The organism is Polaribacter pectinis (assembly GCF_014352875.1).
GTDB classification, from domain to species: Bacteria; Bacteroidota; Bacteroidia; order Flavobacteriales; family Flavobacteriaceae; genus Polaribacter; species Polaribacter pectinis.
The window spans coordinates 1,457,501-1,515,171 of the sequence record NZ_CP060695.1 but is presented as its reverse complement, the minus strand read 5'-3'; the positions used below and the strand labels follow the sequence as shown (position 1 = coordinate 1,515,171).

Below are 57,671 nucleotides of genomic sequence, written 5' to 3'. Positions count from 1 at the left end.
TTAAAAAAGAGAAAGAACTCGTAAATTCAGCAAAAATTTTACGACGAATTAGACTGATAAAAGTATTTATGATAAAAGCAATTGAAGAAAATTTATTAAGAGGAAAAAAATTATTAGAAAATATAAGCAATGAAGAATACGCAAATACATCTGTAGCTCCATATCATTCAAGTATAGGTTGTCATATTCGTCATATTTTAGATGTGTTTTCTTGTATTTTTAAAGAATTAGAAAATAATGTTATAGATTTTTCTGTAAGAGAAAGAAATGAGCTGGCTGAAATAAAAACAGTAGTGGGAATTGAATATTTTAATTCAATTATTCTTAAACTAAAAGCTCTTAAAGAAGAAGATTTTAATAAAATAATTAAAGTTTCCGACGATTTAGGTTCTGGAAAAGTAACTGCTAATTATACCCTTTCTGCTGTACTAATGCAAACGCAAAGTCATACAATTCATCATTATGCAAGTATTGGTTATCTTATTTATCAATTAGGAATTGACTTGCCTGATGCAGATTTTGGCTTTAATCCAACAACTCCAAAAAAGGTGTTTAATTAACTGTAGTTTTGGATAATATTAACATCTATTATTTGTTATATGGCATATATTTTGTATATTAAATATAACACAAATGATAAATTATAATATGTATTTAGATATGATAAAAAAACATTTATTAATAATAGTATTGATCTTTTCATCTTTTATTTATGGGCAAGAAACATTGCCTATAAGTCATGTAGATGATATAGACCCAATTGAAGTTATTGAAAACCAAAAATTAAAAGCAATTTTAACAAAAGAAATAAATTCTAATAAAAAGTGGAAACGATTAATTGCAGGTAAACAAATGTCTATTGGTATTGTAGATTTAAGCGACAGTACAAATTATAGATATGCAGGTATGAATGATAATTTTATGATGTACGCTGCAAGTTTGCCAAAAATAGCCATCCTTTTATCGGCAATGGATGCCATAGAGAAAGGTGAAATGGAATATAATGATGAAATAAAAAAAGATTTACGCTTAATGATTAGTAAATCTAATAACCAGGCATCTACTAGAATGATAGATAGGTTAGGTTATGATAAAATTGAGGCTGTTTTAAGAGCTCCAAAAAATAAATTATATGATGAGGAAGTTGGTGGAGGTCTTTGGGTTGGAAAAAGATATGCAGCAGCAGGAAAAAGAAATCCAGATCCTATAAAAGGATTAAGTCATGCAGCAACAACAAGGCAAGTATGTAGTTTTTATTATCAGTTGGCTTTAGGTAACTTAATTAGCACAGAACGTTCTAAAGAAATGTTAGAGATTATGAAAGATCCTGCATTACACCATAAATTTGTGAACACTTTAGACGAGATTGCACCTCAAGCAACTATTTACAGAAAATCTGGATCATGGAGAAACTTCCATTCAGATTCTGCCTTGGTTTGGGGACCTAAAAGAAAATACATTATTGTAGCTTTAATTGATGACGATTATGGTGAGCAAATTATTAGAAATTTGGTAAAACCTTTAGAAAAGGTATTAAAAAAATCACGTTCTTTATAGTCATATTTATGAAATAAGATTTGAGGAAATTTATAACAAAAACTTTTGGATTAAGAGATGATGAAATACGCATCTCTTTTTTAATGCTTTTATATATTTTTATTGTAATTACAGTTTTACTAATTGTAAAACCTACAGTAAATGCATTATTCGTTTCTAAATTAGGTGCAGATAATTTGCCTTTTGGTTATCTTTTGGTTGCTGGTGTTGCCGTAATTACATCTTATTTTTACAATAAAGCTATTAGAAAATTTTCTCTTGTCAAGGTTACTTTAATTTCACTAGCTACTTTTAGTTTGGCTTTTATAGCGTTAAGTTTGGTCTTAAGGTTTAATATTATAAGTAACTGGATATTATATTTTTACTATGTTTTTATTTCTTTATTTGCAGTAGTTGCAACCTCTCAATTTTGGTTGTTTGCAAATATGGTTTTTAATGCACGAGAAGCAAAAAGAAATTTTGGCTTTATAGGAGCAGGAGCAATTGCTGGAGGAATTTTTGGAGGTTATTTAACAAGTATTATTGCTTCTAGTTTTGGTACAGATATTGCTATTTTTGTAGCTGCATTACTAATACTGGTTTGCATTCCTATTTTAAAAAGTGTTTATAATTTAAAAATTAAAAACTTAAATGTCTTTAAAAGAAAGCAAGTAATTGCAAATCAAGAAAATTTAGAAAGTTCTTCTTTACGTTTAATATCTAAATCTAAACACTTAACATATATTGCATTAATTACAGGTATTGGTGTAATTGTTGCAAAATTAGTAGATTTCCAGTTTAGCGATTTTGCTCATAAAGCAATTCCAAATTCAGATGATTTAGCAGCTTTTTTTGGATTTTGGTTTTCAACTTTTAATGTAGTTGCTTTAACTATTCAATTATTCTTAACCAATAAAATTTTAGCAAGATTAGGAGTTTCATCAACATTATTAATACTTCCTTTAACAATTGCTTTTGGAAGTTTACTGTTTCTAACGTTTCCAGAACTATGGGTTTTAATTTTAATAAAAGGTATTGATGGAAGTGCAAAACAATCTATAAATAAGGCAGCTGTAGAATTGTCTATTATGCCAATTCCATTATTAATTAAAAATCAGGCAAAGTCATATATAGATGTTGCTGTAGATAGTATTGCAACTGGTATTGCAGGGTTTTTGTTAATTTTTCTTATTAAAAGGCTAGATTTAGATACCTCTTATATTACAGTTATAATTCTGCTTTTTACATTTATTTGGATTTTATTTATCTATCGTTTAAGAGAAGCTTATTTTAATTCCTTTAAAGCAAATATTCAAAAAACATTAACTTTTGAAGCAAAAAGTGAAAAGAATAATAAAGCAGAAAACACTATTGCTGATGTAAAAAATATTTTAGAGAATGGAGATGAAGATTCAATTTTAAACATGTTAGATAGATTAAAAGATTATAATCAAAATTCTTTTAATACAAAGGTTGTAAAGTTATTAGACCATCCTTCAAATCAAATAAAAACAAAAGCCATTGACTATTTAGACTCTTTTGAAGATGTAGATATTCTAGCCAAAGTAGAAAAGTTAGTTTATGAAAAAGATGATGTTTTAGTTTATGTTGCATTAGATTATATTTTGGCACATTCGCATCTTTCTGATGAATCTTTTTTTAATAAATATTTAGACCATAAAATTGAATATATTTCTAATGGTGCATTATTAACGCTGGCAAAACAAAGTTCTAATAATTCTAAACTAGGTAAAAAATATCGTTTAACAGAAAGGTTAGAAGAAAGAACAGATATTTTTACTTTAGATGAATTACATACCAAAAAAGAAATTTTAGCTGGTTTGTTAATGAGTATTGCTTATACCAGACTTACAAAATATTACAAGTTTATTAGTATTCACTTAAAAAGTGATATTGATTACATTGTAAAATTCTCCACAATAGCTGCAGGTATTTCTTCGGATGAGGTTTTTATTAATGATTTGTTAGAGTTATTAGAAAGTAAAAAGCATAGAAAAAGAGCCGTACAAGCTTTAAAAAACTACGGGCCAAAAATTATTGATATTATTTTACAAATAGATGAAAATAATGAGTTGAAACATGCTGTTAGAAAGCATATACCAAAAATTATAGAATCTTTTAACAATGAACAAGCAGTTAGAGTTTTAAGTAGATTGTTAAGAAGTAAGAATGCTGTAACCAGATTAGAAGCATCTAAATCTTTAAAGAAAATAAGAAAAAATAATCAACAATTATATATTAGCTCTAGAGTTGTAAAAAATCAGATTTTAAGAGAGAGTAGTTATTATAAAAATACGTTAGAAATTATAACTTCAATACAACATATAATAAATGACGATTTGGCAAACGAAGCCGTAAAATCGAATCAGCAAATTTACGAAGCTAGAAAAGTAATGATGAATGCTTTAGAAAAAGTTTTAGATTATAACTTAAGATGTATTTTTAACTTGTTAAGTTTAATTTATAATGAGGAAGATATAAATATGACCTATGTTGGTATACAAAGTGAAATAAAGGAAGCTAGAATAAATTCATTAGAATTTTTAGATAATATTTTACAAAGTAAAATAAAAATGATGGTGCTTCCTGTAGTAGAAAATTATGTAATTGATGACAATAGGTTAGATCCTTCAGTAATTAAGATAAACATATTATCAGAGAAGAAATATTTGCAGAGAATAATGAGAATGGGAGGTACACATTTAAAAATTCTTGTTCTTCGATATTTACAAATATCAAAAAACAAGAATTATATATCTTTAATAATACCGCTAAAAAAGTTTAAGAGTGAGGCTGTTAGAGAAGTAGCAACAAAAACGTATCACTTATTTATTTCTAATAATAATTAATTATCGTCTTCGTCTTTATCTGCTTTATATTCTTCTTCCTTAATTTCTGCTTTTTTTATTGGGTTTGCATCGTCAATAATATCATCAATTTTACTAGCCATATACATATGTGCACCAGCAGAATTTTTGTTTAAAACATTAGACATTAAACATACAATATATTTTAAACCATTAGGGTGCTCTACAATAATAACAGAGTTCATGTAGTTAAAAACGTTACCTGCATAACTGCTACAATTAGGGTTTTTCTCTCTGTCGCATTTATAATAACTACCAGATTTAAAGTAAACTGCAGCGCTATCTAATCTTGGTGATTTTGCATATCTAATTCTTCTGTCTGTTAAATAAAGCAATCTTTTCATTTCTAAACTAGATTCTTTATCAACAACATTTCCTTGTTCTAGTTGAACTAAAAATTTCATTAATCCTTTGGGAGTTCCAATACTACCACCTTTTCTACTTAAATGTTTTTCAGAACCTCTAGTAAAAAAACCACCTAATTTCCATTCATCTTCTTGTATACCTAAATCTCTTAAAGGCTGGTTAACAACTCTATGAGATAGGTTTGTTAATGAATCTCTTGGAGTTTCTTCAAAGTATTTTTCAGCTTTTTCTGCATCTAAAAAGAAATATTCTTGTCCGAATGCAGCCATTAACATTGCTTCTCTGTACATAACACTTGCAGCACCATTATTACTAACAGAAACCATGTGATCTAACCATTCGTATAAAGAAAATTCATCACTAGCAACTACACGCCTTTTTGTTAATCTATCTTTTTCTATGTCATAAACAGGAATTGTATGATGATCTCCAGTTCCCCAATATCTAGATGTAACTTTTATATTTTTTAAATACCCAGCTCTATCTTCCCAAGAATCTGGACAAAGCTTTTGTAATTGATCCATTACTGCCAAAAGAACAGCAATTTTACCAACACTTCCTGGTTGGTAACCTACGTTTTCTCTGTGTTCAGCATATTTTAAATTATTAGGATTACTCATATCCATTACAGACATAGAATATGCTCCTCCAGGAATAATTCTTTTCAATTTTCTTTCAAACTCTTTATCTACAGTAAATAAATCTTTAAGACTATCTTTAGATCTATCTAATAAGTTTAGCTTAATATCTTCTAATTTTTTATAAGCCCCTGCAGGAATTCTAGTGTATCTAACACTGTCTAGCTGAAATTTTCTCAATTGATACAATCTTGCAATTCCAGTATTTTCATACCCATCTATAGGGTAATTCATAAACCCAAGTGATGCAATTATAAAAGCAGTTAATAATATGTATTTCGTTTTCATAATTATATTTTTTCTTTTAAATCTATTTTAGTACTGATTTTTACTTTTGGAGCAATGGAATTCAAGTAATCAGAACTTTTTGCTTGTTTATTTTCAACAAATGGTCTTATTTGAAACAACCATAATTTATCATCTTTAAAACCAAATTCAACGTCATACGCATGAGATTGTTCAGAGAAATCACTACCAATTTTAGTTCTAATTTCTGTAGCTAACTCTCTAATATCATTTACATTACCGTTGTTTAAAATAGGTTTGTTAAAATTTGTATAATGCTTTTTTGTGCTTCCTGTTTTTGGTAAACGAATGTAATCTGGTTGTCTTGCAGGACTTAATAAATAACTAGTGTCTGCAGTTATTAATCTTGTTTCTGCAGATTGTCCATCTACAGCGCCTCCAGCTCCTCTACTAAATGCAACTGTTAAGTCGCTTTCAGAACCTTCATTAATTCCTTTTGTAATCATAACACCAGAATAATCTACATCTACACTTGGTATTATTAAAATTGAAGGATATACATTTTCTGGATTCAATAAATATTTCTGTCTCCATTTAAAACTTCTTTCTGTGTAGGCAGAAGCCCAAACTTCTTTAATTCCGTTAATAATTTTTTGTTCTTCTAAAATATTAAAAAGCGTTAAATTTAATCCAGCTCCTGTAAATTCTTTTAAGTCTTCCATATTTGTATCACTTCTTAAGAACACTGGAACATTCCCCATTTTATCTCCAAAAACTGATGAAAAATTACTCTTTAAGTCTTCAGTAAAACTAGCATCTAAATTGATGTTCATAATAGCTGTGTGTAGTTCTTTTAAAGAACGGATTAAGAATTTTTCTATATCTTCATTCGAAGTATTGTTGTTTTTTAATTCTTTGGCTTTAGCAAAAGTTGAATTTAAAAACTCCCAATAAGTCATATTTTTAGAAGGCATTTCTTTATTCATATGTGTTTTAAAAATTCCGAAAGGAATAATAATTCCTTCTACCACTTTATTAGGAAAAAGATTTTTTAACTCACCTAAATTGGCAGCTTTTGGTCCACATAAAATTCCAGAGTCTGTTGCTTTTACATCTCTTAAATTAATGATTTTAGAAACATCTAACTTTAATTTGTTAGTTGGTACCTCAATCATATTTTTAGATTTCTCTACTTTATTAAACAACAGTTTTTCTTCATCTGTCATATCATTTTCTAATTTTAAAATGACATTACCTTTGCTAGAAACAGCATAAAAAACGTTTCTATTGTTGTATTTTTCTAAAGATTTTAAATTGTCATTAGATAAAGCAGCATTAGGTATTCCTAAATTTCTAGCTAATAATTGAACGTGAGAAACTAAATTTCCTTCAGATACTGTCATAATTCCTGCAACAGGTTTTAAATCTGATGGTGGTTTTTGAAAAATATAAATATTGTTTGAATTTACTTCAACTAAATCTGGATTTCCATCTACAACAATTAATTTACCATGAGCATAACCTGGGTTAAGACCTCTAATAGCATCTTGGTTACTAATGTTCATTACATTATTATTTACTTCAGAAACTTTACTTGCATAAGCATTTAATTTACTGACTGTTTCTCCTAAATTAAGTGTAATTGAATTTCTAATTCTATCATCAACAAAACCATAAGCTAAAGACTCAAAAGCTGCATAATCATTTACATCTTCCTGATAATTTGCTTTAACTAATGAAGTACTCCACTCTACAATTCTTCTTGCATGAGAAACCAGACTTGTTAATTCTCCTAAAGTAGTTTCATCTTTTTCTAAAGTAGAAGAGAAAATAGGTTTAACTAAGTCAAATTCCCAAGCTTCAACTAAACCAGTTGCAAATGAAGCACAGGTTAAAGTTTGTGTTTTTAAAATTGTTTCTTCTAAAGTTTTTGGGTTCCAGTTCTGTGTTTCTATTAAAAGAATTTTTTCTAATTGATTACTTAAATCTAATAATTGTAATCGGTCTTTACTTCTTTTAAAAAGTGTAATAGTTTGTCTTAAGAATTCTAAATTATTAGTTAGCTTAATAACAATATCTTTAGATGAAAAACTTGTTTTATCTTCATTTAAAAACGATTTTAAACCTGTTAAAAGTTTGTTGTTATCTTCTATTTTAGAAATTTCTTGTAATATAACTTTATAATCTAATGGTGCATAAAATTCATCCATTGTGTTTAAAAGCTTTTCAAATAGTTTTCTATTCGATGAAGAAATTTTAGAAGCATTTTCTTTCATGTAACCCTGTACTAAATAGATGTCAGACTTCTGTGGATTTCCATGAATTTTTATACGAATATCCATAAAATCGGCAATTTCTTCCGCTAGAACTTTAGACTCGCTTCTCATGTTTTGAGCAACATTATTATCGCCATTATGAGGAATATCTTTTAGAGATTGTCTAATTAGATAGTAGTTAGAATTTAAAAACGAATCATTCTTTAAAATGTTCTCATAGAAATTTTTACCCCAAGTTTCTTCATCTTCAGATTGGATAGAACCTCTGTAAAATTGTCCTTTTTTTAGAACCCAACCATCATCTATACTTGCTAAATATTTTCCTATTTGATATTGTTTTAATCTACTAAAATTGTTTTTTTCGTCTAAAAAATCTTCATTTTTAACACTTGCTAAAATTTCACCAAAGAAAAGGTGATTAGATTCTCTTAAATCTAATGCAGATTTTTTAAATGATGCATGCTGAATTCCACCTCCAATACTATCTGGACACGGATCTTTTGAGTCTCTAATACTACCATCTTTACAAAACCATTTTATCCTATAATAAGGACCTCTTATGTCTTTTTTATATTCTTCAACAAGTTGCTTAATTTTTTCATTATCCTTTTCTTGCGCATGAGAGTTTACGTTGTAGACAAGTAATAATATAAGAGTGATGAGTATTGATTTTTTCATAATTAGTTTTTTTGGTTGTTACAAATTTATCTTAATATAACTGAATACTAAAACTTTTACTTTGTTTGTAGTAACAAAAATAGGATATGAGTTAAATTTTCTTTCTATTACAGAATAATTAGTAGAAATGTAGGTTATAATATTTTTTTTAAGGAGTAAATTTGCCCATTTTGGTAGATAAAAACCTCTAAACAATTGGTTGGATGCATAAATTGATATTCCTCTAAATGATTAAAATTAGATACTGATACCTCAAACAAGCCCTCGAAATCCTTTTTTCCATCAGGAGAATATCTAACTACCTTGTACGTTTTAGAAGCTGTTTTTTCTTCAATTTTAAACCAAGCACCACTTCCTATTCCACCTAACCATGTTCCGTTTACAAGATTAAAGACTTCTAAATTTGGGTTTTCAGTCCCATTTAAATTTGGTACATTATCAAATTTATTTAAAAACGAAGATTTGTATTCTTTTACAATAGATCTGTTTTTGTAGTTCTTAAAGATCTGATTGTAAATTGAATATATTTTATTGTTCGAGTTTCCTTTAATTACATTTCCTATCGGACTTGGTGTAAGTAAGTTGGATGTTTTTAATTGATTAGTAATTTTTCTATTAGTTGAAGATGCAATAATAGTATCTGTAACAAATCTAGCACAATTACTTCCGTTTTTTAAAAACGCACCATAAGGTATTTCCTTTTTTGAAATCAAGTCAAAAATAAAATGATAAGCGTTTTCAAAATTAATTTCTTCATGAACACTTGCAACTAATCTACCATCTCCATGTGTTTTTTCTGGATGATTTTCTATCCAAAGTAAAATTTCTTTCAGATTTAATAATTCACCATCTTTAAAATTTGCATTGATAGAAACTACAAGTTCTGGATCTGTTTCTTTAGAGCGAACACGTCCATTACCATAAGAAGTAATGTATCTTCCAAAATCGTAGTAATTTATCTCTTGTTTATTTTTCTGAAGTAATAATAAAGCAGCATGACCTGCTTGTACAGCATGTTTGCCACCAATTCCTATTTTGGGCCAGAAACCACTTAAACGCTCCCAATAAGCTGGTCTTACAACAGTATCTGGGTAAGAAAGAATGATAATAATTCCGTCTGAATTTGACATTTCTATTTTTCAGAAGAATTGTTAAACAAAGCATTTAAAAGAATTTTAAAAGTTCTAAATGCAAAGAAAATGCTGAAAATGATAAGAATAACAGCAACAGTTAATAGTATGTAAGAAATGTATTCTTTAGGCGTGTTTTCAAACTTTTTTAAAGCTTTAAAACCCATTGTAAGTGTAATTGGAGATGCAATAAATAAGAAAACTAAAAGGCCTAAATATTTCAATCCTTTTCCTAATAAGTTTAAATCTGTACTCATTTCTTATAGTTTTTAATGGCGTTTCTAACATTACCAAAAGTTTTTAATAAACTAGCTGCTGTATCTTGGTCTATGTTTAATTCTTTAACTAACATTTTTTCGCCTCTTTCTACTAGTTTATTATTAGAAAGCTGCATGTCTACCATTTTGTTGCCTTTTACTTTTCCTAACTGAATCATGGTAGCAGTTGAAAGCATATTAAGAACTAATTTTTGAGCAGTTCCTGCTTTCATTCTAGAACTTCCTGTAACAAATTCTGGACCAACAATTACTTCAATAGGGAATTTAGAAACTTCGGATAAAGGACTATTTTTATTACATGTAATACAACCTGTAATAATGTTATTTTCGTTACATTTTTCCAATGCTGCAATTACATATGGAGTTGTACCAGAAGCTGCAATACCAACCACAACATCTTTTTCTGATATTTTATGATCTTGTAAATCTAACCAACCTTGCGTTTTAGAATCTTCAGCATTTTCAACAGCTTTTCTTATGGCAATATCACCACCAGCAATTAAACCCAAAACTAATTCATGAGGAACACCAAAAGTTGGTGGACATTCAGAAGCATCTAAAATACCTAATCTACCAGAAGTTCCTGCGCCAATGTAAAAAAGTCTTCCGCCATTTTTTAGCTTTCTAACAATGTTTTCTGTTAAAATTTCTATTTGTGGTAGAGCTTTTTCTACGGCTAAAGGAACCGATTTGTCTTCTGTATTAATATTATCTAATAATTCTTTTACAGACATCTTTTCTAGATGATTGTAATTAGAATCTTGCTCTGTGGTTTTTGTAAATGTCATCATTCAAAAATACTGATTTTTTGTATTCTTGAATGATGAATTAAAGTGAAGTTTTAGTTTTTTTCAACTAAATCTAAATTAAATGAATCTGTTTCTCCAATATTAAAATAACCTAAAGGAAAATTAGCTTCATTTGTTGTGTTAATCATGTTACCTAATAATGATGAAGGAACAGATTGAAATGGTCCACCAGCATTTACGCCACTTTGTTCTAGTAAAATTCTAAAATAGGTGTAATATTCTTTAGAAATTCCAGACATTTTTACGGTAATGTTTGTTGGTAATTCTATTTCATCTTCTTGAAGAAAGTAAGAAAAATTATAATCTGCACCGTTAAAAAAACGATCTTCTATTGTTAAAAAAATTTGATCAGTAAACTGAAATAAATAATAGTTTTCTAAAGTTCCATCATCAGTAAAATCTACTTTTAATTCTACTTCTTTACCAGATAATAAAGACCTGTCTCCTTGAACTACACTTGTAAGTGGTGTAGATTTTATTTTAGTTGCTTTTCCTTTATAAGTTTCGTTATTATAAATAACAGTTAATTCATAAACTATATTATCTGCAGGAATAAAGTTTGAATCTGGTTCATAATCTCCATCTAAATTTGCATCAGAAAAATTAATAATAGTATTGTTAGTAAGGTCTGTTAAAAACACATCTGCATTTGCAACCGTTGGAATAGATTCATCAAAATAATCTGCAGATAATCTTAATTTTACAACAGAATTAGCGGTAACAGGACTTTCATCAAAATAAACTTCAAAAGAAGCGTCTATAATTAATTTTGGATCTATTGATGGAACATCAACATCTATTACTTTTTCGCAATTAGCAAAAAATAATAGTATAAAAACTGGAAGTATATATATCTTTTTCATCAAATTAAAATTTAAAATTATAGGTAACTGAAGGCACTAAACCAAATATAGATGTTTGTATAGCTTCGTTTCTTAAAGTTTCTCTGTTTTGTGTAAAGTTGATAGACGCCGCATTTTGTCTTCCGTATAAATTGTAAATTCCAAAAACCCATTCTCCTTGCCATTTTCTATTCTTATTCTTTTCAGGAGTTAAAGTTGCGGAAATATCTAATCTATGATATGCTGGAAGTCTATCTGCATTTCTTCTATTATCATCATAAATTGGTACGTTTAAACCTTGTACTTCATATTGCCCAACAGGATAATTTGTTGGTTGCCCAGTTTGAAAAACAAAATTGGTATTAAAGGTCCATTTTTTATTGAGTTCATAACTTGCATTTATAGAAAAATCATGCGTTTTATCATAAGGTGTGCTGTACCAATTGCCTTTGTTAATACCAGGCTCATTTGCATTTCTACCAGCAGTAAGTTGTTCTGATCTAGACAAGGTATATGCAAGCCAACCTTTTAATTTTCCTTCATTTTTTTTGAATAAAACCTCTAAGCCATAAGCTCTAGCTTTACCATTTAAAATAACGGTTTCAATTTCATTATTGGCAATTAAATTGGCGCCATTTATATAATCGATTCTATTCTGAATGTCTTTGTAAAAAGCCTCTGTTTCTATGGAATACTCTCCGTCTTTTAGAGACTTAAAATATCCAACAGCAAATTGATCTAACAACTGTGGCTTTATGTATTTTCCACTTGGCGTCCAAACATCTAATGGAGTAGGAGAAGCTGTGTTAGATAAAAGATGAAGATATTGTGCCATTCTGTTATAACTGGCTTTTATAGAAGAATTTTCATCTAAAACATAAGACAGAGAAACACGTGGCTCAAAATTATTAAAACTTGCTAAAACATCACTTCTTTTGTAAGATTCAGTGCCAATTGCTTCAGCAGATTCGTATTTTTTGAATTCACTATTATAGATTACAGCTTGGTCGTTAGTATAAACGTTTAATTCATCTTGTCCTAAACGTGTAAAATTACTAAAACGAACTCCATATTGTAATTGCAATTTATCGCTAATTTTATGTTCTGCATCAATATAAGCCGCAAATTCATTGGCATATTTGTCAATTAATTTTTCTGCAACAATTCCAGAATCTTCTCTATTGGGTATAATTTCACCCGGATTAAATTTTATATAAATATTATTAATTCCATAACTCAACTTCAATTTGTCATTTAAATAATGCTTAAAATCATATTTAAGGTTGAAGTTGGTAATACCAGAATCCCATTCGAAACCAACAAAATCTAATGTTAATCCGTAGAAATAATCAGAATAAATTAAAGATAAATTAGAAAACAGTTTATCAGAAAAAAGATGATTCCAACGTAAATTTCCTACTTTATTTCCATAATCATTTACAAAACTATCACTGATACCGAAAACATCTTTACCAAAATAGCCTGAAAAGAAAACGCTGTTTCTATCATTAATTCTGTAGTTTATTTTTGCATTTAAGTCATAAAAATAAGCAGTATTATCATTATCAAATAATGGTAAAAATAAATGAGCATAAGAAGATCTACCACCAACTAAAAAAGAAATTTTCTCCTTTTTAATTGGGCCTTCAACTAATAACCTAGAGGAAACTAAACCAATTCCACCAGTTACATTTAGTTCTTTGCTATTTCCTTCTTTTTGATAAATATCTAAAACAGAAGATAATCTTCCTCCGTATTTTGTAGGAATTCCTCCTTTATATAAACTAACATCTTTAATTACATCAGGATTAAAAACAGAGAAAAAACCGAATAAGTGAGAAGAGTTAAAAACAATTGCTTCGTCTAATAAAATTAAATTTTGGTCTGCTGCACCACCTCTAACATTAAAACCAGAAGCACCTTCACCAGCACTTGTAACTCCAGGTAAAAGAATTAGTGATTTTATAATATCTGCTTCACCTAAAACAACAGGAATATTTTTAATAGTTGCAGCTGTTAGTTTATTCACACTCATTTGAGGTGTTTTAATATTCAGCTTTTCTATATTACTTTCTATGATAATTTCATCTAAACTTTCTGCTTCTTCTGTAAGTTTGAAGTTTTTTGTAATTTTTTCTGAAACTTTTAAAGCTTCTATAATTGGAGCGTACCCTAAATAACTAACTTGAATTTTATAATCTCCTTCAGGAATTGTAATAGAGTAGAAGCCATATTCATTAGTAGTAGTACCTGCATTTAATTCAGGTAAATAAATAGAAACTCCAATTAAGGTTTCGTTGTTGCTTTGGTCATAAACGGTTCCGCTTATGGTAAATTTTTCTTGGCTGAATACAGATAAAGAAAAAAGAAAAGAAACAAAAAGAATTATTTTTATACGGAACATTTTGTTTAAGTATTTGTTTTTTTATTTCAACAAAAATACAGCTTTAGATGGTAATAAAAGTTAAAAAAAATTAAAATGAGTTCAAAAAAAAAGCTGATGTTATATAACAGCAGCTTTTTAAATTTATTATAAATTTTAAATTCTTTTTAAAAAGAATTTAAAATTTTATTTAAAGTAGTATTTGGTCTCATTGCCATATCTGCCAAATCATCACTAGGTTTGTAGTAACCACCAATGTTAACTTCATTTCCTTGGATTTTATTTAATTCAGCAATTATAGTATGTTCATTTGCATTAAAATCATTTGCAACTCTTGTAAAAGTTGCTTTTAAATCTGCATCTTTATCTTGATTTGCTAATTCTTCTGCCCAGTACATTGCTAAATAAAAGTGACTACCTCTGTTGTCTAATTCACCAACTTTTCTTGAAGGAGATTTATCATTATCTAAAAACTTATCTGTAGCCTCATCTAAAGTTTCTGCTAAAACTAAGGCTTTAGCGTTATTATTTGAAGTTCCTAAATGTTCTAATGAAACTGCTAACGCTAAAAACTCACCTAAAGAGTCCCAACGTAAATGATTTTCTTCTAAAAATTGTTGCACATGTTTTGGAGCAGAACCACCTGCACCAGTTTCAAACAAACCACCACCATTCATTAAAGGTACAATAGATAACATTTTAGCAGAAGTACCAACTTCTAAAATTGGAAATAAATCTGTTAAATAATCACGTAAAACATTTCCAGAAACAGAAATAGTATCTTCTCCTTTTACTAATCTTTCTAATGTAAACTCTGTTGCTTTAATTGGCGACAAAATTCTGATATCTAAACCATTAATATCATGGTTTTTTAAATAAAGGTTTACTTTCTTAATGATTTCTGCATCATGAGCTCTATTTTCATCTAACCAAAAAACAGCAGGAGTTTCTGAAGCTCTAGCTCTTGTTACAGCTAATTTTACCCAATCTTGAATTGGTAAATCTTTTGTTTGACACATTCTCCAAATATCTCCTTCTTCAACATTGTGTTCTATTAAAATGTTTCCAGAAGCATCTTCTACAACAACTTTTCCACTTGAAGCAATTTCAAATGTTTTGTCATGAGAACCATATTCTTCAGCTTTTTGTGCCATTAAACCAACATTAGGTACAGTTCCCATTGTTGTAGGATCGAAAGCACCATTTTTCTTGCAAAAATCTATAGTTGCAGAATAAATTCCTGCATAAGAACTATCAGGAATAATAGCTTTTGTATCTTGTAATTCACCTTTTGAGTTCCACATTTTACCAGAAGTTCTAATCATAGCTGGCATAGAAGCATCTATAATAACGTCTGAAGGAACATGTAAATTTGTAATTCCTTTATCAGAATTTACCATAGCAACAGCAGGTTTGTTTTTGTAAACTTCTGCTATGTCTAATAAAATTTCAGCTTTTTTCTCTTCAGATAATTCTTCTAAATTTCTTAAAAGGTTTCCAAAACCATTATTTACATCAACACCAATTTCTTCTAAAGTTTTACCATGTTTATCAAAAATATCTTTGAAGAAAATTTTAACAGCATGTCCAAAAATAATTGGGTCAGAAACTTTCATCATAGTTGCTTTCATGTGTAATGAAAGTAAAACTCCTTGAGCTTTTGCATCAGAAATTTCTGTTTCTAAAAAGCTAACTAAAGCTTTTTTACTCATTACAGTTGCATCTATAATTTCTCCGTCTAAAAGGTTTAAAGACTCTTTTAAAACAGTTTTAGAACCATTATCAGCAATATGCTTTATTGATATTGAAGTTGCTTTAGAAAGTGTTACAGATTTCTCATTATGAGCAAAATCTCCTGCTGCCATAGTTGCAACATGTGTTTTAGAATCTGCACTCCAAACACCCATAGAATGAGGGTTTTTACGAGCGTAGTTTTTAATAGCTTTTGGAGCTCTTCTGTCTGAATTTCCTTCACGTAAAACTGGGTTTACTGCAGAACCTTTAACCTTGTTATATAGTGCTAAAACCGCTTTTTCTTCTGCGGTATTTGCTTCTTCAGGATAATTAGGTAAAGCATATCCTAAAGCTTGTAATTCTTTTATAGCCTCATTTAATTGAGGAACAGATGCGCTAATATTAGGTAATTTTATAATATTTGCTTCTGGTTGTTTTGCTAAATTACCTAATTGTTCTAAAGCATCTTCTACTTTTTGTTCTTCTGATAAATAATCAGAAAAATTTGCTAAAATTCTAGCAGCTAATGAGATATCTTTTACCTCTATTTCTATGTTAGAAGATTTTGTAAAAGCTTTAACAATTGGTAAAAAAGAACGGGTTGCTAATGCTGGAGCTTCATCTGTTTTAGTATATACGATTTTAGCTATTTTGCTCATGTAAATTGTATTTTTAAAGTTGAAATATTCTTAAAACTTTCTAAATGAATACTCATTTTTGAAAGCTAGCAAATTTAAGAATTTTAGTTGAGAATTTTATTGGTAAAATGCTATTAATTAGTAGGTTTTATTGCGTTTTTAATAAATTTTGAAATCGATTTCGTTGATATAAAAAATAAAAGCCATATCAAGCAAATTAATGCATTGATATGGCTTCTTTGAAATAGATTTTGAAACTATTTTGTATTGCTACAAAATAAATAAGAATAAACTTATACTTCTCTTTTTTAAAAGTGAAATTATACTCGCTATTTCAATGTTTGAAACATCCTTAATTTTAAATAAGCATTCTACTTTTTTAAAATTTTTATTAATGTTTCGGTTGTGATCATTAAAAATTAAAAAATTTCTGAAAGACTTTTTACTTACGTAAGTAATCTATTCTTACTTTGAGTTTTTATTCTGTTTTTTCAAACACAATACTTTCTCGTTTTTAACTCTCTTTGAAAACAATAAATAAAGAACGTTACTCTATCGATTTACTTTTAATTTTTTATTTGTTTTTGAAGACCTATAAGTTAATTGGTTGTAAATTCTTCTGTAAATATAACTGTGATTTCAATTATTACAAAATTTTTAAGGAATTAGAAATCAACACATTATTAACTTCGGTTGTTAACATTTGTTCATAAAAAAAGCGTTGTGAAAATTCACAACGCTTTTTAATACTTTTATTTGAAAAAGATTATCTTCTTTTTTCAGTAATTCTAGCTTTCTTACCAGTAAGACCTCTAAAGTAGAAAATACGAGCTCTACGTACTTTACCTCTTTTATTAACTTCAATTTTTTGAATAGAAGGTAAGTTTACAGGAAAGATTCTTTCTACACCTACAGTACCAGACATTTTTCTGATTGTAAAAGTTTCAGAAAGACCAGTTCCTCTTCTTTGTATAACAACACCTCTAAAAAACTGTGTTCTTACTTTTTCTCCCTCTTTAATTTCGTAATACACTGTAATTGTATCACCAGCAGCAAATTCTGCAAATTCTTTTTTTGTTACAAATTCGTCTTGTACAAATTTTATTAAAGCTTCCATATTAAATATTTATTATTTTGTAAAGCAACGTTCACGATTTCTTCGTCAGAGGTTAATTTAGCGGTTGCAAAAGTAGTAATTATTTTTAGTTGATAAAAACTAATTTTAATTATTTTTTTGGTTGATAGTCAGTACAATAGAAAATCCAGAATTTTCTACTCTCTTTACCGTTAATTTTTACGATTATTGGCTCTAATTCAGTTACATTATTAAAATATTGAGCTAATAACGGATTTATTTTACCCAACTTGTTTTTATCTTTAAAACGTTTGTCTGAATCTATAAAAATGGCATTTTGTCCTTTTAATGTTGATAAATCATCTCCTAAATAATCGAAATGTAAAGCTGGTAAACCTATAATATTCTGTGCATATACTTTTTCATCCATAAAGAAGTTTAAACAGGCAGATGTCTTGTAATTGTCTTCAGAAAAGATAAAAGTATCTGTATATTTATCTTGTAATTTTTCTGTCTCAATAGCTAATTCTTTCCAACCAACCCAAGTATCATCACTTTTAATGGGCACTAAATAAAATATTATTTGTAAGCTTACAAGTAAATGAAAAACGATAGAAAATATGACTTGAATTTTCAGTAATCTCTTGCTAATAAACATTCCAGCAATTATTATTCCTGTAATGTAAGATGGCATCATCCAATTTAATTTTACCCAGTAAATAGGAGTAAGGGCAAAAAAACCAACGAAAGTAGGAACAAAAAAGGCTAATAAAAATAAAGTTTTTGCTTTTGGAAACTTAAATTTTGTTACTATTCGTTTTAAATATTTAAAAGTAAAAGTGATGAATATTAAAAATAAAACGGGCAATAATAAAAACATTTGATGCCCAATTGCCCCAAAGAAATAATTTGGAGAAATTTTAAATTCAGAAATAGAACTTGTTCTTTCTGAAGATTGAAATGCAAATGATGCAAACTCATTTTGATAGTTCCAATACCAAACAGGAAATGTTGCTGCTACAGAAATTAATAAGCAAAGCCAAAACCAAGGAGATAATAATAATTTTCTGTATTTGTTAGAGAATAATAAAAAAGCTATTAAACCTATTTGCAATAATAGGGCAGTATATTTACTATCAAAAGCCAATCCCATTGCTAATCCACCTAAAATCCAAAATATTTTTTTGTTTTCAAAAATAGCTTTGTACAAACAAATTAAACTTAATGTCCAAAATAATAGCAATGGAACATCTGGAGTAGAATTGAATGATAGTATAGAAATAAAAATGGTGGAAGCTAATAAAATGAATGCTCTCTGTAATTTTTGTTTAGATAAAAAGTAGGAAGCTAATTTGTAAAAACTTAAAATTGTTAAAGATGTAATTATAAAATCTGCAAACTTTATAGTAAAAATTGATTTTCCAAAAATTTCTGTAAAAATTCTTAATATATAACCAATCATCCCTGGATGATCGAAATAAGAAAGTGATAAATTTTGGCCGTATAAATAATAGTAAGCATCTTGTGGCATTAAACCCATGAACGGGAGTAAAATCAATCTAAATAATTGAAAACCTAAAACCCAAGAAATGGCTTTGTTATTTTTTATAAGCGTTTTTATTGTATTCAAATTCTCACATTAAGAAATTCATATTTTTAAACCTTTACGAGGTTTCATCTAAAAGATCTGGTCTTATTTGTTCTGTTCTTTCATATGCTTTTTCACTTCTCCAGTCATCAATTTTAGGAAAATTACCAGACAATAAAATATCAGGTACTTTATTTCCTTCGAAATCTGAAGGTCTTGTATATACTGGTGGAGATAATAAATTATCTTGAAAAGAATCTGTTAATGCAGATTGTTCATCCCCAATTACACCAGGAATTAAGCGAACAACAGCATCTACTAAAACTGCAGCAGCCAATTCACCACCTGTTAAAACGTAATCTCCAATGGAAATTTCTTTGGTAATAAATAGTTCTCTAATTCTTTGGTCTACACCTTTATAATGCCCTGTTAAAATAAGGATGTTTTCTTTTAGAGAAAGTGTATTTGCTGTAGATTGATTTAGGGTTTTTGCATCTGGAGTCATATAAATAACTTCGTCATAGACTCTTTCTGACTGTAATTTTCTAATGCAATTGGCAATCGGCTCAATCATCATAACCATTCCTGCGCCACCGCCAAATTGTGTGTCGTCTATTTGTTTGTAGTTACCTAAACCGTATTCACGTAAATCATGAATAATAATTTCTGCCAAACCTTTTTCTTTAGCTCGTTTAATAATAGAATGATTAAACGGGCTTTCTAATAAATCTGGAGCAACTGAAATAATATCTATTCGCATATTGCAAATGTAAGTTTTTTAGATTTTTATTAAATAGAGTTTTTAGAAAGTTTAAGTCAAGTTATATTTTTAAAGTTTAAAAACAAACCAAACTACTCTACAATTAAGGTAAAAGGAATAGCATATTTTATATTTACTGCTTTACCATTTTGCATTGGTAGAGAAATCATTTTTGGTACAGTTTTCATAACTTTTGCAACTTCTGCTTTAATTGATGCACTAGGTCTGCTAGTTCTTGTGATAACTTGTGTTACTTTTCCTTCTTTATCAATTTTAAAACTGATAGTTATTCGCAATCTTCCAGGAGATAAGCCAAGTCTATTTGGTAAACTTGCGTCAAATTTATGGGCAAAATGTTGTTGTATTCCTCTACTGAAGCATTTTTTTACATCAGAAACATCTTTAGAATTTTCGCATCCAGGAAAAATAGGAACTCTTTCATAACCAATTAATGAATCTGTATTCACTATAATTTTACCTTCTTTAAAAGATAAAATTTGAATGATATAATTATTAAAATTTCTTTTGTCAGTAAAATTTAATTTTTCAATTGGGTATTCTTTAAAAATTGTAATAATTTTATCTTCAACTGTTTTAGATCTTGCGCTGGTTTTAATGTTAAATGGCTTGTTCTTTTTGTCTAATTCGAAAGAGATAGTTAGTCTATTTTTTATTCTATTTAAATTTACGGTTTTTAAAAAATCTTCAGTCAATCTTTTTGAATAAAATTTAGAAAGCTCGTTTTCAATAGATGGTTTCGTATAATTAGCATAGCTAGAATTTCGATCTTTATAAACAGGTTTTTCTCCTTTTTTATACTTAATAGTAAAACTATGTGTAGGTTTATTTTCTTTACCATTAAAGGTACCCGATTTTATGTTTGCTGAAAAAGTTTCTAAAAGTCTAGAAACTTCATCTCTAAAAACAGATGGCACATTAGTTTTTTTATTCTTCAACTGACCATTTTCAGAGATTAAAAAACTTATATGTAAATCTATTTCTTCATACAAGTACAGCTCAATATCTTTTTCATCTTTTAATTTAGATTGGTCTAAATTAAATAAATTGTTTAATAAATTAAAGTCTGCATTTTCATAAAAATATTTTTTCACTTCTAAATTTAAACAATTTTTTAGGTCTTCGAAAAACTCTAGATCTTTACATGGTTCACAGATAGAAGGAGTTTCTATTATGATTTTAGAACTACAATTAAATATGTTTTTAGACTTATTTTTAGATATTATTTGAAAATGATATCTATTTCTTTTATCTAAAGTTTCTAAATTTAAATTTTCTAAAGGATACTTTTTAAAAGCTTCTATAATAGCTTTTTTAAGCTCTTTAGAACTATAGTTAGTTACTGAAATTCGATAAGGTTTATTTTCTTTATTGATAGAAAAAGACAATACGATATTGTTGTTCTTTGGAAGAAAAACAGCCTTTTTTAAAAGCTTTTTAGGTACTTCTTTCTTAAAAAATAAAGACAACTCATTTTTAGGGTTGGGGTTTGAAAACTCTTGATAATTAAAGTTGTTTTGAGATTGGGAAATGCATACTGCAAATATGGTTAGGAGTGTGCTTAAAAAAAGGTTTTTCATAGATTTTCTTCTTGCTAATTTGTAGGTAATTATGATTTCTTTAAAATTGAAAAAACTATTCTTGCAAACTAATATGAAACAAAGCATCACCTTTATTTACAATAGGAGTTTGATTTACACAGAAAATATGACAGTTTTCAGGCGCATAAATTTTCTTTTTAAACTCTCCAAAAGGATCTTGAATAACACCTAAAACTTCTTTTTTCTTAACAAAAGCCCCATTTCTAACTCTAATTTGAAACATACCTGAATGTTGTGCTCTCAACCACTTTGCTTTTTTTACATATACAGGTGTTGCTCTTACACTTATTTCTCCCTCAATTAAACCTAAATGAATTAAAACATTTTTTGTTCCGTTTACACCTTCATTTATAACAGTTGGGTTAAGTTCTTTCGATTTTCCTCCTTCGAATAGTAGAATGGTTTTCCCCATTTTATTTAATGTATCTCTTAAAGATTTTGCAATATTACTCGAATAAACAATCATTGGAGGGTTAAAGACTTTGGCTAATTCAAGCGCTTTTTCATCGTCTTTATTACAACGAATTTGCGAAATATTATCTCTCTCGCCACCACCAGTATGAAAATCTATAACATAATCTACATGTGGTGCAATTTCTTTTGTAAATTGATATGCAAATTGGCTAGCCAAAGAACCGGTTGCAGAACCAGGAAACATTCTGTTTAAATCTCTTCCGTCAGGAAACTCTCTGGTCTGAATTAAATACCCGAAAATATTAAAAACAGGAATACAAATAATGGTTCCGTTTTTTGGTTTGTTAATTTGAAGATTTATTATTTCTCTAATAATACCAACTCCATTGGTTTCATCTCCATGAATACCTGCTAGTAATAAAACTACGGGACCAGGGTTTGTAGAACGTTCTATAATTACAGGAACATTTACTGTAGTTCTTGTATGTAATTTAGCTACTTTTAAATCTAAAACTGTACGTTTTCCTTCAGGAATTACTTTTCCTAAAAGAGTAAATGGTTTACTCGACATTTAATTCTAAATAACGGATAATTTCTTTTGCTATATTTTTACCAGTTGCAACTTCTATTCCTTCTAAACCAGGAGAAGAATTTACTTCTAAAACTAATGGTCCTTTTGAAGATTGCAACATATCTACGCCTGCAACACCTAATCCCATTGCTTTTGTAGCTTTTAAAGCTGTTTTTTCTTCCTCGTCTGTTAACTCAATAACATTTGCATTTCCACCTCTGTGTAAATTAGAACGGAATTCTCCTTCTTTACCTTGTCGTTTCATTGCGCCAATTACTTTTCCATCAACTACAAAAGCTCTAATATCTGCACCACCAGCTTCTTTAATAAATTCTTGTGCAATTACTCTTGCTCCTAAACCATTAAAAGCTTCTAATACAGAAGTTGCTGCATTTGGTGTTTCAGCCAAAACAACACCTAAACCTTGTGTTCCTTCTAATAATTTTAAAACCAATGGAGTTCCACCAACAGATTGTATAACGTGCTCTACATCTTTTGTGTAATTGGTAAAAACCGTTTTTGGTAAACCTACACCAGCTCTAGCTAAAATTTGTAAACTGCTTAACTTATCTCTAGATCTTGTTAATGCTATTGAGGAAACTGCAGTAAAAACTTTCATCATTTCAAACTGACGAATTACGGCTGTACCATAAAAAGTAACAGAAGCACCAATTCTTGGGATAATTGCATCGATATTATCTAAATACTCTCCTTTGTAAAAAATCTTTGGAGATTTTTTTTCTATTTCGATATTGCATTTTAAATGATCCACGACTATTACTTCATGTTTCCTCTTTTGTGCTGCTTCCACCAATCTTCTTGTTGAATATAGTTTTGGATTTCTAGATAAAATTACAATTCTCATTATTTTTTATATTTTAATTTGTGTGATAAATTTTTCTTTGCTGTATCTATCACGAATTTTTTATTTAAAAATTTCCTTCCTAATAATATAGGAAATTTCATGTCTTTACGCTCGCTTAATGTCAAATAAATAGGAAAAGTAGTATTGAAAATTATGATTTCTGTTTGAATCATAAAACGCTTTTCTGAAATTCCGTTTGAACTTTTTACAATTTTAGAAGAATAGTTTTTAAAAGTAAACTCCTTATTATTATAGAAAGGATGCTCTGGGTCTAACAACGTAAACTGAATTAAACTTTCATCATTTAAAACAATTTCTTTAATGTTAGAACAATGAATAGAAGATGTGTAAGCACCTGAATCTACTTTTAAATCAATTTCGGATAATGATAATTCAGGGAAATCTGCCTTATCAACTCTACCAATAGTTATTTTCATTTAGATAAATTAATGACGTAAAATTACTGATAGTTATTGACTTATATTTATAAATATCAAAAAATTATAATTTAGCAATTGCAGCTTCTGCACAACGTTCTCCATCCATGGCTGCAGAAACAATTCCGCCAGCATAACCACCACCTTCGCCACAAGGAAATAATCCTTCTATTTCTGTGTGTTCTAAATTTTCTTTTCTTGGAATGTTTACAGGTGATGAAGTTCTAGATTCTACACCAACAATATTAGCTTCATTAGTATAATAACCATGCATTTTAGAGCCGAAAGCAGCAAAACCTTTACGTAATCTACTGCCAATAATTCTTGGTAAAAGAGAGTGTAGTGGAGCAGATTTTAACCCTGGTTGATATGAGGTTTCATTTAAATCTGTAGACAATTTGCCATCTACAAAATCTACCAATCTTTGTGCAGGAGCAGTTTGTGTTCTTCCACCTGCAAAAAAAGCAATTTTCTCTAAATCTTTCTGAAATTCTAGACCTTTTAATGGGCCAAATTTTTCGTATTTCTTAAAATCTTGATCGATATCTAATTCAACTACAATTCCTGAATTTGCAAACTTATTATTTCTTCTAGATGGAGACATTCCATTAACAACAACTTCTCCATTTGCAGTTGCTGCAGGAACAATAAATCCTCCAGGACACATACAAAAAGAGTATACGCCTCTGTTGTTAACTTGTTGAACTAAACTGTAAGCTGCTGCCGGTAATAATTCATCTCTTTCTCCAGCACAATGATATTGAATTTTATCTATTATTTCTTGTGGGTGTTCTACACGAACGCCCATTGCAAAAGACTTTGCTTTAATAGCAATTTCTTTTTTATGTAACAATTCATAAATATCTCTAGCAGAATGTCCAGTTGCTAAAATAACAGCGTTTACAGTCATTTCTTGACCATTTTGAAGTTGAATTGCTTCTAATTTATTGTTTTTTACAACAAAATCTGTAACACGAGTTTCAAAATGAATTTCCCCTCCAAACTTTATAATATTCTCACGAATATTCTGAATTATCTTTGGTAATTTATTGGTTCCAATATGTGGGTGTGCATCTATTAAAATTTGCTCTGTTGCACCATGGTAAACCAAGTTTTCGAAAATTCTACGTACATCTCCACGCTTTAAACTTCTGGTGTATAATTTTCCGTCGGAATAGGTTCCAGCACCACCTTCACCAAAACAATAATTAGAGTCTTCGTTTACAAAATGATCTTGATTAATTGCTTTTAAATCTCTACGTCTGTCTTGTACATTTTTTCCACGTTCTAAAACGATAGGTTTGTAGCCTAATTCTATACAGCGCAATGCAGCATACATTCCTGCAGGGCCAAAACCAATAATATGAACTTCCTTTGCTTTTGAAACATCTTTATATTCAAAAATATAATCAGATTTTTCTGGAACCTGCTCATTTACATAAACGGCTACCTTGTAATTGAAAATGATATCTTTTTTACGAGCATCAATAGATTTTCGCAAGACTTTTACTGCGGAAATTTCACTTTTATCAACATCTAATTTTTTGGCAGCTTTGTATAGCAGAATATTTTCTTTACGTTCTTCTATTAAATTTACACGAAGCTGAATTTCTTTAACCATTTTACAAAAGTAATTAAATTTAAAAAGGGACAAACTATTGTTTGCCCCTCTTTTTCCCCTAATTAATTAAAAAATGTAATTTAATATCGTGATCTTTCTATAAGGATTGTTTGTGTGTAAACAGTTCCATCTGTTATCACCTTAACCACGTATGCTCCTTGTTTTAGTCTATAACTTCCCATTACAACTTTATTCTCTCCAGATCTTGCTCTTATATATCTTTTTTGGATAATTCTTCCATAGATATTATATAAGTAAACAGTTGCATCTTTTTCTAAATTTTCAACTTTTACATTAAAAACTCCTGATGATGGATTTGGATATAGAGAAACTTCTACGTTAGGAGTTACTACAACATCTCCTTCTGAAATACAAGTAGCATTACAAGAACCTAATTTGTCTCCATGCCATAAGTGAGCTCTTACAGAATTTTTGCTTACACTTATTTCCTTATGCTTAATTTGACCATGTTTTCTTGTATGATGACAAATGATAACTTTATCGTTATTATGACCATGATGATGAGAGTTACCTCTGTAATTATGACCATTAGATTTTGTACTTCTTGCATCTATTACACAAACTTCTATAGAGTCTGTTGCAGTACAACCATTAGAATTTGTTACTGTAACTGTATAAGTCGTTGTAAACTTCGGACTTACTTTTGGTAATTTTTCAGTTGAAATAACATTACCAGAATCATCTGTCCATTCATAGGTAAATCCAGTTCCACCTGTAACAGTAGGGCATAAGTAAATGCTTTCTGCATATCCCAAGAAAATGGTATTTTTCTTTTGATATTTTACAGCATAAAAATCATCAATAGTAACAGTTGGTTTATCTCCAAGAACATTAACAATTACATCTTTAGTTGTAGTGTTACCACTTTGGTCTGTTACTGAAACTTGTATAGTGTTTTCACCTAAATCGTCACAACCAAAAGAATCTTGACTTAAAGTATAACTTGATATACTACAGTTGTCACTTGTAATAACAGTTTCTTCTGGAATAGCTAAATCTGAACAATTAGAAACGTTAAAATTGAAATCTCCCTGTTCCCAACAATTATATCTATTTTTATAATAGAACCAACCGCTTAAGCCAAAATTAGAATCTTGTAAGTTTGCTTTGTTGCCTAATTGGACACCGTATTTTAAACTTGTTGGCGCATGGTAAATGTTTGTAACAGTTCCTGTATTATTTCCTGCACCTGTAAGATTACTTCCTTCTGCCATTTCATAATACATCCAATTTTTATATTCACCACGAACACTCCAAGGATTTCCTTTCCAGCTTCTACCCATTGCGCTCCATTCTGTCCAATTACTAGCGTTTTTTAGGTTTAGAGTTACAATCCATTTGTCATTACTATCGTATTTATTTACTAAAGTTCCAACAACAGAAGCAGTACCATCTAAGTTTTTGGTTATTTTACCTCCATCTGCATCAAAAATATAACGAGCTCCCCAATGTCTTGAAGCATCACCTTTACTACTAAAGTCAATTTCTTTCTTTTTAGAAGATGCAACAGTTTTATGTTGATTATAATTTTTTACATAACCATTTAAATACATTGCGTGGTATTTAGCATCAGTAACATCGCATTCTTCTCCAGTTTCTATATCGCTTTCAGAAGTAATTAATACGTCTTGTGGCGTTATTGTTGCATTACCGTTAGCGTCTAATTCAACAGAAATGTTTTGTGTACCAACTGTAGGAGCAATGTTATCAATAACAGTTACTATAGCTGTATTAGAGCTTATGTTTCCATTTACATCAGTTGCTGTTAAAGTAACTGTGTTTTCTCCTAAAGTATCACAACTAAAATTGGTAACATCTAAAGTTAAAGTTTCAATTCCACAGGCATCATTAGACCCATTATTAATATCTTCTACAACTATTGAGGTATTTCCATTTTCATCTAAATATACATTGATATTTTGTGTGATAACTTCTGCAGGAACAGAATCTATAACAGTAACAGTAGATGAAGAAGTAGTTGTATTACCACTTGCATCTCTAACAGTTAATGTTACTAAATTTTCACCAACATTTGTACATGTAAAGTCTAAAACATCTAAAGAAGTTGTAAACGTACAATTATCTGAAGAGCCATTATTAATCATTTCTGGTGTAATTGATGCATTTCCGTTTTCATCTAACTGAACAGTAACGTCTTGAGAAACTGCAGTAGGTAAAATAGAATCAATTACTGTAACAGTTGTTTGTTGAGTAGTTTGTAAACCACTTGCATCAATAGCTATTAAACTTACAATATTGTCTCCAGTATTGTTACAACTAAAAGTAGTTGTGTCTAAACTTAAAGAGAATGTACAGTTGTCATAACTACCATTGTCTACCATTTCTGGAGTAATTGAAGCATTTCCGCTTGCATCCAAATAAACTTCTATGTTTTTTGTAATTACTGTTGGTGCAATTTCATCGATTACAGTAACAATAACATTTTCTGTAGATACATTCCCATTTACATCTGTTGCAGTAAAAGTAACTGTGTTTTCACCAAGATTGCTACATGCAAAAGTTGTTTCTGAAAGTTCTAAACTTGCAATTGCGCAATTGTCTGTAGTTCCATTGTTAATCATGTCTACAGTGAAATTTGCAATTCCGTTTTCGTTTAAAGGAACAGTAATATTCTGTATAGCTATTGTTGGAGAAATAGTATCTTCTACAACAACATTTGCTGTACTGTTAGAAAGGTTTCCATTTATATCCTTAACAGTTAATATAACTTGATTATTTCCAATATTGTTACAAGAAAAGTTTGTAATATCAAGAGATATGTCTTCTATACCACAATTATCAGAAGAACCATTATTGATCATTTCTGGAGTAATTGATGCATTTCCATTTTCATCTAACTGAACAACTATGTTCTGCGTAATTACATTTGGTGCAGTTGTATCTAAAACGGTAACTGTAGCAGTTCCTGTTGCTGTTCTTCCTAAAGTACTTGTTGCAGTTAAGGTTACAGTTACTGGTACGCCTATATTAGAACAATTAAAAGAAGTGTTGTCTAATTCTAAATTTGCAATACCAACTACAGAATTAGAACCATTATCTATTTGATTTGGAGTAATAGTAACATTTCCATTAGCATCTAATTCTACAATAATATCTTGCGTTATTACAACAGGAACAGGATCAATAACAGTTACTAAAACTGGAACAGTAGTTGTGTTTCCATTAGCGTCTGTTGCTGTTAATTGAACTGTAACTGGACTATTTATAGCGTCTGTTGCCGTAAATGTATTTTGACTGATTGTGTAGGTAACAGGTCCACAATTATCTGAACCAGAAACTAACACGTCATTAGCAACAATACTTACAGTTCCATTAGCAGTAAGTGTTACAGAAATATCTTGCCCTTGTACTAATGGGGCAATTTCATCACGAACTTCTAAATTAATAGTTCCAATAGTAGAATTTCCACTTGTATCAAAAGCAGTAACATTTATGGTATGAAAACCAACTTCATTACAATTATAAACTGTTTTGTCGAATTCGAATCTATCTATTGCACAGTTATCTGTAACAGTATTAACGTTAAAAGAATTTGTATCATAAGTTGCAACTCCGTTTTCATCTAAAAAAATGATTGCAGTTTCTGTTGTTAAGAACTGTGGAGAAGTAACATCTCCAGTAACTGTATAAGTTTCTGAAATACTTGTTCCATCTGCATTTGTAATGGTAACTGTATAATCACCAGGATTTAAACCCGTAATATCTTGAGTTGTTGCTCCATTACTCCAACTGTAGGTTGTACAAGGGTTTGCTGATGAAATATTAATGTCTATTGCACCATCTGAAGAATCTGGACAAGAAGCAGCAGTTATTGAATTAGCGCTAACATTCAGTTCTTCCTTAAAGGTAACAGTGTTTATTTTAACTTTGTGCTCGTTATTAAAATAACCAGTTGCTGCTGTAAATCCCCAGAAAACTCCGTTGTTTCCAGAGAATATATCATTAACAATATCACTATTATAGTTGATTATTGTATTTCCATTGAAAACAACCGTGAAGTTATTTGTTGCTTTTATCCAAGATATTTTTACATTATGATAAGCTCCGTTTTCTAAATTAGATACAACATGAGGTCCAGAAAGATTATTTGAAGAAAAATGATTCACGTCTCCGTTTTTCATTAATGCTACATGGTCTTGTCCTGGGTCAGATGTATTGCTATAGGTATCAAATTCTACGGCTAATGAAGGGCTTATTCCTAAATATCCTAAACCACCACCACTTGAACCTTGATTGGTGCTTAATGGCTGTAATACAAAAGCCATTCCATCTGCACCACCGTCATTGTTTCCAAGATATACATCAAAGTCTAACTCAAAATCAGTTGAAAGATTTAATTTATTTTGATACCAAACAGCACCAAATTGTCCACCAACTGCGCTTGTTAATCTATATTCATCATTTCCTAAATAATTAGAATTTCCAATGTTTATATAATCAGCTTGGTTAAAACTTGTTTGCATAGTACCATCATCAACTGTTACAATTGCTGTTCCAGTATTAGAATTACCATTTATATCTGTTACTGTTAAAGTAACTGTGTTTTCGCCATAATTTGCACAAGTAAATAGATTTGGTGAAATTGTAATTGTATCTATAGCACAATTATCTGAAGAACCATTGTCTATCATTTCTGGAGTAATTGAAGCGTTTCCATTTGCATCTAATACTACAGTTATATTATTTAAAACAATATTTGGACTTTGATTATCCGCAACTGTAACGTCAAAAGTTTCTGTTTCGTTTCCACAAGCATTCTGTAGGTTTAATGTTACAGTTGTAGTTCCCACATTAAATAACATTCCTGTACCAGATCCATTTCCGTTTCCAGAAGTAGCACCACTAAAAGAGTAAGTTAACTCTGGTGTTGGATTTCCTGCCGTTATAACTTCATAATCTATTAACGCACCACATACATCTTCATCATTATTTGCAGTAATATTTTCTGGAATAGATGTAAAAGATGCTGCCTCACAAGTTATTTCAGCTGTAACGTTTATAGAAGTTGAACTTTCGTTACAATCATTACTTAAAATAGTAACAATTGCATTATAAGCTCTTAGGTCTGGACCATTAAACACTAGAGTGAAATTAGCTTGAGTTCCAGGGGAAATAGCTACGGGTGATGTTAAACCTACGATAGATAAATATTGGGCATCTGGACCAGAAATTGCAATATCTACATCTAAAATTGCATTATTAGCAGTTGAGCTTGTATTATCAATAGTAATTAATGTATCGTAAGAATTATTAGGTAATACATTGCCATAATCAAGATTAAAACCATCTACAACTGTAGTTGCTCCGTTTGCAACGTTTGTTCCGTTATTAGAAATTTCAATTTCTGCTGAATTTGCTGAAACAGTTGTAGGTTCTGAAATTGCAGAACAACCAAATAAATCAATAACTCGAACACTATAATTACCTGCAGATGTAGCTTCGTAAGTTTGTTGAGTTGCATCTGGAATATCTACACCGTCTTTTATCCATTGATAAATAGAAGATTGTGTTGCTGTTAAAGTTGTAGAATTATTAGGTGGGCATAAAACAGCAGTACCACTTGGAGAAATATCTACAGTAGGATTATCGTTTACAACTACAGGAGTTGGTAAAGATTCTCCAGAACAACCCCCGTTATTTGTAACAACAACTGTATAATTTCCTGAAGTTGTTGCAACATAATTTTGGAAAATTGCACCAAAAAGATCTATTCCATCCTTTTTCCATTGGTATGAATCACCATTATTCGCATTCAATTCTACAGTTTCTCCTTGGCAAACTGTACTTTGTCCTGCAACTATAATAGCTGCTGGTTGTACATTTACTGTAGCTGTACAAGTAGCTTGGTTACCTGCACCATCAGTAGCTGTTAACGTAACCGTATTTTCTCCAATGTCAGCACATGTAAAGTCTACTTGAGATAAAACTAAAGATTCTATACCACAGGCATCACCTGAACCGTTATCTATCATTTCTGGAGTAATTGTAATAGTACCAGCTGGACTTAATGCCACTGTAATATTTTTACAAGATACAGTTGGTGGAGTTACGTCATTTTGCCCCCCAGTATTTCTATGAAAACGTATAGTATTACTACTAATTCCTGAAGTAGCAATATCAGGAACAAAATCACCATCTAAATCACCAATTACAATACCAGAAACTTCAGCTCTATTAGAAGAGGTATAATCGAATCTTGGAGCAAAACTTGGGGTTCCCGCAGTAGAAGTTGTATTTCTATATACAGAAAATACATTTATTCCTAAAGATTTTGTTACAATATCTGGATACCCATCACCATCTACATCACCCACACCAATTCTGTAATTAGCTGCTGGAGAATCGATGTTTACAACAGTAGCAAAAGAAATATTTCCAACCGTAGAAATATTTCTCCAAATAGCTGTATTTGTATTTCCTTGATAATTACAAGATGTAAAATCAATTTTACCATCTTTATCAAAGTCTGCAATCATTGCTCTATATGGAAAAGTTCCAAAACCATCTGCAGGATTAGCATCTGAAGCCCAATATTCTGGAGTTTCAAATGAAGCAGTTGTACTTCCATTTGATGTTATATTTCTTATTGAAGTTGCTCTATTTGACTGACCTTGTGAAGCTAAAAAATCTGCTTTTCCATCACCATCAACATCAGCAACTTGTATACCAGTACATCTACCTATTCCAGAAGCTACTAATTGTCTAGCAGAAAAATTAATATTTCCAGGACCAGTACTTGTGTTAAAAGCTACCCAAACACTTCCTCCAAATTCTCCAATAATGTCAATTTTACCATCATTGTTAAAATCTCCAGAACCTATTTGATAATTAGAAACAGATTTAGAGTCAGTTACATAAACTAAACCTATGTTACCAGCTCCAGCAGATGTATTTCTAAATACACCTCCGTTAGAAGCAATATCTTTAAACCCATCACCATCAAAATCTGCTGTTGTTAAAGAATTAAATTGACCACTAAAATTATTTGCTGTAAAATTAATATTACTAGGAGTACTATTGTTTTTTGCAATAGTAATACCATTGCTTGTAGCTGATATAACCTCTGGTTTTCCATCATTATCCATATCTTGAGAAAGCATATTATAGGCTCCTCTAATACCCGCTAATTCTTGCGCAGTATTTTGATAAGAAGTGGCTGTAAGTGGCGTTGGACAAAAAACTCCATTGAAGTGTGTTTTAGAATAAGCTGATAAGTTACATTGGTTCTTAACACTTATTAAAGCAGTTGTACTTCCTTCAGGTACTCTTACTTCTATTGTTCCAAAAGAAGATGAAACTACTGTTGCTTGTGTAGCTCCAAAAAACACTTGATTTTGAGTTGGAGTTGCACTAAAATTGGCTCCTGTGATTGTTACTGTACTTCCTATAAAACCTGTTTTTGGAGAAAAGTCATTTATTATAGGTTTATCTATACATTGTGCAACCGTTTTTCCACTTACTCCCAAGCAGAAAATTACTATTATTAAATATGCTAATTTTTTCATGATTGAGTTTGATAAGTTATTTCAACCTTAACAGTTGTTAGATCTATATTTTCAGGATAATCAAACTTTAAGTTAGAATATTTTTCTGAACTGCAAGAAGCTATAAACATATCTCCTAATTTTGAAGTAAATGGAGCAACTACAACTTGTGCAGTGTTACCATTATTGTCTGAAAAGTTAAGGGTAAAACCTACTTTGGGGTTTGTGCCATCTTCATTAAAAGCATTAATTAAAACGGTAGGTTTAGAATTGGGATTACATTTTACTACACTATAACTTACGTCATAATGGAAATCTGCCTCTTCTAGAGCTATCCAGTTTTTTAATACTTCTGGCTCACTTTGAGCTAGAACTGAAATTGAAAAAAATAGTGTCATATATAATAAGACACTATTTAAAAGTTTTTTTTTGTTCATGATAAATTAAGTTTGATTAGTTAAGTGATAAATATATATTAGGTTTAAGCTAAATAAAAACGTGGTTTTAAAAACAGGTATAATTACCTATTAAGTGAACTAGCTTAAATTGGGTATAAAATTTATCAGCAGTAAAAATGATTAAACTTTACAGAAATCACTAATTGTAGGTGGGTGGTTTTTCCTACCCAAGTACGTAAGTATTTGTTTTTTAGTTATTTAAATTTAAGCTGAAGTGGAGAGTTTAGTTTTTAATTCTGTTCTGGTTTTTACATTAGCTTTCGCATAAATGTTTCTAATGTGATACTTTACAGTGTTCTTTGAGATAAACAATTTATTGCTAATTTCTGTATTGTTTAAATTTTTAGAGAGTGCTTTTAGAACATCTAATTCTCTTAACGTTAAAGGCTCAATTCCTAAAACATTTTCTTTAAGAAGAATTAAATAAGAATCTTCTAATAAGGTTTGTTTTTTTATAGAACTATCAATACTTAATTTTTGAAGATTTTCTTGCAGATTTAAGATCTCTCTTTCATTTTCTTCTCTTTTATGTTGCATCATTAAAATAATGCTATATGTAAAAACAAACATGTCTAACCAGCTAGAAATTTTAAGTGTTAACATTTCTCCATTTACTTGCCACAAACCACAAGGTAACCCAAACATAAAATAGATTGAAAACGGAACAAATATTAAAAAACCTACAACGTAAAATTTTGCATAAGGCATTTCTTTTATTTTAAATAATGCATAAAACCAAAATAATGGCAAAATTAACATTACAGAAATGGTAATGCTAAATACAGCTATAAGGTAATTATTAGTTACAATTGAAAGGAAAAATAAAACGATTGTAAGTGATGGTAGAATTAATAGTAATTTGTAATATTTAGGATACCTTTTATGGATATTTAAAAATTTTATAGAAAACAAGGCAAACCAAATTTCACAAGGTATAAGAATTAAATATTCTAATTTATAATAAAAATTGTTGCCTCTAAAAATATCTATAAATGAACCATCTAAAAGTAGAAATAGACACATTAAAGATGCAACAAAAAGAAGATAGAATAAGTAGGTATTATTTTTAAATTTAAAATATAGAAATAAATTTAAAAGTATAATAACAATACAGGAACCATAATAAAAACTATTTATTTTTATTTTTTTAATAGTAAATGAAACAAAATCTTTTTCAGTTTTTATTTTTAAAGGAAAATTAGCTTCCCTTGGAAAATCTACTTTTAAATAGAAGGTTGTTTTTTTTGTATTATTTGAACTAATTTTAAATGCTGGGAATTTGTAGTCTACAGGAATTTCATTTAATAAAATACTATTACCTGTTGAAGTAACATATTTTAATTGATTGTTATTAGACTTGTAAATATCTATTCTATTAATGTTATGAGTTGGTAGAAATGCTACCAAATTCTCTTTGTTTTTATTTACTTCTACTTTAAACCAATATGTTCCACTATTCATACCTAAACTATTGCTTTTAGGTAATTGATTAAATTTTTTGTGGATTATGTTTTTCTCTGAACTATCCTTAACCTCTTTAAAATACTGAACGTTAAATTCAATAGAATCTTTTGTGTTCTTGAAGTTTTCGGCATAAGTTTTAGAATTAAAAATTAAGCACAAGAAAAATATAAACAGATAGTTTTGGAGAATAGATTTGTTCAATGGGGGAATTTTTTTAATTAAGTATTTTAATTTAAAAACATAACAGCCTAACAATTGTAGATGAATAGTTCATAATAAAAATGCTTTTCTAAAATAAGAAATGGGTTAATGGTTACAAATAATTTTGAATCAGGGTATCTCAAAAATAGTAAAAAATAAATCGACTTTTATAAAAAATGATTAAATCAGGTATTTATACCTGCTTTAATCATTCTATTGTTTCCAAAATAGTCTTTTTTCAATTCAATATTTTTAAATCCTTTTTCTACTAACATTGCAACCGTTTCTGTACTTAAATATTGGTTTATTTCAAAAAACAACAAACCATCTTTAGTGAGGTGTTTTTTTGCTAAATCGGCTATTTTTTTATAGAAAATTAATGGGTTTTTATCATCAACAAATAATGCAAGATGAGGTTCGTTTTCTAAAACATTATTTTTAATTTCTACTTTCTCTAATTCTCGAACGTAAGGAGGATTGGAAATAATAATATTGAATTGTTGAGGTAGTTTTTTTGCCTCTAAAATATCTAGTTCATTAAAATCTATTTCTACATTATTTAGAACAGCATTTCGTTTGGCTATCTTTAAAGCTTCCGAAGAAATGTCTACTGCAGAAATTGTTACGTTTTCTAAATTTTTTGCTAAAGAAATAGGAATACAGCCAGTTCCAGTTCCAATATCTAAAATATTTAGTTTATTGTTACTTAATTTTTTACTCTCAAGCAAAGCCCATGCTACTAATTCCTCTGTTTCTGGTCTTGGTATTAGTGTGTTTTTATCAACAAAAAAGCGCAAACCATAAAATTCTGTTTTACCTAGAATATATTGTAGAGGTTCTTCTTTTTGAAGTCTTTTAGTAATGTTTTTTAATTCTGATAAATATTGATCTGTAATTAAGAAATCTGGTTTTATAACGGTATCAATTCTTTGTAGTTGAAATTTATCTTCAACAAGAATAAAGAAAAAACTTTCTATTTCTGTTTGTGGATATATGTCTGAAAGTTCTTCAGAAAAAAATATTTTAAATTCTTTTAAAGTCATAAAATTACAATAATGGACTTAAAAATCTTGCCAAACGTTCTAACGTTTTTTGTTTGTTAGATCGGTTTAAAAAATCTTCTAAATCTATTTTATTAGCCAACTCTTTTCTTTCTTTAAATTCCTCTATAATCTCTGAAGTCACTTTTTTATCATAAATGATGGCATTTAATTCATAGTTATGTTCAAAACTTCTACAATCGAAGTTTGTGGAACCAACAGATGCAATTTCTTCATCAATAAAAATAACTTTACTATGAGAGAAATCATCTCTTAAATAAATTTCTACACCAGCTTTTAATAAAGTTTCAAAATAGGAATACATACCATAAGTAGCTATTTTAGAATCGGTAATTTTTGGTAATAATAAAGTAACTTTTACACCACTTAAAGCAGCAATTTTAAAAGCTTCTAGAATAGGAAATGTAGGTATAAAATAAGGATTTAGTACACAAATACTTTTTTCAGCAAGGTTTATAAAGCTTAAATATTGTTGCATTACTACAGATTGATCGTAATCTGGTCCACTAGAAACTATCTGTATTTTTGTATCTCCTTCAGCATCAAAATTTTCTGTATATTTTTTATCGTTACTTAAATCTTTGTTGGTTGCATAGTAAAAATCTTTCAGAAAAGATTTGTGGATACTTGTAACAGCAGAACCTTTGACCTGTATATGTGTGTCTTGCCAAATACCTAAATTTGTGTCTTCTGTTATATATTCATCAGAAATATTAACACCTCCAGTAAAACCAATTTTGTTATCTATAACTGCAATTTTTCTATGATTTCTAAAATTTAATGAGAAAATGAAACTTCCAAATTTAAATGGAGTTTCTGGATATATTTCAACACCAATATCTGTTAATTCTTGTTTTGTTTTTTTCTTTAAATTATAGCTTCCAAAAGAATCGTACAAGATTCTTACTTCTACATTTTGTTTTCTTTTTTCTTTAAGAAGTTCTATTATTTTAGATAGTATTTCTCCATTTTCTATAATGTAATATTGTAAATGGATAAATTTTTCAGCATTTTTAATGGCTTTAAATAATGCTTCAAAAGTATCTTCGCCATTTTTTAATAGCACTACATTGTTTCCAAGTTCTAATGGAATATGGGTGTTGTTATAAATTAAGTTCGATATTTTTGTGGCTTTCGAACTAGATAGTTCAGTTATATTTTTATTCTCTTTTTTGTTGAAATTACTCTTAATGTAGTTTTTTCTTTTTTTGGTTTCTTTCAGTTCGAAATATTTTATTTTTCTTCGATTAATTCCGAATAAAATAAAAGCAAAAGCTCCAATAAAAGGGAAAAAGAACGTAATTAAAATCCAACTTAAAGATTTAGAAGGTTTTACGCCAAAATATAAAATGTTATAAAATGCCCAACCAAATAGAGTTAAATGAACAAGTAAGAGAATGTAGTATATCAAAATTTATAGTTCTTTTAGCATCCAAACGTTACAAGAATAATGACCAGTGTTTCCCATTGGTTTATTTAAATCGGTAAATCCATTTTTATTATAAAGTTTTTTGGCGGCATTCATATATGGCATGGTTTCTAAATAACAACTTTCAAACCCAACTTTTTTTGCTTCTTTAAGACAGGTGGAAATTAGTTTAGAACCCAGTCCTTTACCTCTTGCAATTGGTAAGAAATACATTTTTTGAAGCTCACAAATATTACCTTCAAAATTGTCTAATTGAGCAATTCCTGCTCCACCAACAACTTTACCTTTGTGTTCTACAACAAAATAAAAAGAGGTCGATTTCTGAAAATTTTCAAACATGGTATCAGTAGCTTTATCTTCATAAGCCGTACCAATTTTTGGTGCGCCCATTTCTAAAATAACACTTCTTATAACTTTGGATAGTCCCAAATTGTCTTCTGGTTTTATTTCCCTAATGATAAAATCTTCCATTGTCATTTATTACTGTATTTTTGCAAGAGCAAGTTACCTAAATTTTAATTTTTTTTGATGAAAAGAGTAGTATATTTTTTAGTTTTATTTTTTTTGATAACAAGTTGTTCTGTTCAAAAAGAGCCCGTTTTTATAAAAGTGGATAATGTAAAAATTTTAAGTTTTGCTTCGGATACAATAAAATTACAAGCAAACGCTTTTTTCGAAAACCCAAATGATGTTAGTGGTAAAATTTTTACAGATGAAATAAAGATTTTTGTAAACGAAACAGAAGTTGCACAAGTTTTTTCTGAAGAATTTAAAGTACCTGCCAGAAACGAATTTTCTATTCCGCTAATTGCGCATATTCCTACTAAAAAGTTTTTAAATACTGATAAAAATGGTGTTTTAGGAGGTTTGTTGAATTCTTTAATAACAAACAAGGTAAATGTTAGAATTAAAGGGAATCTAGAGTATGTAGTTTTTGGTTTTAAAAGAGAGTTTTTGGTTGATAAAACACAAGAATTAAAAATTAAATTTTAAGCTATCAAACACGAAATCTACATAAAGCGTTGTTTGCAAATTGCTAAAAACGGACTTGGATCTGCAAGACCAAATCCTTCTGTAGGCGCAGTAATTGTGTATAAAAATAAAATTATTGGAGAAGGTTTTACATCATCCTATGGCGGAAATCATGCAGAAGTAAATGCTGTAAATTCTGTAATTAACAAAACCCTTTTAAAAGAAGCTACAATATATGTAACATTAGAACCTTGTGCGCATTTTGGTAAAACGCCACCTTGTGCAGATTTGTTGGTAAAACACAAGTTTAAAAGAGTGGTAATAGGTTGTGTAGACACTAATAGTTTGGTTGCTGGAAAAGGAATTGAACGTTTAAAAAACGCTAATATCGATGTTGTTGTTGGTGTTTTAGAAGATGAATGTAAAGAACATCACAAACGATTTTTTACAGTTCAAAATAATAAAAGACCATTTATTGTTTTAAAATGGGCAGAAACTAAAGATGGTTTTGTGGCTCCAGAAAGTAAAAATGAACAAAAACCTGTTTTTATTTCTAATAAATATTCTCAACAATTAGTACATAAATTACGAAGTAAAGAGCATGCAATTTTAGTGGGTACAAATACGGTTTTGGCAGACAATCCAAAATTGAATGTTAGAAGTTGGTTTGGAGAAAACCCAATTAGAATTGTTTTAGATAGTAGTTTAAGGATTGCAAATAATGCAAATATTTTAGATGGAAGTGTAAAAACGATTGTAATTACTAAAGAGAGAAAAGAGAATTTAAAGCCAAGAGAAAATGTAATTTTCGAAGAAATTAGTTTCTCTAAAAATGTTGCCCAACAAATTTGTAAAGTTTTACAAAAACACAACCTTCAATCTGTAATTGTAGAAGGAGGAACACAAACATTACAAACCTTTGTAGATGAAAATTTGTGGGATGAAGCTTTGGTTTTTATTGGAGATAATAATTTTGAAAAAGGAGTAAAAGCTCCAGTTTTTAATGGGAAATTTTCTTCCGAAGAATACATTAAAAACGATGTTTTAAAAATATATAAGAATGATTAAGAATATAATTTTCGATTTTGGAGATATTTTTATCAACCTAGATAAAGAGGCAACTTACAAAGAAATGGCAAAGTTAGGTGTTACAGAAATCTCTGAAGATATGGTTGCTGTGTATCATCAATATGAAAAAGGATTGATTTCTACAGATGAGTTTATTAGTTTTTACGATGAGAAATTCCCAAATATTAAACGAGAAGAATTGGTTTTTGCTTGGAATGCTATTTTGTTAGATTTTCCTAAAAAGAGATTAGAGTTTTTAAAAGAATTATCTGAAAGTAAAAAATACAGATTATTTTTATTGAGCAACACAAATGATTTACATATCTCTTGGATTCAAGGTAATTGGGGAATGGAATTGTATAATGAATTTAAAGGTTATTTCGAACAGTTTTATTTATCTCATGAAATCAATTTTAGAAAACCAGATACAGAAATCTATGAATTTGTTTTAACTGAAAACAATCTAAAAGCAGAAGAAACATTGTTTGTAGATGATTTGGAGATAAATACAATTGCTGCACAAGAATTGGGTATTAAAACTTGGAATTTAATTCCTGGTGAAGAAGATGTTGTAGAATTATTCACTAAAAATAAGCTCTAATTTTGATTTTTCTTCTATTAAGTATTCTGTTTTCCACAGGGTTATTCATTATTTTTAAATACTTTGGAGTTTACAAGGTTGATGTTTTAAAAGCAATTTGTGTTAATTACATTGTTGCTTTTTCATTAGGTTTTCTTTTGGCAGAAAGAAAGATACCAATTACTGAAATTTACCTAGAACCATGGTTTTATGGCGCGTTAATTTTAGGAACTCTGTTTGTTTGTGTATTTTTTGTAATGGCAATGACAGCTCAAAAAAACGGAGTTTCAGTTACTTCAATCGCAGGTAAAATGTCTGTGGTGGTTCCTGTTTTTTTCGGAATAGTTTTATATAATGAATCTGTTACTTTCTTAAAAATAGTAGGAATTGTTATTGCATTAATTGCGGTGTATTTGTCTTCCGTTAAAAAAGAAAAATCAGAAAACAATGGAACTTTATTATTCCCCATTTTACTATTTTTAGGGTCAGGAATTATAGATACGTTGTTAAAATACATTCAAACAAATCATGTTGCAGACCAAGATATTTCAATATTTTCAGGAAGTTTATTTGGTATTGCTGCCATTGTTGGATTTACAATTTTAGGAATAAGAACCCTAAAGAAACCAGCAGCTTTTGGTTTAAAGAATATTATTGCAGGAATTGTTTTAGGTGTTCCTAATTATTTTTCAATCATATTTTTAATAAAAGCATTACAAAATAAAAATTTTGAAAGTTCTACTTTATTTACAGTAAATAATGTGGGCATTGTAGTGGTATCAACTTTAGTTGGTTTGTTGTTGTTCAAAGAAAAATTTAGTTTAAAAAATAAATTTGGAGTTGCATTGGCTATTTTAGGAATTGTATTAGTTACAATCGCATAAATGAAAGAAGACGTCTACAAAACAATAGAAAAACCATCTAAAGAAACTCTTTTTAAAGAGAAAGGAAGCAAGTTCTTTGGCTATGCTTTTCCTGTTTTAACTGAAGATGATGTAAAAGATTGTATTGAAGAATTAAAGAAAAAACACCACTCTGCACGTCATTTTTGTTATGCGTATCAAATAGGAATTGAAAATATAAAATATAGAGCAAATGATGATGGAGAGCCTAATAATTCTGCAGGTTTGCCAATTTATGGACAAATTCAATCTTTTGAAGTTACCAATATTTTAATTGTTTCTGTTCGTTATTTTGGAGGAACTAAATTAGGAGTTGGAGGTTTAATTTCTGCATATAAAAATTCAGCGCAATTGGCTTTAGAAGCTTCAAATATTCTAGAAAAAACAATTGATGTACATTATCAGCTAAAATTTAATTACGATTTAATGAATGCTGTACAAAGAATTATCAAAGAGAAAAATATAGATATCATCAACCAAAAATTAGAAATGGATTGTGAGTATATAATTTCTGTTCGTAAAAATGATGCTGAAGCAATTTTTAATGTTTTTGATAATTTGTATAAGGTGGAAGTGAAGGAGTTGGAGTAAAATTAAATTAGATTCTTCTTATAATTTTAGATAACTTCGTAAGTAACAGCTAAAAGACAGGTTATTAAAAAGAAATTATTCATTAGAGCCGAACAATTCAAAACCCAATAAAAATGAAAGTTACTGCCGAAAAAAATGAAAAGGTTGCCAATATGATATTTGCATCCATTTATCCACTTTACCTTAATCGTCTAGAAAAAAATGGAAGAACAAAGGAAGAGCTCAATAAAGTAATTAAATGGTTCACTGGTTTTGATCAAGATACTTTACAAGTACTTATAGATGAAAAAGTAACTTTTAAAACTTTTTTTCAAAAAGCTAAAATACATCCAAATGCACATATGATTAAAGGAGTCGTATGTGGTTATAGAATTGAAGAAATTGAGGATGAATTTGAATTGTATAAACAATGTAGACGTATGGAAAAGCTAATTGATGAATTGGCAAAAGGTCGTAAAATGGAAAAAATTTTACGAGAAGAAAAAAAGTAGAAACTGTTACTAACAATTCTTAAACAACATTGAAACTTAGTTAAGAATTTGTTAGAGAAACTTCTTTAATACCCCAAACCTTTCAATAAATAATCAGGACATCTTGTTGGTTTCATGGTTTTAGAATTCATAAAAGCCAAAACTGTATTTCCTGTACAGATTAATTCGTCATTTTGATTTTTAATTTCGTAATCGAATTCAATTTTAACCATTGGCTCTTTTTTCAGAAAAGTATGTATGGTTAAAACGTCGTCATACAAGGCAGATTTTATAAAATTACATTTTAATGAAATTACTGGTAGCATTATTCCGCTGATTTCCATATCTTTGTAAGTAACTCCTAAAGAACGTAACCATTCTGTTCTACCGAGCTCAAAAAATTGCGCGTAGTTTCCATGATAGACAACGCCCATTTGGTCGGTTTCAGAATACCGAATTCTAGTTTTTGTTGATGCTTTTTTCAATTGTTATAGACAAAATTTATTTCAGCATTTTACGTAAAAAATAGTTAATAATCAATAGCAAATTGATTTTTTTATACTGAATTTTATTCACACTTTTGTATAACCAAAAAAAGCGGCATAAAACTTCGTTTTTTAAATCAAATAATAACCCAAAATAGTACCCTCGATAACAAATGACTGTAACTGCTGACTCGGTTTGGAATGAATGTTTGTCTTTTATAAAAGACAATATAAAACCCCAAGCTTATAAAACTTGGTTTGAGCCAATCAAACCCGTAAAACTTTCAGGAGAAGCGTTAACTATACAAGTACCTAGTAAATTTTTTTACGAATGGTTAGAGGAACATTATATTAAGTTATTAAGAGTTGCATTAGTAAGACAATTAGGTAATGACGCCAAATTGATTTACGATGTTAAAATGGAAAACAATTACAGCAGTAATAGACCGCAAATTGTTAAAATTCCTAGTTCTAATAGAGATCCATTAAAACCACAAAGAGTTACTGTTCCTTTAGAGTCTAATAAAAGAGAATTAAGAAACCCGTTTATTATTCCAGGTTTACAGAAAGTAAAAATAGAATCTCAATTAAATCCTAATTACAATTTTGTAAACTTTATTGAAGGAGATTCTAATAGATTAGCACGTTCTGCAAGTATGGCAGTTGCTAACAAACCAGGAGGAACCTCTTTTAACCCATTATTAATTTATGGTGGAGTTGGTTTGGGTAAAACACATTTAGCACATGCTATAGGTGTAGATATTAAAGATAAATATCCAGATAAAACAGTTTTATATATTTCTTCGGAAAAATTTACACAACAGTTTATAGATTCTGTAAAGTCAAATACAAGAAATGATTTTATTCATTTCTATCAAATGATAGATGTGTTAATTATTGATGATGTTCAGTTTCTTTCAGGAAAAGCTGGAACGCAAGATGTGTTTTTTCACATATTTAACCATTTACATCAAAATGGAAAGCAGGTTATTTTAACTTCGGATAAAGCACCTGTAGACATGCAAGATATAGAACAGCGTTTATTATCTCGTTTTAAATGGGGATTATCAGCAGAACTACAAGCGCCAGATTATGAAACTAGAATTTCAATTCTACAAAATAAACTGTACAGAGATGGTGTAGAAATGCCAGAAGACATTGTAGAATATATTGCAAAGAATATAAAATCTAATGTTAGAGAGTTAGAAGGTGTAATTATTTCTATGATTGCTCAAGCTTCTTTTAATAGAAGAGAATTCTCTTTAGAATTGGCAAAACAAATTGTAGATAAGTTTGTTAAGAACACTAAAAAGGAAGTTTCTATAGATTACATTCAGAAAGAAGTTTCTAAATATTTCGATATGGATGTTGCTACTTTACAGTCTAAAACGCGTAAACGTCATATTGTACAAGCAAGACAATTGGCAATGTTTTTTGCCAAGAGATTAACTAAGACTTCTTTAGCAAGTATTGGAAATCAAATAGGGCAAAGAGATCATGCAACTGTATTACACGCTTGTAAAACTGTAGATAATCTTACAGAAACTGACAAGCAGTTTAGAAAATATGTAGACGACTTAACTAAAAAGTTAACGTTCTAAAAATTCTTATAATTTTATGAAAAAAGTACTAATGGTTTGTTTGGGGAACATTTGTCGTTCACCATTAGCCGAAGGTATTTTACAATCTAAAGTGAATCCAAAACAAGTTTTTGTAGATTCTGCTGGAACTGCAGCATATCATGTTGGTAATTTACCTGATGTTCGCTCTATTGAAGTTGCAAATAAATACGGAATTGACATCACCAATCAAAGAGCAAGAAAATTTACTGTAAAAGATTTTGATGAGTTTGATTATATTTATGCAATGGATGATAGTAATTATCAGAATATTTTAATGCTATCTAGAAACAATAATGATAGTAATAAAGTAAAAATGATTTTAAACGAAACTCATCCTGCTGAAAATTTATCAGTTCCAGATCCATACTATGGTGGAAGAGATGGTTTCGAAAATGTGTATAATATGTTAGATGAAGCTTGTTTAATAATTTCAAAAAAAATATAAAATGATTGGTAAACTCTATTTAATTCCCACAACTTTAGGAGATACAGAACCTTTAGAGGTAATGCCTTTATCTGTTAAAAAAGTAGTAGAGCAAATAGATTATTATATTGTAGAAAATGAGAAATCTGCAAGAAGGTTTATCAAAAAAATATCACCTAAAAAACCACAACCATCTTTGCAATTAATGTTGTTAGACAAATATGCAGAGGAAATGGAAACAAGAAGATATTTAGATGTTTGTAAAGAAGGATTAAATGTTGGTTTGCTTTCTGAAGCAGGAGTTCCTGCAGTTGCAGATCCTGGGGCTAGTATTGTAAAATTGGCACATGAAAATAATATACAAGTAGTTCCATTGGTTGGTCCAAGTTCTATTTTAATGGCAATGATGAGTTCTGGAATGAATGGTCAGAATTTTGCTTTTAATGGATATTTACCTATTGATAAAGGAGAAAGAAAAAAAGCAATTAAAGATTTAGAGAAGTTGTCTAAAGATAAAAATCAATCACAAATTTTTATTGAAACTCCTTATAGAAATGAGAAAATGCTTGCTGATTTAAAAGCAACTTTAGCACCAGCAACAAATTTGTGTATAGCAGCAGATATAACTTTATCTTCTGAATATATTAAAACAATGTCTGTACAAGATTGGAAACATCAACAGCCAGATTTACATAAAAAACCAGCTATTTTTATTATTCACAAAGAATAATAAAACTTATACTTTTGCTGTTCTATCTGCCACAATATTAGAAACATCATAACCACCAAACTTTTTTAAGTAAGATTTTATAGAAGCTCCATAAGCATCAGAAAATCCTTGAGAACCATTGCTTCGCAAGAATTTTTTAACATTTCCTGCACCACTTAAATGTGCAGCTGCTAAAATACCAGATTCAGTAATTTTAATTCCGTTTATGGTTTTACCAACAGAACGTTTGATGTCTTTTCTTAAAATCCATTTATTTACTTTACACAAAGCAATAAATGCTTTTTCTTGTAATTCTGGATTTCTTAAAAAAGCTTCAGTATTATAAATTTTAAATCTGTGTAATGTTGTTCTTCCAAATTGGTACTTTCCTAAATAACCTAAAGTATTTACAACTCTATACTTTCCTTGAGATTCTTTAAAAGCTAAAGCTTCTTTAAAACCAACAAAATCTTTTTGTAAATATGGAATGTTGTAATTAATGTTTTTAGGGAATGAAACTGATTTTTCAGAATTCTTTTTTATGCCAATAGAAGTTGCATTGGCAAACACTAAAATAATTCCGAATAAGAGTAAAAACTTTTTGATAAAAATAATCTTTCTGTTTTGCGAGTGCAAAATTACAACCAATTTTAAAACTACTGATAATCAATATGTTAAAATTTACTAAAAATATAGATAATGAAACTTTATCTTTCCTTTGGTATTGATTTCAAGCGTTGGAGCAGGAATTTTTATGAAATTAACAACAGAAAATAACGATTTAAGAAATTTAGATTTTGTTTTAATCTTTACTAAATCGATGTCGAGACTCAAATAAAATTGTCTGTAAGGATCTTGTTGTATTAAATTTGAAGGTTTTGTTTCTCCATACAACATGCCATCTGCTCCGTAACCAACTGCAATATTTAGCCATTTTGGAAAATTACTTTCTTTATTAAAAGACCAAATGTTTGCAGAAAGCCAATAAGTCTGTCCGTTATAATCTTTTAAAGCTTGTTGAATGTAGTTTTCTCCTAATGTATTAGGTCTTTGTTTGGCAAATTCTGTTTGATGAAAAGAGTATTTTACAGTAATTCTTTGTTCGTTCCATAATAGTTCTTGTCCAACTAATAAGCCTGTTCCAGCAGCATTTGCTAGAATATCTCCAGAAGAAGCTCCCCATTCTTTAGAGAAACCATCTAAAACTTCAACGGCGGTTAGAAATGCAAAACCATAGGTAGCACCATATATTAATTGGTTTTTTTTAGAAACACCTGCCCAATCTAAAACTTCCATTCCTACTTTTCCAACATAGTAAGAAGTCATAAAATGACCAATTTTATCCATTTGTTTCCATTCTGCGTTATCATTTGTAAAATGAAAACCGGATCTTTCGTAATCTTTATACCAAAGTTCATTTAACGCTAATAAGGTTCCACCAGCTAAAATACTTTCTGTAATAATTACTGCGTTTCTTCTCTTCTTATTGAGTGTGTCAGATTTTTTTAAAAATGAAGAATCTTGAGCGCATAATTTTAATGAGCAAAATATTATTATAAAAAAAAGGGTTGTTTTTTTGTAATTCAAATCAAATTTCAAGTATTGTTGCGGCTTCTAAATTATCTATTTACCCCTTGGCTATTTAACCATCTATGATATTTTGAAGCATTTCTATTATGTTGAGAAAGTGTTTTTGCAAATGCATGATATCCTAATTTATCTACATTAACACACATATAATAGTAGTTGTGTTTAGCAGCATTTAAAACACCATCTATTGCAGAAATATCTGGCATAGCAATTAAAGTAGGAGGTAAGCCTCTATTTAAATATGTGTTATATGGTGAGTTTATTTTTAAATCTGCAGTTAACACTCTTTTTACAACATAATCTTGTCCCTTAACTTCTTTAACACAGTAAATTATTGTTGGGTCTGCTTGTAAAGGCATTCCTTTTTTAAGACGATTTAAGTACAAACCTGCAACAATTGGTCTTTCTACATTTTGTGCAGTTTCTTTTTGAACAATAGATGCTAAAGTAATTACTTCATCTTTAGATAAATTTAAAGCTCTCGCTTTTTTCAATCTACTTTCATTCCAAAATCTTTTGTAGGCAACCAACATTTTTGTTCTGAATTTTTCTGGTGAAACTGTCCAATAAAATTCATACGTATTTGGGATAAATATCTGTAAAACAGATTTTTCTGTTAAGTTATTCTCTTCTAAAAAAGCTTTATTTGTAAAAGATGTAATTAAAGAAATTGAATCTGCTTCTATTTGTTCTGCAATTCTACCAGCAAATTTCTCTAATGTATCTTGGTTGTTAAAAGAGATTTTTAAAGGGGTTTGTCTACCACTTCGTAACATATTTACAAGATCGTTATTAGACATTCCTTCTTTTAAAACATATCTACCAACTTTAGGTTTAGAGAAGTTTTTTTTAGCTGAAACCCATAAAAAAGTTTCTGGACTTTTAGAGTAATCTTGTATTTTCTTCTTTACATCCACTAAATTGTCTGTAGATAATACAAATAGAACTTGGTCTTTTGTAATTGCTTTACCGAATATTTTCTGATAATAATTGTAACCTAAAATTCCAGCAATTAATAAAATGGCTGAAAGAATGTATAATACTTTTTTGTTCAATTGTAAATGTTTTAAGAGATTGTAAAGTTACTATTTTATCAATTGTAATAATATCTCATTTTTAAATTTTCCTTCAGATAAAATCCAGTCTTTTTTTACGCCAACTTTTTTAAAATTATGCTTTGTAAAAAGAGAAATACTTTTCAAATTATCATCAGTAATATTTGCAAATAGTTGATGCAAATCTAAATGGGTAAAAGAATAACTTATTAATAAGGATAATGCTTCTGTAGCAAATCCTTTTTTTTGAAAATCTGGATGAATTAAAATACCAATTCCAGCTCTTTTATGTTGTGGATTAAAGTCGAATAAATCTATTGTGCCAATAGTCTTATCAGAAGTTTTTTCTTCGATTATTAAACGTAATTGTTTTGCCTCAAAAATATCTAAATGCGCATTTTCTAAATATTGTTTCAGTACATATTTAGAAAACGGAGTTTGTGTATGACTTACTTCCCAAAAAGATTCGTTGTTTTCTATTTGATATAGAAATTCTAAATCTTCTGGTTCTAATGCTCTTAAATTTATTTTATCTCCTTTTAATGTATGCATTAAATATCTATAGTTCCATTAAATACAAAAGTAGCTGGTCCTTTTAAGAAGACATTTTTATAAATGCCATTTTCTTCAGTAAAAGAAACCTCTAATTTACCACCTTCAACCGGTAAAGAAATTAAATTACTACTAGTTTTATTTGTTTTATGCATTGCAATAGCAACAGCAGTTACTCCAGTTCCACAAGCTAATGTTTCATCTTCTACTCCTTTTTCATAAGTTCTAACTCTAAAAGTTGTATCATTTATTTGCTGAACAAAATTCACATTACTTCCAGGGTTATCGTATGAATATCTTATTTTTTTTCCATTATCAAAAACTGGGTAGTTTTCTAAATCGGTTACCAATTCTACATGATGTTGTGTTCCCGTATAAGCAAAAACGGAATTTTCTTTTACTATTATTTCACTAACATCTATCATTTGTAAAGAAATAATATTGTTTTCAATTTCAGCAAAATGTTCACCATCAAAAGCTAAAAATGTAGTTTTATTATCAACTAATCCTAATTTTTTAGCAAATGCAACTGCACACCTTCCTCCATTTCCACAGAAAGTTTCACTTCCATCCGCATTAAAATAAATCATTTTAAAATCGAAATTTTCATCATTTTCGATTAAGATAATTCCGTCTGCACCTATACCAAAATGTCTGTCACATATTTGTGAAATTATGTCAGTATTTTCTTTTGGAAAGATTTTTGTTCTGTTATCTACCATAACAAAATCGTTTCCTGTTCCTTGAAATTTATAAAAGTCTATTTTCATTAGCACAAATATAAGTATTTCAAAGACAAAAATGGAGTGTTAAAAAGCGGTTAAAGTCCGTTAAAAACAAGTTAAACAGATTTTGTGAATATGTTAAAATTGTATATTTGATTAATTAAAAAAATGTAAAGATTATGAAGAAATTTTTTGGTTTTCTAGGAATGGCAGTTTTAGGAGGAGCACTTACTTTAGGTGGTTACAAAATGCTATTTAATGAAGAAGTAGTTGTTGAAAAAACAATTCAACAGCCTTTGCAAACAATTACAGCAAGTTATAATCCAGCTTTAGAAAGGGCAAATACCGCGGCAAATACGGTAGATTTTACTGTGGCTGCAGAAAATACTGTACATGCAGTTGTACATGTAAAAAATACTGCAATAAGAACACAAACAAATCCTTGGGCAGAATTGTTTTACGGTAATGGAAGTGGTTCTAGAAAATATGAACAAGTTGGTACAGGAAGTGGAGTTATAATCTCTGCAGACGGATATATCATTACAAACAATCATGTAATAGATAATGCTACTAACCTTCAAATAACATTAAACAATCAAAAAAAATATCCTGCAGAATTAATAGGTACAGATCCTAATAATGATATTGCTTTATTAAAGATTGATGCAGATTTCGATTTGCCATATATTCCTTTTGCTAATTCAGATTCTGTAAAAATAGGAGAGTGGGTTTTAGCGGTTGGAAATCCTTATAATTTAACATCTACTGTAACAGCAGGTATAGTTTCTGCTAAAGGAAGAGATTTAGAAGGAAATAGAAATATTGAATCTTTTATTCAAACGGATGCAGCTGTAAATCCAGGAAACAGTGGAGGAGCATTGGTAAACACTCGTGGAGAATTGGTTGGAATTAACACGGCAATTTCTTCTAAAACAGGTTCTTTTATTGGATATTCTTTTGCTGTTCCTTCTAATATTGCAAAGAAAATTATTGACGATATTTTAGAGTTTGGTAAAGTACAACAAGCAATTTTAGGAATAAATGTAGATACAAGTTACCAAGAAGAAGGTGTAAAAGTTGCAGGAGTTGTTGAAGAAACAGAGAACAGAAAAAAGTCTGGTTTAAGAAAAGGAGATATTATTAAGAGAATTAATAATGTAAAAATTTCTAAATTCTCGGAATTAAAAGGGCAATTAACTGCAAAAAGACCAGGAGAATTTGTAGACGTAACTGTAGATAGAGATGGAGAAATTTTGGTAGAGAAAATAAAACTATCAAAATCTATAGAACGATACATATCATCAGTTTTTCAATGGGAATTACAAGACCTTACCAAAAAAGAATTAAAGAAGAAAGATATTAGCAATGGTGTTAAAATTATAAGGACAGGAAAAGATGAACAAGAAAATAATTTAAAAAACTATATTGTTACTAAAATAAATGGTAAAAACGTTAGTAACGCAAGTGAAACCGCAAAATTACTAGATAATTTAGTAGCTAATAATTATAGAGTAACTGTAGAGATGCTTAATTTAAACGGAGAAGTAGAGCGTTTTATTTACAGATAAAATTAATTACAATTATTTTAAAAATCCTGATATTTTATCAGGATTTTTTTATTTACGAAAATTTTACGAAATCGATTTCGTATTCTAAAAAAAATAAATACTTTTGCCGAAAATTTTAACTATTTAGTTACACAACTATGTCAACAATTATTAATTACAACGAAGAAGTATTATCGCAAGCTCAAACAAGAAGAGCAACTGTAGAGTTTATCAATATCGTAAATGATTTATGGTACGATAAATCTATAGAACTTGTTTTATTTAGAAATCCTTTAGTAGATAAAAGAGCAAGTGAAGTTTTAAAATTAATAGATTACGCTAGTGAGTTTGTTAGCAAACCAATTACAATTATTGATGCTTTGGATATTGCTAAAGCAATTAAACAATTAGATTTACCATCTTCTAAATTAGACATTGGTAAATTAGCTTATGAGTGTTACTTGAATCCAAAACATTCAGAAGATAAAGTTGCTTTCGTTCAAAAGAAATTAAAAAATGCAACAGAAGCTAAAAACATTCAGCCAAAAGATGTTGTTTTATATGGTTTTGGTAGAATAGGTAGATTGTTAGCTAGAGAGTTAATGACTAAAATGGGTAAGGGTTCGCAATTAAGGTTAAGAGCAATTGTAACTCGTGGAGAAATTAACCAAACTGTTTTAGAAAAAAGAGCTTCTTTATTAAGTATAGATTCTGTTCATGGAGATTTTCTAGGAACTGTAAAAACAGATGTAGAAAATAACGCATTAGTTATTAACGGAACTACGGTTCATATGATTTCAGCTAACAATCCAGAGGATATAGACTATACAAAATACGGAATTAACGATGCATTAATTATCGATAATACTGGAGCATTTAGAGACAAAGAAGCCTTAAGCAGACATTTAGAATCTAAAGGAGCAAGTAAAGTTTTGTTCACAGCGCCAGGAAAAGGTATTCCTAATATTGTTCATGGAGTAAATCATAAACAACACAATCCAGACAAAGTAGATATTTTCTCTGCAGCCTCTTGTACAACTAATGCAATTACTCCAATTTTAAAGGTTTTAGAAGATAATTACGGAATTAAAAAAGGGCATTTAGAAACGATACACGCATATACAAACGACCAAAATTTGGTAGACAATATGCACAGTAAATATAGAAGAGGAAGAGCAGCAGCTTTAAATATGGTAATTACAGAAACTGGTGCAGGAGCAGCTGTAGCAAAAGCATTACCAGCATTAGCAGGAAAACTGACTTCCAATGCTATTAGAGTTCCAGTTCCAAACGGATCTTTAGCAATTTTAAGTTTACAATTACGAACAAAAGTTACCAAAGAAACTGTAAATGCAATAATGAAACAAAACGCTTTAGAAGGCGATTTAGTAGAGCAAATTAAATACTCAATAGATAATGAGTTAGTTTCTTCAGATATTATTGGTACAACAGCACCATCAATTTTCGATAGTAAAGCAACTATTACAGATGGAGATTCTATTGTAGTTTATGTATGGTATGATAATGAATATGGATATTCTCATCAAGTAATTCGTTTGGCAAAACACATAGCTAAAGTTAGAAGATTTACGTATTATTAAAATACTCTTGATTGCAAATTCATTCAAGTAAAATTGAATGTAAAAATCCGATGCATTTTTGTATCGGGTTTTATTCTATATTTTTTTTTGAAGCTATTTCCAGCTTTCACTACTCGCTTTTTTTATTCTAAAAAGAATAAAAAAGAGCTCAAACAGGCCGTTCAATCTGGGCTAAACTTGTTTGCTAACTTTTAATTTAAGAGAAATCTATTCTTCCTCAAAAAAGGCAATATTAGCATCAAATTCTGGTTTCAAAAATTCTTCTTTACTCATAAAATATTCAGAAGTAATTAATCTGTAAGAATCACCTTTTTTCTGTAATTCCCAAATAACATCATTAGCTTCCTCAAAAGCTTCATCAGCATTTAATTGATTTCCGAATAAACGAATCACAACATTATGACTATCTAAACTTTTAGCAATACATTTTAAAGCGATTTCTTTCGTAATATTTTCATCGGCATTAGCCTTTGGAGTAATATCAAAATTTACAATTGTTGCTTTTGTGTTTGGAAATGTTCCATTATAAGCCTTGTATAATAATTGATTGATATTAAAAAGTTGTTGGTGTAATTCTATTTTAGGATATTCTTCAGAAATCTTATCAACTAACATTTCATGAGAAATAGAATCAATTTGCCCTTCATTTAAATGGTCAGACAATTTATAATCCAACACAATTGCGGCGGCTTCATTAGTTTCAAAATCTGCGATTGCCATAAAGAGTAATTCTCTTAATTCTTTAATATCAGTACTTTCTGCATTTGGGAAATCGAAACGTTCTAAAAGTTCTTTATAATCTTCGATATTCCAAGAATTTTCAAGTTCGTCAACTGTAGAAATTTTATGTATTTTTATAGCGTATTTCATTTTTTTAATTCATTTTTGAATGAATATATAGTATACGAAATTTCAACACCAAAAACAAGTTTTTTTAGATATAATATGACGGTTTTAGAAAGAATACAATTACTTCGTGACGAATTAAATAATCACAACTATAATTATTATGTGTTAGATAATGCAACAATTTCTGACTTCGATTTTGATATAAAACTAAAAGAATTAGAAAAGTTAGAAATAGAAAATCCAGAATTTTTCGATTCAAACTCACCAACACAAAGAGTAGGAGGAGCCATCACCAAAAACTTCGAAACTGTAACACATAAAAACAGAATGTATTCTTTAGACAACTCGTACTCGAAAGAAGATTTGTTAGATTGGGAAAAACGAGTCCAAAAAGGATTAGGAAGAGAAGATCTAGAATATACTTGCGAACTAAAATTCGATGGAGCTTCCATAAACTTAACTTACGAAAATGGAAAATTCATAAAAGCAGTTACTAGAGGAGATGGTTTTCAAGGAGATAATGTTACTGCAAACGTAAAAACAATTCGTTCCATTCCATTAAATATAAAATCAGATTTTGTCAGTAACTTTCAAATGCGAGGAGAAATTATTTTACCATTAAACGGTTTCAATAAAATGAATGAAGAACGCGTTGCAAATGGCGAAGAAGAATATAGAAATCCAAGAAACACTGCAAGTGGAAGTTTAAAATTGCAAGACAGTGCAGAAGTTGCAAAAAGACCTTTAGATTGTTTATTGTATCAAGTGGTAACAGAAGAACGCAAATACAAAACCCATTTTGAAATTTTAGAAAATGCCAGAAATGTAGGTTTTAAAGTTCCAAAAACAATCACTTTAGCTAAATCAATAGACAAAGTTTTCGATTTTGTAAATCATTGGGATAAAAAACGCCACGATTTACCTTACGAAACAGATGGCGTAGTTATAAAAGTGAATAATTTACAGCAACAAGAAGAGTTAGGTTACACATCAAAAGCTCCAAGATGGGCAATTGCCTATAAATTTAAAGCAGAACAAGTTTCTACAGTTTTAAATGAAATTACATATCAAGTTGGTAGAACTGGTGCAATTACGCCTGTTGCAAATTTAGAACCAGTTCAATTGGCAGGAACTACAGTAAAACGTGCTTCTTTACACAATGCAGATCAGATTGCGAAATTAGATATTCGAGAAAATGACACCGTTTTTGTTGAAAAAGGTGGAGAAATTATCCCTAAAATAATAGCAGTAGATTTAACAAAGCGTCCAACTGATTCTCAACCAACAATGTATGCAACCAATTGCCCAGAATGTAATACAGCATTGGTAAGAACAGAAGGCGATGCAAAACATTATTGCCCAAATGAATTTGGTTGTGCTCCTCAAATTACGGGAAGAATCCAACATTTCATCAGCAGAAAAGCTATGGATATTGATGGTTTAGGTGGCGAAACAGTAGATTTATTAAGAAAAGAAGGTCTCATTCAGAATTATGCAGATTTATACGATTTAAAAGTGGAGCAAGTAATTCCATTAGAAAGAATGGCAGAAAAATCTGCTCAAAATATGATTGCAGGAATCGAAAAGTCAAAAGAAATTCCTTTCGAAAAAGTATTATTTGCACTCGGAATTCGTTTTGTCGGAGAAACAGTTGCTAAAAAATTAGCAAAACATTTCAAATCTATCGACAATTTAATGACTGCAACTTTCGAAGAATTAGTAAGTGTCGATGAAATTGGAGATAGAATTGCACAAAGTATTGTAGATTTTTCAAACGATTTGGGTAATATTCAATTAATAGATCGTTTAAAAGTATATGGAGTTCAATTAGAAGTTTCCGCAGAAAGTTTAGAAAACCAAACTAATAAGTTAGAAGGACAAGTTTTTGTTGTTTCAGGCGTATTCCATCAAATGAGTAGAAACGAACTCAAAAAAGCAATTGAAGATAATGGCGGAAAAGTAAGTTCATCAATATCTAAAAAGACAAATTTTATTGTTGCAGGTGATAATATGGGCCCAAGTAAACTTACAAAAGCACAAGATTTAGGTATTTCAATTATTTCCGAACAAGATTTTATAGATAAAATCAGTTAGAAACATGTTTTGGTATCTAATTTGCATAGATTATTTATAAAATCAATACCCAATAACCCAATTTTAGTTGGTAAAAAGTTAAAATGCTAAAAAAAATACTATACATATATATAATGTCTATTTCATTTCTCACTTTTTCACAAAAGAGAGAAGTAGATTCTTTGCCTAAAAACTTAGAAGATTATATTTTAGTTAAACCAGGAGATTCAGTTGTTGTTCAATTAAACGAATTTTCCTTACTACCAAAACATAAGTTTAATTCAAGAGAAGATGTGCGCTATTATTTATGGTTTCGCAGAAAAGTTTACAAAGCTTATCCATTTGCGCAATTAGCATCACAAAGATTAGATTCTTTAAATGCCAGATTGCAGAGAATAGAATCTAAAAGTAAAAGAAGAAGGTATACAAGACTCGTTCAAAAATATATAGAAGGCGAATTTACAGATCAGATAAAGAAAATGACCACCACAGAAGGTCGCATTCTTATTAAATTAATTCATCGCCAAACAGGTAAAACAGCTTTCGAGAACATTAGACAATTAAGAAGTGGTTGGAAAGCCTTTTGGTATAACACAACAGCCAACATATTTAAACTTTCTCTTAAAACAGAATACCATCCAGAAACCTTAAACGAAGACTTCTTAATTGAAGATGTTTTACAACGAGCATTTCAAGAAGACAAGTTAGAAAAACAAAAAACAAAACTTAATTTCGATTTTTCCAAGATCATTGTAGAAAGAAAAGCAGAAATTAATGTAGAAGAATATAAATTGATGTTTGCAAAAATGAGAAAGAAGGGCAAAGTAAGAACTAAAGCAAAGGATCAAAATTAAATTTTCTTGGGTGTTACCTTTTTTTTTATAGAAGATTTATCTCCAAATAAGAGTTAGTACAATAAAAAAGGTCGGGCTTTACACTATATCTTTTTGCTGAAAAAGCAAAAAGGATGCCGTTTCAATCCCTAACACAGGCATGCATATATAATGTATAGAGTAATAAAAGAGAAGAATTATCATTTATAAAGGTATATTCCACACTTCTTTTTATATTTTCAAGACTTATATATATTAAAAACAAGACCCATATTTAAAAATTATATAAATAAGTGTAATTAATTCCATCCAAATAGTTCAATCTTTTGAGTTCATTTAAGAGTTAAAAGGTGTTAGATTTGGTTATAATTTACGGTTATGAGTTTTATATGATAAAAGTATTAAAAAAGGTCAAAAAAACTTTCGATTATAACCTTCGTATTTTCAATGAATTATCTCGGTCAAAAAATAAATTTAAAAAGAATTTAAAATAATAGTTGTGAGATTAGAAATGAGTTGTATATTTGCACCCGCTAACGGAAATATGAGTATGTTAGTTTAGTTCATTGAGATGTTGTTTTAGCTTTATTGACTGGGTTAGGAGAGGTGTTTTTAGTTTCATTTTTAGTGATAAAAAAAAATTAAAAAAAATCAAATTTTAATTAGGTTGGTAAATAAAAAACATTGTATCTTTGCCGTCCGATTTATCGGGGAATAAAGTTCAGTTTTTTAGGGGTTAAAAAAAATTAAAAAATTTATTTATTTTTTGCTTGTCAATTCAAAAATAAGTTTTAGATTTGCACCCGCTAACTGAAACAGCAAATACGATCACAGAAATTTTGGAATAATAGTTACGATAATTATTAGTTAGTTCAAGTCTAACATTTCTACAAATTAGGATTTAAAACGATTGTGAAAGCAAGAGTGCGATACCCTAAAAGTTCATTGAAAATATTGAAATTGACAGCGTAAACAAAGAGTAGAATAACCACATTAGTAAAATAATGTAAATTCTTTTGAAACTTATTCATTAACATATTTAAAATATACAATGAAGAGTTTGATCCTGGCTCAGGATGAACGCTAGCGGCAGGCTTAACACATGCAAGTCGAGGGGTAACAGGAGTGCTTGCACTCGCTGACGACCGGCGCACGGGTGCGTAACGCGTATAGAACCTACCTTTTACAGAGGAATAGCCTTTAGAAATGAAGATTAATGCCTCATAGTATTGCGACTCGGCATCGAGATGTAATTAAAGATTTATCGGTAAAAGATGGCTATGCGTCCTATTAGTTAGTTGGTAAGGTAACGGCTTACCAAGACATCGATAGGTAGGGGTCCTGAGAGGGAGATCCCCCACACTGGTACTGAGACACGGACCAGACTCCTACGGGAGGCAGCAGTGAGGAATATTGGGCAATGGAGGCAACTCTGACCCAGCCATGCCGCGTGCAGGAAGACGGCCCTATGGGTTGTAAACTGCTTTTATAC

45 protein-coding genes and 1 rRNA gene (1 of these 46 cut by a window edge) are annotated in these 57,671 nt (G+C 29.4%); 17 read left to right on the top strand and 29 right to left on the bottom strand.

From position 1 onward, the window contains the following. Nucleotides 1-68: 68 nt before the first annotated feature. The 3 genes from H9W90_RS06890 to H9W90_RS06880 all read left to right on the top strand — a co-directional run bounded on the left by H9W90_RS06890 (nt 69) and on the right by H9W90_RS06880 (nt 4,406). Nucleotides 69-560 (top strand): DinB family protein, encoded by a 492-nt coding sequence (locus H9W90_RS06890; RefSeq protein ID WP_187483702.1) that lies wholly within the window; start codon nt 69-71, stop codon nt 558-560. 73 nt (nt 561-633) lie between these two features. Next, nucleotides 634-1,557, top strand: a complete 924-nt coding sequence (locus H9W90_RS06885) for a serine hydrolase (RefSeq protein ID WP_254712537.1) — start codon at nt 634-636, stop codon at nt 1,555-1,557. A 20-nt stretch (nt 1,558-1,577) separates the two neighbouring features. Continuing rightward, nucleotides 1,578-4,406, top strand: a complete 2,829-nt coding sequence (locus tag H9W90_RS06880) for an Npt1/Npt2 family nucleotide transporter (protein WP_254712536.1) — start codon at nt 1,578-1,580, stop codon at nt 4,404-4,406. Here H9W90_RS06880 and H9W90_RS06875 read toward each other — a convergent pair. The 22 genes from H9W90_RS06875 to H9W90_RS06770 all read right to left on the bottom strand — a co-directional run bounded on the left by H9W90_RS06875 (nt 4,403) and on the right by H9W90_RS06770 (nt 38,008). Beyond that, nucleotides 4,403-5,716 carry a serine hydrolase gene (locus H9W90_RS06875; protein ID WP_187483701.1) on the bottom strand — a complete coding sequence of 438 codons (1,314 nt, stop codon included), beginning with the start codon at nt 5,714-5,716 and terminating at the stop codon, nt 4,403-4,405. The genes H9W90_RS06880 and H9W90_RS06875 overlap by 4 nt on opposite strands. Nucleotides 5,717-5,718: 2 nt before the next feature. Further along, nucleotides 5,719-8,628 (bottom strand): PEP/pyruvate-binding domain-containing protein, encoded by a 2,910-nt coding sequence (locus H9W90_RS06870; protein ID WP_187483700.1) that lies wholly within the window; start codon nt 8,626-8,628, stop codon nt 5,719-5,721. Nucleotides 8,629-8,762: 134 nt separating this feature from the next. Then, on the bottom strand, nt 8,763-9,758 hold the full coding sequence (locus H9W90_RS06865; RefSeq protein WP_187483699.1) for a DUF6695 family protein: 996 nt from the start codon (nt 9,756-9,758) through the stop codon (nt 8,763-8,765). A 2-nt stretch (nt 9,759-9,760) separates the two neighbouring features. Next, complete coding sequence (locus tag H9W90_RS06860) at nt 9,761-10,015, bottom strand: DUF6095 family protein (RefSeq protein ID WP_187483698.1); 255 nt, start codon at nt 10,013-10,015, stop codon at nt 9,761-9,763. After that, nucleotides 10,012-10,824 (bottom strand): N-acetylmuramic acid 6-phosphate etherase, encoded by an 813-nt coding sequence (murQ, locus tag H9W90_RS06855; RefSeq protein ID WP_187483949.1) that lies wholly within the window; start codon nt 10,822-10,824, stop codon nt 10,012-10,014. The genes H9W90_RS06860 and murQ overlap by 4 nt, the downstream gene beginning before the upstream one ends. 53 nt (nt 10,825-10,877) lie before the next feature. Next, nucleotides 10,878-11,708: a DUF4249 family protein gene (locus H9W90_RS06850; protein ID WP_187483697.1), complete on the bottom strand. Its 831-nt coding sequence runs from the start codon at nt 11,706-11,708 to the stop codon at nt 10,878-10,880. A gap of 4 nt (nt 11,709-11,712) precedes the next feature. Beyond that, the gene (locus H9W90_RS06845) at nt 11,713-14,091 is read right to left on the bottom strand and encodes a TonB-dependent receptor (protein ID WP_187483696.1); all 2,379 of its coding nucleotides are present in this window, start codon (nt 14,089-14,091) and stop codon (nt 11,713-11,715) included. Nucleotides 14,092-14,237: 146 nt separating this feature from the next. Then, a complete protein-coding gene (locus H9W90_RS06840) occupies nt 14,238-16,463 on the bottom strand; it encodes an NADP-dependent isocitrate dehydrogenase (protein WP_187483695.1) in 2,226 nt (741 codons plus the stop codon). A gap of 745 nt (nt 16,464-17,208) precedes the next feature. Then, nucleotides 17,209-17,559 (bottom strand): 50S ribosomal protein L19, encoded by a 351-nt coding sequence (gene rplS / locus H9W90_RS06835; protein ID WP_088354144.1) that lies wholly within the window; start codon nt 17,557-17,559, stop codon nt 17,209-17,211. A gap of 109 nt (nt 17,560-17,668) precedes the next feature. Then, nucleotides 17,669-19,147: a glycosyltransferase family 39 protein gene (locus tag H9W90_RS06830; protein ID WP_187483694.1), complete on the bottom strand. Its 1,479-nt coding sequence runs from the start codon at nt 19,145-19,147 to the stop codon at nt 17,669-17,671. Nucleotides 19,148-19,181: 34 nt separating this feature from the next. Continuing rightward, nucleotides 19,182-19,865: a tRNA (guanosine(37)-N1)-methyltransferase TrmD gene (gene trmD, locus H9W90_RS06825; protein WP_187483693.1), complete on the bottom strand. Its 684-nt coding sequence runs from the start codon at nt 19,863-19,865 to the stop codon at nt 19,182-19,184. 92 nt (nt 19,866-19,957) lie between these two features. Next, nucleotides 19,958-21,463, bottom strand: coding sequence for an energy transducer TonB (locus H9W90_RS06820; RefSeq protein WP_187483692.1), 1,506 nt, complete (start codon nt 21,461-21,463; stop codon nt 19,958-19,960). 55 nt (nt 21,464-21,518) lie between these two features. Further along, nucleotides 21,519-22,469 (bottom strand): succinylglutamate desuccinylase/aspartoacylase family protein, encoded by a 951-nt coding sequence (locus tag H9W90_RS06815; protein WP_187483691.1) that lies wholly within the window; start codon nt 22,467-22,469, stop codon nt 21,519-21,521. After that, nucleotides 22,459-23,334 (bottom strand): 30S ribosomal protein S6--L-glutamate ligase, encoded by an 876-nt coding sequence (gene rimK, locus H9W90_RS06810; protein ID WP_187483690.1) that lies wholly within the window; start codon nt 23,332-23,334, stop codon nt 22,459-22,461. The genes H9W90_RS06815 and rimK overlap by 11 nt, the downstream gene beginning before the upstream one ends. Further along, nucleotides 23,334-23,771 carry an ATP-dependent zinc protease family protein gene (locus tag H9W90_RS06805; RefSeq protein WP_187483689.1) on the bottom strand — a complete coding sequence of 146 codons (438 nt, stop codon included), beginning with the start codon at nt 23,769-23,771 and terminating at the stop codon, nt 23,334-23,336. The genes rimK and H9W90_RS06805 overlap by 1 nt, the downstream gene beginning before the upstream one ends. Nucleotides 23,772-23,835: 64 nt before the next feature. Further along, complete coding sequence (locus tag H9W90_RS06800) at nt 23,836-25,392, bottom strand: NAD(P)/FAD-dependent oxidoreductase (RefSeq protein ID WP_187483688.1); 1,557 nt, start codon at nt 25,390-25,392, stop codon at nt 23,836-23,838. A gap of 80 nt (nt 25,393-25,472) precedes the next feature. Continuing rightward, nucleotides 25,473-32,939 carry a lectin-like domain-containing protein gene (locus H9W90_RS06795; RefSeq protein ID WP_187483687.1) on the bottom strand — a complete coding sequence of 2,489 codons (7,467 nt, stop codon included), beginning with the start codon at nt 32,937-32,939 and terminating at the stop codon, nt 25,473-25,475. After that, nucleotides 32,936-33,355: a hypothetical protein gene (locus tag H9W90_RS06790; protein WP_187483686.1), complete on the bottom strand. Its 420-nt coding sequence runs from the start codon at nt 33,353-33,355 to the stop codon at nt 32,936-32,938. The genes H9W90_RS06795 and H9W90_RS06790 overlap by 4 nt, the downstream gene beginning before the upstream one ends. A 225-nt stretch (nt 33,356-33,580) precedes the next feature. Continuing rightward, a complete protein-coding gene (locus H9W90_RS06785) occupies nt 33,581-34,837 on the bottom strand; it encodes a 7TM diverse intracellular signaling domain-containing protein (protein ID WP_187483685.1) in 1,257 nt (418 codons plus the stop codon). A gap of 389 nt (nt 34,838-35,226) precedes the next feature. Then, the gene (gene prmC / locus H9W90_RS06780) at nt 35,227-36,084 is read right to left on the bottom strand and encodes a peptide chain release factor N(5)-glutamine methyltransferase (RefSeq protein WP_187483684.1); all 858 of its coding nucleotides are present in this window, start codon (nt 36,082-36,084) and stop codon (nt 35,227-35,229) included. Nucleotides 36,085-36,088: 4 nt separating this feature from the next. Next, nucleotides 36,089-37,513 (bottom strand): cardiolipin synthase, encoded by a 1,425-nt coding sequence (gene cls / locus H9W90_RS06775; RefSeq protein ID WP_254712535.1) that lies wholly within the window; start codon nt 37,511-37,513, stop codon nt 36,089-36,091. 3 nt (nt 37,514-37,516) lie between these two features. Next, complete coding sequence (locus tag H9W90_RS06770) at nt 37,517-38,008, bottom strand: GNAT family N-acetyltransferase (RefSeq protein ID WP_187483683.1); 492 nt, start codon at nt 38,006-38,008, stop codon at nt 37,517-37,519. A gap of 51 nt (nt 38,009-38,059) precedes the next feature. On the opposite strand from H9W90_RS06770, the gene H9W90_RS06765 reads away from it, so the two are divergent. The 6 genes from H9W90_RS06765 (at nt 38,060) to H9W90_RS06740 (ending at nt 42,135) form a co-directional block, all read left to right on the top strand. Then, entirely contained in the window at nt 38,060-38,524 is a 465-nt protein-coding gene (locus H9W90_RS06765; RefSeq protein ID WP_187483682.1) for a hypothetical protein, read from the top strand. A 33-nt stretch (nt 38,525-38,557) separates the two neighbouring features. Beyond that, on the top strand, nt 38,558-39,571 hold the full coding sequence (gene ribD / locus H9W90_RS06760) for a bifunctional diaminohydroxyphosphoribosylaminopyrimidine deaminase/5-amino-6-(5-phosphoribosylamino)uracil reductase RibD (RefSeq protein WP_254712534.1): 1,014 nt from the start codon (nt 38,558-38,560) through the stop codon (nt 39,569-39,571). Beyond that, entirely contained in the window at nt 39,564-40,172 is a 609-nt protein-coding gene (locus tag H9W90_RS06755; RefSeq protein ID WP_187483681.1) for an HAD family hydrolase, read from the top strand. The genes ribD and H9W90_RS06755 overlap by 8 nt, the downstream gene beginning before the upstream one ends. 2 nt (nt 40,173-40,174) lie before the next feature. Next, the gene (locus tag H9W90_RS06750; RefSeq protein ID WP_187483680.1) at nt 40,175-41,035 is read left to right on the top strand and encodes an EamA family transporter; all 861 of its coding nucleotides are present in this window, start codon (nt 40,175-40,177) and stop codon (nt 41,033-41,035) included. Next, on the top strand, nt 41,036-41,644 hold the full coding sequence (locus H9W90_RS06745) for an IMPACT family protein (protein ID WP_187483679.1): 609 nt from the start codon (nt 41,036-41,038) through the stop codon (nt 41,642-41,644). Nucleotides 41,645-41,757: 113 nt separating this feature from the next. After that, nucleotides 41,758-42,135, top strand: a complete 378-nt coding sequence (locus H9W90_RS06740; protein ID WP_187483678.1) for a DUF2200 domain-containing protein — start codon at nt 41,758-41,760, stop codon at nt 42,133-42,135. Between the two features lie 65 nt (nt 42,136-42,200). Here the strand turns inward: H9W90_RS06740 and H9W90_RS06735 are convergent, their stop codons facing one another. Beyond that, nucleotides 42,201-42,599, bottom strand: a complete 399-nt coding sequence (locus H9W90_RS06735; protein WP_187483677.1) for an acyl-CoA thioesterase — start codon at nt 42,597-42,599, stop codon at nt 42,201-42,203. A 173-nt stretch (nt 42,600-42,772) separates the two neighbouring features. Between H9W90_RS06735 and dnaA the strand changes: the two genes are divergently transcribed. The 3 genes from dnaA to H9W90_RS06720 are packed head-to-tail and all read left to right on the top strand — an operon-like array spanning nt 42,773 to nt 45,375. After that, entirely contained in the window at nt 42,773-44,200 is a 1,428-nt protein-coding gene (dnaA, locus tag H9W90_RS06730) for a chromosomal replication initiator protein DnaA (RefSeq protein ID WP_187483676.1), read from the top strand. Nucleotides 44,201-44,216: 16 nt separating this feature from the next. Continuing rightward, on the top strand, nt 44,217-44,666 hold the full coding sequence (locus H9W90_RS06725; protein ID WP_187483675.1) for a low molecular weight protein-tyrosine-phosphatase: 450 nt from the start codon (nt 44,217-44,219) through the stop codon (nt 44,664-44,666). 1 nt (nt 44,667) lies between these two features. After that, nucleotides 44,668-45,375, top strand: coding sequence for an SAM-dependent methyltransferase (locus tag H9W90_RS06720; protein WP_187483674.1), 708 nt, complete (start codon nt 44,668-44,670; stop codon nt 45,373-45,375). 6 nt (nt 45,376-45,381) lie between these two features. Here H9W90_RS06720 and H9W90_RS06715 read toward each other — a convergent pair whose 3' ends face one another. Genes H9W90_RS06715 through dapF form a run of 5 tightly spaced genes read right to left on the bottom strand, consistent with a single transcriptional unit; the run spans nt 45,382 to nt 49,321 of the window. Next, nucleotides 45,382-45,990: a peptidoglycan-binding protein LysM gene (locus H9W90_RS06715; RefSeq protein ID WP_187483673.1), complete on the bottom strand. Its 609-nt coding sequence runs from the start codon at nt 45,988-45,990 to the stop codon at nt 45,382-45,384. Nucleotides 45,991-46,038: 48 nt separating this feature from the next. Beyond that, on the bottom strand, nt 46,039-46,941 hold the full coding sequence (locus H9W90_RS06710) for a DUF2279 domain-containing protein (RefSeq protein WP_187483672.1): 903 nt from the start codon (nt 46,939-46,941) through the stop codon (nt 46,039-46,041). Between the two features lie 32 nt (nt 46,942-46,973). Then, nucleotides 46,974-47,999 carry an endolytic transglycosylase MltG gene (mltG, locus tag H9W90_RS06705; protein ID WP_187483671.1) on the bottom strand — a complete coding sequence of 342 codons (1,026 nt, stop codon included), beginning with the start codon at nt 47,997-47,999 and terminating at the stop codon, nt 46,974-46,976. A gap of 30 nt (nt 48,000-48,029) precedes the next feature. Continuing rightward, nucleotides 48,030-48,551 carry a GNAT family N-acetyltransferase gene (locus H9W90_RS06700; RefSeq protein ID WP_187483670.1) on the bottom strand — a complete coding sequence of 174 codons (522 nt, stop codon included), beginning with the start codon at nt 48,549-48,551 and terminating at the stop codon, nt 48,030-48,032. Then, on the bottom strand, nt 48,551-49,321 hold the full coding sequence (dapF, locus tag H9W90_RS06695; RefSeq protein ID WP_187483669.1) for a diaminopimelate epimerase: 771 nt from the start codon (nt 49,319-49,321) through the stop codon (nt 48,551-48,553). Before dapF ends, H9W90_RS06700 begins: the two co-directional genes overlap by 1 nt. 134 nt (nt 49,322-49,455) lie before the next feature. On the opposite strand from dapF, the gene H9W90_RS06690 reads away from it, so the two are divergent. Together H9W90_RS06690 and H9W90_RS06685 are read left to right on the top strand one after the other, a co-directional pair. Then, on the top strand, nt 49,456-50,844 hold the full coding sequence (locus H9W90_RS06690; protein WP_187483668.1) for a S1C family serine protease: 1,389 nt from the start codon (nt 49,456-49,458) through the stop codon (nt 50,842-50,844). A 137-nt stretch (nt 50,845-50,981) separates the two neighbouring features. Continuing rightward, on the top strand, nt 50,982-52,424 hold the full coding sequence (locus H9W90_RS06685; RefSeq protein ID WP_187483667.1) for a glyceraldehyde-3-phosphate dehydrogenase: 1,443 nt from the start codon (nt 50,982-50,984) through the stop codon (nt 52,422-52,424). Nucleotides 52,425-52,631: 207 nt separating this feature from the next. On the opposite strand, the gene H9W90_RS06680 is transcribed toward H9W90_RS06685, so the two are convergent. Next, on the bottom strand, nt 52,632-53,294 hold the full coding sequence (locus H9W90_RS06680) for a hypothetical protein (protein WP_187483666.1): 663 nt from the start codon (nt 53,292-53,294) through the stop codon (nt 52,632-52,634). 75 nt (nt 53,295-53,369) lie between these two features. Between H9W90_RS06680 and ligA the strand changes: the two genes are divergently transcribed. From ligA to H9W90_RS06665, 3 genes are all read left to right on the top strand, one after another. Continuing rightward, the gene (gene ligA / locus H9W90_RS06675) at nt 53,370-55,367 is read left to right on the top strand and encodes an NAD-dependent DNA ligase LigA (RefSeq protein WP_187483665.1); all 1,998 of its coding nucleotides are present in this window, start codon (nt 53,370-53,372) and stop codon (nt 55,365-55,367) included. Between the two features lie 113 nt (nt 55,368-55,480). Continuing rightward, complete coding sequence (locus tag H9W90_RS06670; RefSeq protein ID WP_187483664.1) at nt 55,481-56,200, top strand: DUF4294 domain-containing protein; 720 nt, start codon at nt 55,481-55,483, stop codon at nt 56,198-56,200. A gap of 1,027 nt (nt 56,201-57,227) precedes the next feature. Beyond that, nucleotides 57,228-57,671 (top strand): 16S ribosomal RNA (locus H9W90_RS06665) (it continues 1,076 nt past the right edge of the window).

Excerpts from the sequence above, each read along its gene's own strand:
- H9W90_RS06800 (WP_187483688.1), bottom strand. The coding sequence starts at position 25,392 with ATGGTTAAAGAAATTCAGCTTCGTGTAAATTTAATAGAAGAACGTAAA.
- H9W90_RS06890 (WP_187483702.1), top strand. The coding sequence starts at position 69 with ATGATAAAAGCAATTGAAGAAAATTTATTAAGAGGAAAAAAATTATTA.
- H9W90_RS06875 (WP_187483701.1), bottom strand. The coding sequence starts at position 5,716 with ATGAAAACGAAATACATATTATTAACTGCTTTTATAATTGCATCACTT.
- H9W90_RS06770 (WP_187483683.1), bottom strand. The coding sequence starts at position 38,008 with ATGACAATGGAAGATTTTATCATTAGGGAAATAAAACCAGAAGACAAT.
- H9W90_RS06670 (WP_187483664.1), top strand. The coding sequence starts at position 55,481 with ATGTCTATTTCATTTCTCACTTTTTCACAAAAGAGAGAAGTAGATTCT.
- H9W90_RS06765 (WP_187483682.1), top strand. The coding sequence starts at position 38,060 with ATGAAAAGAGTAGTATATTTTTTAGTTTTATTTTTTTTGATAACAAGT.
- H9W90_RS06685 (WP_187483667.1), top strand. The coding sequence starts at position 50,982 with ATGTCAACAATTATTAATTACAACGAAGAAGTATTATCGCAAGCTCAA.
- H9W90_RS06720 (WP_187483674.1), top strand. The coding sequence starts at position 44,668 with ATGATTGGTAAACTCTATTTAATTCCCACAACTTTAGGAGATACAGAA.
- dnaA (WP_187483676.1), top strand. The coding sequence starts at position 42,773 with ATGACTGTAACTGCTGACTCGGTTTGGAATGAATGTTTGTCTTTTATA.
- H9W90_RS06850 (WP_187483697.1), bottom strand. The coding sequence starts at position 11,708 with ATGAAAAAGATATATATACTTCCAGTTTTTATACTATTATTTTTTGCT.
- H9W90_RS06790 (WP_187483686.1), bottom strand. The coding sequence starts at position 33,355 with ATGAACAAAAAAAAACTTTTAAATAGTGTCTTATTATATATGACACTA.
- H9W90_RS06845 (WP_187483696.1), bottom strand. The coding sequence starts at position 14,091 with ATGTTCCGTATAAAAATAATTCTTTTTGTTTCTTTTCTTTTTTCTTTA.
- H9W90_RS06690 (WP_187483668.1), top strand. The coding sequence starts at position 49,456 with ATGAAGAAATTTTTTGGTTTTCTAGGAATGGCAGTTTTAGGAGGAGCA.
- H9W90_RS06795 (WP_187483687.1), bottom strand. The coding sequence starts at position 32,939 with ATGAAAAAATTAGCATATTTAATAATAGTAATTTTCTGCTTGGGAGTA.
- murQ (WP_187483949.1), bottom strand. The coding sequence starts at position 10,824 with ATGACATTTACAAAAACCACAGAGCAAGATTCTAATTACAATCATCTA.
- H9W90_RS06700 (WP_187483670.1), bottom strand. The coding sequence starts at position 48,551 with ATGCATACATTAAAAGGAGATAAAATAAATTTAAGAGCATTAGAACCA.
- H9W90_RS06740 (WP_187483678.1), top strand. The coding sequence starts at position 41,758 with ATGAAAGTTACTGCCGAAAAAAATGAAAAGGTTGCCAATATGATATTT.
- H9W90_RS06805 (WP_187483689.1), bottom strand. The coding sequence starts at position 23,771 with ATGAAAATAACTATTGGTAGAGTTGATAAGGCAGATTTCCCTGAATTA.
- prmC (WP_187483684.1), bottom strand. The coding sequence starts at position 36,084 with ATGACTTTAAAAGAATTTAAAATATTTTTTTCTGAAGAACTTTCAGAC.
- H9W90_RS06860 (WP_187483698.1), bottom strand. The coding sequence starts at position 10,015 with ATGAGTACAGATTTAAACTTATTAGGAAAAGGATTGAAATATTTAGGC.
- trmD (WP_187483693.1), bottom strand. The coding sequence starts at position 19,865 with ATGCGAATAGATATTATTTCAGTTGCTCCAGATTTATTAGAAAGCCCG.
- dapF (WP_187483669.1), bottom strand. The coding sequence starts at position 49,321 with ATGAAAATAGACTTTTATAAATTTCAAGGAACAGGAAACGATTTTGTT.
- H9W90_RS06870 (WP_187483700.1), bottom strand. The coding sequence starts at position 8,628 with ATGAAAAAATCAATACTCATCACTCTTATATTATTACTTGTCTACAAC.
- H9W90_RS06820 (WP_187483692.1), bottom strand. The coding sequence starts at position 21,463 with ATGAAAAACCTTTTTTTAAGCACACTCCTAACCATATTTGCAGTATGC.
- H9W90_RS06785 (WP_187483685.1), bottom strand. The coding sequence starts at position 34,837 with ATGAATAGTGGAACATATTGGTTTAAAGTAGAAGTAAATAAAAACAAA.
- H9W90_RS06680 (WP_187483666.1), bottom strand. The coding sequence starts at position 53,294 with ATGAAATACGCTATAAAAATACATAAAATTTCTACAGTTGACGAACTT.
- ligA (WP_187483665.1), top strand. The coding sequence starts at position 53,370 with ATGACGGTTTTAGAAAGAATACAATTACTTCGTGACGAATTAAATAAT.
- H9W90_RS06865 (WP_187483699.1), bottom strand. The coding sequence starts at position 9,758 with ATGTCAAATTCAGACGGAATTATTATCATTCTTTCTTACCCAGATACT.
- rimK (WP_187483690.1), bottom strand. The coding sequence starts at position 23,334 with ATGAGAATTGTAATTTTATCTAGAAATCCAAAACTATATTCAACAAGA.
- H9W90_RS06725 (WP_187483675.1), top strand. The coding sequence starts at position 44,217 with ATGAAAAAAGTACTAATGGTTTGTTTGGGGAACATTTGTCGTTCACCA.
- H9W90_RS06815 (WP_187483691.1), bottom strand. The coding sequence starts at position 22,469 with ATGTCGAGTAAACCATTTACTCTTTTAGGAAAAGTAATTCCTGAAGGA.
- H9W90_RS06745 (WP_187483679.1), top strand. The coding sequence starts at position 41,036 with ATGAAAGAAGACGTCTACAAAACAATAGAAAAACCATCTAAAGAAACT.
- H9W90_RS06755 (WP_187483681.1), top strand. The coding sequence starts at position 39,564 with ATGATTAAGAATATAATTTTCGATTTTGGAGATATTTTTATCAACCTA.
- H9W90_RS06885 (WP_254712537.1), top strand. The coding sequence starts at position 634 with ATGATAAATTATAATATGTATTTAGATATGATAAAAAAACATTTATTA.
- H9W90_RS06840 (WP_187483695.1), bottom strand. The coding sequence starts at position 16,463 with ATGAGCAAAATAGCTAAAATCGTATATACTAAAACAGATGAAGCTCCA.
- rplS (WP_088354144.1), bottom strand. The coding sequence starts at position 17,559 with ATGGAAGCTTTAATAAAATTTGTACAAGACGAATTTGTAACAAAAAAA.